The organism is Curtobacterium sp. MCPF17_018, assembly GCF_003234135.1.
Taxonomy (GTDB): domain Bacteria; phylum Actinomycetota; class Actinomycetes; order Actinomycetales; family Microbacteriaceae; genus Curtobacterium; species Curtobacterium flaccumfaciens.
Window position 1 is genome coordinate 1 of record NZ_QKSJ01000004.1, and the last position, 54,855, is coordinate 54,855.

A 54,855-nucleotide genomic window follows, 5' to 3' on the forward strand; every position below is an offset into this window, starting at 1 on the left:
CCCCACTTCCCCGCTTCCCCACGAACGGGCGAAATGCCGACGTGCCCAAGGGGGACACTCCGGCATTTCGCCCGTTCGTGGGGAAGCGGGGAAGTGGGGAAGTGGGGAAGCGGGGAAGCAGGGAAGCGTGGCGCGGGTGGAGGGCGCACTTGCCCGTGGCTAGGCCATGTCGCCGGCGGTGATGGCCTCCGCCTCGACGCGCTCCGGCTCGGCACCGTCGTCGACGCGGCGCAGGACCCTCGTGGTGCAGAGGATCACGACGAAGGCGACCGCGACGGACGCGCCCGCGAAGACGTACGCCGCCGAGGGCGAGTACGCGTCGGCGAGCAGGGTCGCGACGGGCGGGGCGATGGCGCCGCCGATGAACCGGACGGCGGAGTAGGCGCTCGAGGCGACCGAGCGGGGGAGGTCGGTGGCCTCCATGACGCACTCGGTGAGCACGGTGTTCAGGACACCGAGCACCAGACCACCGATGACGACGCAGATGATCAGGCCGACCTGGGAGCGCACGACGAGGGCCGCGGCGAACAGGTCGAGCGCGAGCAGGGGCAGCGCGACCTTCAGCACGGTCGTCCGGCGCATCCGAGCGGTGAGCATCGGGGCGACCCACACCGACGTGATCGCGAGACCGACACCCCAGCCGAAGAACGTGAACCCGATCCCGAGCGCGCCGAAGCCGAGCGGGAACGGCGTGTACGCCAGCAGGACGAAGAAGCCGATGTTGTAGAACAGCGCGGTCGCGGCGAGGGCTGCGAGTGCCGGACGGGTCAGGGCGCGGAAGGGGGCGGAGAGCTTCGTCGGCGTGGGCTTCTCGAGGCTGCCGGTCTTCAGCAGGGCGACGATGGCGATGAACGCGACGGCCATCAGGGTCGTGACGCCGAAGAACGGGCCGCGCCAGCTCACCGAGCCGAGCAGACCTCCGACGAGGGGGCCGACGGCGATGCCGAGCCCGAGCGCTGCCTCGTACAGGATGATCGCCGAGGCGGTGCCGCCCGACGCCGCCCCGACGATGGTCGCGAGCGCGGTGGAGATGAAGAGCGCGTTGCCGAGGCCCCAGCCGGCGCGGAAGTCGATGATGCTCCACACGCTGTTCGACGTCGCCGCGAGCACCGAGAACACCACGATCAGGGCGAGTCCGATGAGCAGGGTGCGCTTCGCGCCGATGCGGCTGGAGACCCAGCTGGTGAAGAACATGGCGACACCGGTGACGGCGAGGTAGCTCGTGAAGAGCAACTCGGTCTGCGCCGGCGTCGCCTTCAGGGACGCCGCGATCGCCGGGAGGATCGGGTCGACGAGGCCGATGCCCATGAACGCGACGACGCAGGCGAAGGCGATCGCCCAGACCGCGGACGACTGCTTGAGGATGGAGCCGGACTGGCCGGCGGGTGCGTGGGCGTTCACGCGGGGATCTCCGTTCCGTTGGGGGTTGTCCGGGTGCGCTGGGCGATCAGGTTCGCCGCGTGGTGCAGGACGTCCCAGTCGTCGTCGGTCAGGTCGGCGAACAACGGGCCGACCGTGCTGGTGAGGGTGGAGCGCCAGGAAGCGAGCCGTTCGCGTCCGGCCTCGGTGAGTTCGATGAGCTGCCCGCGGGAGTCGTCCGGGTCGACGCTGCGGCTGACGAGGCCGTCGGCGAGCATGCCGGCGACGAGTCGGGTCATCGTGGGCTGCGCCACACGGGAGGCGGTGGCCAGTTCGCCGAGTCGCAGTGGCTCGTCGGTCTCGAGGATGCCGAGCGTGCGCCAGACCGCGGCGGACGTGGTGTTGCCCGTCGACTGGACGGCGCTGCGGATCAGGCGGTTGACGGAGACGAGGAGGGTCTCGATCGTCTGCTCACGCGGTGTTTCCATAGTTGAACTATATAGCCGTGCTATGCAAAATGCAACGGCGGTGCAGTCGAGCGACGACGGCCCCGAACAGACTGCACCAGCCGCCGCCTGGTAGAAGGGAGGCATGAGCGACATCACCATCCACGAAGGCGACGAGTACACCGCGATCTTCCACGGCGGCCCCTTCGACGGCACGACCGACACCCGCACCGCCACGAGCGACGCGCTGGACGACGAGGTCACGGTGTTCGCCGACGTCGAGGGCCTGCAGACGGCCTTCACCTACCGCGCCACCAAGTCCCGCCAGGTCCTCGACCAGATCTCGGTCGAGTTCACCTACGAGCCGGAGGAGTCCGACCCGGTGGACGACCTGCAGGACCGCGGCGACCGCAGCGGCGAGTTCGACCGGGAGTAGAACCCCCACCCGCCGCGTTGCAGGACCACATGCAGCTCGACCTCTGGACGTCCGCCTTCTGTGCGCCGTGCGCCGCCGCCCGCCGGGTGTCGGCCGAGGCCTCGGCGCTCGTTCCCGGGCTCACCGTGACCGAACGCGACGTGGCGGCACACCCCGACGACGCGGAGGACCTCGGTATCCGGTCCACGCCCACGATCATCGTGCGGCAGGACGACGGCACCGAGGTCTTCCGTTCACCCGGCGTCCCGACCCGCGACCAACTCCTGCTCGCGGTGGCCAGGGCGCTCTGAACGAGCGGTCGCCGCAGCCGCAGCCGCAGCCGCCGCCCGAGCGGCCACCCCGGCGGCGGCCCCCGGCGCGGGTGCAGCGGCGCGGACCTCCGGATGGACCCCCGCGCGCTGCGACGTCGGCGCCGCCACCACGACGGGTGCCGGCGGATCGACAACCGCCCGCACACGTCGCGCCAGACGCTTCGCGCCCCTGATCGGCGCCCCGATGCTCAGCGCCACCAGCCCGAGCGGGCTGCGATCCGCCCCGCCGAGGGCGTTCTTCCGCTCCCACGCGCGGCGCAGCAGCCCACCGCGGCTCCGCCGAGCCGGCGCCCGGTCCACCAGGGCCCCGGCATCCCGTCGGGCCATGAGCTCCACCAGCCGGTGCTGCCAGTCGTCCTCCGAGGCCGGGTGGAAGTAGTTGTCCCGCATCCACTCCGGCCGGACGACACCGAACCGTCCGTCGACCAGGTTGACGGCGTCGCCCTCGAGGCCGCTCCCCACGAACACCTCGTTGATCAGGTGCCGCCCGATGCCGAAGTCGGTCAGCGTGAGAGCCGGGACGCCCCGCGCCGCCGCCTCGAGCACCGCGGTCGAGCTGATCGTCACGAGTGCCACCGCGCGGTCGAGGTGCTCGGCCATCGGCCCGCTCTCCACCACGAGGTTGGTCGGCGCGTCCGCCGGTACCAGGTCCGGGTAGGGGTGCTCCTCGCGGTGCGTCTGGTGCTCGCCGGCCGCCGCGCGCGTCTTGATGACGACGCGCCACTCCGGGTGCGCCCGTGCCGTCTCGACGAGCCACCGCACGATGATCGCCCGATCGGCCCGCTCGAACGGCACACTCGGCTGCGCCGCGAAGACGACGGAGTCGCGGACGGTCGGCCCGACACCGCCGACACCGCCGACAGCGTCGGTTGCGTCGGCACCACCGGTCGCGCCGGACCCCCGGGCGAACGGCAACGTGGCGAGCGCGAAGTGCGGCTCGACGCCGCCGTCGCGCGCCGTCTCCTCGTACGCGCGGACCTCACGGTGGCTGTGCAGCACGAACAGGTCGGCCCGGGCGCGGAAGAAGATGCCCTTCCACTTCGAGGGGAACGAGATCCCCGGCAGCCCCGACACCAGCACCGGCCGGTCCGGGATCCGCCGGTGCACCTCGTCGATCACGAGTTCGGCCACCGGTCCGATCAACGACACCAGGACGGCGTCCGGCGGGTCCTGGCGGAGCTCCTCGACGACGGCGTCGACGTCCTTCGGCGCGGGCGGTTCGCGGTGCAGGTGGGCGAGTCGCCGGTCGAGCCCGCGGAACGCCGACCGCAGCTGCTTCGGACTCGCTGACCGCGGGGTCGCCACGGTGCGCAGCTCCAGGTCCCAGTCCGCCGGGGCGCTCGCCAACAGGTGCGCGCCCCACTTCGCGAACGAGTCGGTGTCGACCAGGCCGACCACGCGTCGGACGCGTGGTGACGCGTCGGACGGGAGGCGCGCCTCCAGTCCGTCTGTCGGCCCGCCGCCGTCACCCGGCCCGCTCAGGGCGCTGGTCCCGTCGACCGGGCCGCTCACGCGCCGACGCGACGCAGCTTGGCGAGCGGTGCCTGCTCGCCGGCGGTCGGATGGGGACTGCATGCGCTCACGCGCCGACGCGACGCAGCTTCGCGAGCGGTGCCTGCTCGCCGGCGGTCGGATGGGGACTGCATGCGCTCACGCGCCGACGCGACGCAGCTTGGCGAGCGGTGCCTGCTCGCCGGCGGTCGGATGGGGACTGCATGCGCTCACGCGCCGACGCGACGCAGCTTCGCGAGCGGTGCCTGCTCGCCGGCGGTCGGATGGGGACTGCATGCGCTCACGCGCCGACGCGACGCAGCTTGGCGAGCGGTGCCTGCTCGCCGGCGGTCGGATGGGGACTGCATGCGCTCACGCGCCGACGCGACGCAGCTTCGCGAGCGGTGCCTGCTCGCCGGGGAAGATGCGCTTCACGCCGTCGCCGAGGGCGGTCTCGATGATGCGGAGGTCGCGGGCGAGCGTCTTCAGGCCGTGCGGCTCGAGCGATGCGGCGTGGTCGGAGCCCCACATCGTGCGGTCGAGCGTGATGTGCCGTTCGACGGCCGTGGCACCGAGGGCGACGGCGGCGATGGAGATCTGCAGGCCGGGCTCGTGGCCGGAGTACCCGACAGGGACGCCCGCGTACCGGTGGGCGAGGGTGTCGATCATGCGGAGGTTCGCCTCCTCGGCCGGCAGCGGGTAGGTCGAGGTCGCGTGCATGAGGACGAGTCGCTCGGTGCCGAGGGCCTCGACGGCGGCGTCGATCTGCTCGAGCGTGGACATGCCCGTCGACAGGATGACGGGCTTGCCGGTCGCGGCGACGGCGGCGAGCAAGCCGAGGTCGGTGACCGACGCCGAGGCGATCTTGTAGGCGACGACGTTGAGGTCCTCGAGGAAGTCGACCGACGGCTCGTCCCACGGCGACGCGAACCAGTCGAGACCGCGGAGGGTCGCGTGGTCACCGATCTCGATGTACTGGTCGCGGTCGAACTCGACGCGGTAGCGGTACTCCAGGTAGGTCATGTCGCCCCACGGGGTGCTGCGCGGGGTGTTCTTCATGTGCTCCGGCGTGGAGATCGCGGGGGTGCGCTTCTGGAACTTCACGGCCTGCAGGCCCGCGTCGGCAGCGACGTCGATGAGCTGCTTCGCGATGTCGACGTCGCCGTTGTGGTTGAGGCCGATCTCGCCGATGAGGTACGCGGGGTGGCCCGCGCCGATCGTGGACGTACCGATGGTGACGGTCATGGTGCTCCGTTCGGTGCGGGGGTGGCCCGCGTCGGGGATGGGTCTCGGGTCGTGGTGGGTGCTGGGGCCGCGGCGCCGACGCGTTCGTCTGCCGTGAAGTCGGTCAGCGCGCCGGCCAGCGCTTCGGCGAGGGCCAGGTCGGCCTCGTCGTCGACGTCGATCGCGCCGGCACCGTCGACGACGGCCAGCTCGACGCGGCCGTGGAACCGGTGCCGGTTCTCGAGGAACCCCGCCGTCCGCATCACGTAGAAGGCGCCGGTCTCGCGGTACTCGGGCTCGCGGTCCTGCCGAAGGGGCCTGGTCGCAGCGTCGTGGTTCACCGCGACCGCCGTGCCGTCCGGGGCGGTCCGCCACAGGAACGCGTGCGACGGGGCGGCGGCGAACACCGCGTCGGCGTGCCCGTCGATCACGCGCGCGACGGCGGCGTCGAGGTCCGCCGGGTCGATGAACGGCGAGGTCGCCTGCAGGAAGACGAGGACTTCGGGCAGCGGGGTACTGATCGCGTCGAGGACGTGCAGCAGGGCAGATTCCGAGGACGCCTCGTCCCCCGCGAGCTCGGCCGGACGGCGGACCACGGCTGCACCGGCGGCGACCGCCTCGGCGGCGATGGCGTCGCCGTCGGTCGTGACGACCACCTCGTCGATGCGCGTGGCACGTCGTGCCGATTCGACCGCTCGACGGACCAGCGAACGACCCGCGACCGTGCGGAGGTTCTTGCCGGGGATCCCCTTCGACCCGGCACGTGCGGGCACGACGGCGAGGACGGAACCGGTGGTGCGCATGCTCCGGACGCTACGAAGCGTGGGTGTCGCGGAGGGGAACGGGGAGCAGACGGCGGCCGACCGTTGGGCGACCGCCGAGCCCGGTCACGGCGACGCGGCGGGGTGTGCATCGAGCGTCTGAGGGCCGCTCGCCGCTACAATCGACGCTGCTCGCCTCCGTAGCTCAGTGGATAGAGCAGGTGGTTTCTACCCACCGTGCCGCGGGTTCGATTCCTGCCGGGGGCGCCGAAGACGAACAGGGCCGCCATCCTTTCCGGATGGCGGCCCTGTTCTCGTCGTGGTGGCTGTTACTCGTCGTGCTGGCTACTACTCGTCGTCGTCCGCGGCGCGGCGCCGGAGTTCGGCGGCGCTGATCGGCTGCGTGTACGGCGCCTCTGACGTCTCGTTCGCGTCGGCCGGCTCTGCGGGGGCCTGGTTCAGGCGGGTCGGGACGGACGTGGTGTTCGTCGCGCCGGGGGTGTCGACCCGGGGCACCGAGGCGGGCGGGACGTCGTTCGCGGGTGCTCGATTGACGTGTGCGTCGGCTGCGGTGGGCGTCGCGACGGGGCGGTCGGACGAGGACGGACGGTCGTTCCGCGGTGCGCGGTCGGAGTCGCCGAAGGCTCGGGTGGCGCTGTCGTCGTCCACGACCTCGGTGTCGTCCGTGCCGCGGCCCTGGGCGGAGCGGAAGGGCGAGGTCGGGGTACCGAGCGCCGGACGGACCGGTGGTGCAGCCTCGTCGTCGCCGTAGACGCGGGTGGTGTTGTCACCGAACGAGCGTGTGGCGTTCGGGTCGGCGTTGCCGCGGTTCGGGTTCGTGCCCGCACCGCGGTTCACCGAGAACGACGGGGTCGTCCCGCCGGCAGCACCGACTGACGCAGCACCGGCTGACGCCGCACCGGGTGCAGCAGCGCCGGGCGCAGCAGCGGCCGGCGCCGGAGGGGTCGACGGCGCGGACGTGGGGCGCTGCGCCGGACGCAGCGAGGTCGTCGTCGGGGTGGGACGCTCGGCGGGAGCGGCCGGGGCCTTTGCCTGCGCCTGCGTGCGTGGGGCCTCGGCCTGGTCGGCGTTCCAGTCCTGCTGCCGCTTGATCAGGTCGGCGTCGGGGTCCGGCGACTCGAACTTCCAGCGCTCGAGGTCGGCCTTGAAGAGCTTGCGCGCACGGTTCGGTCGCGACTGCCAGTCGAGCAGGCGGTCACGGAACTCGGCGAGGGACTGGTCGGCCTGGAAGCTGAACGTCGACGAGTTCTTCTTGATGTCGGCGATCTCGTGCTGTGCCCAGTTGGCGGCCAGTGGCGCACCCTGCACGGGGAGCAGGCGCAGCCGGATGTCGGCGTCCTCGGCGAGGTGGTCGGCGTAGGCCCGCTCGTCGTGCCCGAGCGATCCCCACGCAGCTGCCTTGCGCGCAGCCGTCAGGATCGCGCCCACGGCCGCGTTCTTCGATTCGCGCTCCTGCAGCGCCACGACCCGCTTGGTCGCGCTGCGCCCGATGAGCGCCGCGATGACGCCCGCCACGACGATGGCGACGAAGGGGATCACAGCGCCCGAGAGCACCCGCCAACCCGTGTCGGACGAAGTCCAGTCGGTCAGGTCGTTCCACCAGTCCATGCGCGCACCATACCCACGGAACGGTCAGGCGTCGGGGAGGCCGGACGGCGTTCCGCGCATCCCATCGCAGATGATTCCAATCTGGAACATCATGACCAGCGCAGGGTGTCCACGGCGTCGTCGGCGGACCACACGCTCGGCAGCTCGACGAACCGGCGCTCGGTCGCGACGTACCGGCGGGCACGGTACGCGGTGTCACCGGCGACGTCGATGCGGTCGACGTACCCGACGATCTCGCCGTTGGCCCGGGTGACCCGGCTCAGGTCGTCGCGGACGTCGAGGATCCGGTAGTCGCCCCGGGCGCGGGCCAGCGGGACGGTGCGGATCCGCAGTGCGGGTTCGGTGATGGTCTGCATCGCTGGCCTCCTGGTCGGTGTGGTGCCGACGCTACGGGGGACCACCGACACGCCGAGGGGTGCCAGCAGATCTGGGGAACAGGGTCTCCGCGCACACTGTTGTGGAGGAACGAGGCTGCTGCACCGGCGGCCCGGAGAGAGGGAGTGGCCATGACCACGTTCGTGCTCGCAGGTGGATGTTTCTGGTGTCTCGACGCCGTGTACCGCACGCTCCAGGGTGTGCAGGACGTGGTGTCCGGCTACGTCGGCGGACAGGTCGAAGAGCCCTCCTACGAACTGGTGTGCACCGGCACGACGGGGCACGCCGAGGCGGTCGCCGTGACGTTCGACGAGTCGGTGATCCCGGCCGACGTGATCCTGGACGTCTTCTTCACGCTGCACGACCCCCGCCAGCTGAACCGTCAGGGCGCCGACGTCGGCACGCAGTACCGCTCGGCGATGTTCCCGGCCGACGACGCGCAGCGCGAGGTGTTCGAACGGGCCGTCGAGCGAGCATCCGACATCTGGGACGGCGGCATCGTCACCACCATCGAGCCGCTCTCGACGTTCTACCGCGCCGAGGAGTACCACCAGGACTTCTTCGCGAAGAACCCCGGCCAGGGCTACTGCCTCGCAGTCGCGCTGCCCAAGGTGAACAAGGTCCGGAAGGCCTACAGTCAGTACATCCTGGCGTCCTGACCCCGGGGCGGCAGGGCCACAAGGAGGTGGTTCGAACATGACGGACAACACGGGAACCTGGGTCGCCATCGGTCCGGCCGGAGCGGTGGGCAGCATCCACCGTGCGGCGGACGGCTTCGAGGTCGAGCTCTACGGACGCCGACGGGCGGGCGGGCCCTACCCGTCCCTCGAGTCCGCGAAGGGTGCGGTCCACGCCGCGCTCGGACCGTTGGCTGCCCGGCCCGAGTTCCGAGCACACTGAGCGGGTCTGTCCAGGAGGCCCGGGGGACTCGTCCTCCACAGGTTGCCTGATCGGATCCACACGCCACAGATCGAGCCCGGGGCCGCTGACGCGGCCCCGGGCTCCGTGACGATCGACGCATGAACGACATCATCACCGTCTGCGGAATCGTCGCCACCGAGCCCCGGCACCTCGTCACCGAGACCGGCATCGCCATCACGAGTCTCCGACTCGCGTCGCCCTCACGCCGTTGGGACCGGGCCACCGCCGCCTGGGTCAACGGCGCGACCAACTGGTACACCGTCACCGCGTTCCGGTCGCTCGCGTCGAACGTGTTCAAGTCCCTGAAGAAGGGTGACCGGATCGTCGTCGCCGGCCGGGTCCGCATCCGCACGTGGGAACGCGACGGTCGGGGTGGGACCTCGGTCGAGATCGACGCCGACGGCATCGGGCACGACCTGGCGTGGGGGATCAGCAACTGGGTCAAGGTGCCTCGACACACCTCGGACTCGGCGGTGACGCCGGGTGCCACCGCGGACGTCGACCCCCGGACCGGGGAGGTACGCGGCCCGACCCCGGACGAACCCGGGTCCGCTCCTGGGCACGACCAGGCCCGGGCAGACGGCGAGGAGCCGGTCGATCACGTCGAGCCCGACCACGTCGATCGGGACGACGAACACGACCACGATCTCGACGACGCCGGGCCGGTCGACGGCCTGCGTGACTTGGACGTACCCGAGGAGCACGAACGTCCGGCCGCGTGATGCCCGTCCCGCGGATCAGTGTCCGACGGTCACCAGCGCTGGGTGATCATGCCGATGCCCGCCACTTCGGTCGTGTCCCAGTTGCCGCCCTTCGGCAGGCCACTCACACGGCCGTCCACCCAGAACGTCGCTCCCTGGACCGCCGGCGAGTTGACCTGGCGTGCCTTCAGACCGTGGAACGAGAAGTTCGTGTTCCACTTGCCCTGCAGGCCGCTCACGCCGGGCTTGTTGCGCACCGTGATCTTCACGTTGCGCATCGACGAGTGGACGACGTCGCCGTTCAGGCGGCCGTTCCCCTCGACGTTGAAGAACAGGCGCCCCTTCAGGTTCAGGCCGACCGCCGCGATCGTGTGGCCGTTCGCGAAGAAGGTCCCGACGTTGTTCGGGTAGAAGCGGAGTCCGACCGGGGTCACGGTGTGGGTCGCCGGGCCGAGGTAGCCGTACGTGAACTTGCCGTTCTGCACGCGCTCCCAGATGAACCGCGGCGCCCCCTTGCTCACGGTGGACCCCTTGTCGGACTGGATCCCCACGGAGAACGCGTTGTTGTACGCGTCGTGCACGTTGATGTACGACGAGTACCCGGTCCCGGCCCCGCCCTCGGTGATGTCGGCGGTGTACTCGACCAACGGTGTGCCGTGCGGGGCGACGGTGGCTGCCGAGGCCGTCGCGCCGGTGGGTGCGACGAGGCCGACTGCGAGTGCGACCGCTCCGACGAGGGGGAGCGCGAGCCGGCGGATTCGTGTTGTGGGCATGTCCCTGATCCTGATCTCCGTGTGGACGACGAGGCCTCTGGTGGAAGGCGAGGCAACGGTACGTCGAAGTGCGCCGATGCAACACCCCTTGTGCGCGTTCCGGCAGGGGGCCGGGTTCAGTAGACTCATCGGGATATGGCTGAGTACATCTACCAGATGGTCCGCGCCCGCAAGGCGGTCGGCGACAAGCTGATCCTCGACGACGTCACGATGTCGTTCCTCCCCGGTGCCAAGATCGGCGTCGTCGGACCGAACGGTGCTGGCAAGTCGACGATCCTGAAGATCATGGCGGGTCTCGACCAGCCGTCCAACGGCGAGGCGAAGCTCACGCCGGGCTTCAGCGTCGGCATCCTCATGCAGGAGCCGGAGCTCGACGAGAGCAAGACCGTGCTCGAGAACGTGCAGGAAGGCGTGGGCGAGATCCACGGCAAGCTCGCGCGCTTCAACGAGATCTCGGCGCTCATGGCCGAGCCGGACGCCGACTTCGACGCGCTCTTGGCCGAGATGGGCACGCTGCAGGAAGACATCGACGCCGCCGACGCGTGGGACCTCGACTCCCAGCTCGAGCAGGCGATGGCCGCGCTGCAGTGCCCCCCGGGGGACGAACTCGTCACGCACCTGTCCGGTGGTGAGAAGCGCCGCGTCGCGCTCTGCAAGCTGCTGCTCCAGAAGCCCGACCTGCTCCTCCTCGACGAGCCCACCAACCACCTCGACGCCGAGAGCGTGCTCTGGCTCGAGCAGCACCTGCAGCAGTACCACGGTGCCGTCCTCGCCGTGACCCACGACCGGTACTTCCTGGACCACGTCGCCCAGTGGATCGCCGAGGTCGACCGCGGCCGCCTGTACCCGTACGAGGGCAACTACTCGACCTACCTCGAGAAGAAGCGCGCTCGCCTCGAGGTCCAGGGCAAGAAGGACGCCAAGCTCGCGAAGCGCCTGTCCTCGGAGCTCGACTGGGTCCGGAGCAACACGAAGGGCCGCCAGGCGAAGTCGAAGGCCCGTCTCGCCCGCTACGAGGAGATGGTCACCGAGGCCGAGCGCACCCGCAAGCTCGACTTCGAGGAGATCGTGATCCCGGTCGGCCCGCGTCTGGGTTCGCAGGTCATCGACGCCGAGCACCTGCGCAAGCAGTTCGGTGAGCGCGTCATCATCGGCGACCTGTCGTTCACGCTGCCCCGCAACGGCATCGTCGGCGTCATTGGCCCGAACGGTGTCGGCAAGACCACGCTCTTCAAGACGATCGTCGGCCTCGAGCCCCTGGACGGCGGCACGCTGAAGATCGGTGACACCGTCCAGATCTCCTACGTCGACCAGACCCGCGGCGGCATCGACCCGAACAAGAACCTGTGGGAGGTCGTGTCGGACGGACTCGACTACATCCAGGTCGGCAAGACCGAGATCCCGTCCCGCGCCTACGTGTCGCAGTTCGGGTTCAAGGGCCCGGACCAGCAGAAGCGCGCCGGCATCCTCTCCGGTGGTGAGCGCAACCGTCTGAACCTGGCGCTGACGCTCAAGCAGGGCGGCAACCTGCTGCTCCTCGACGAGCCGACCAACGACCTGGACGTCGAGACGCTCGGCAGCCTCGAGAACGCCCTGCTCGAGTACCCCGGTTGCGCCGTGGTCATCACCCACGACCGGTGGTTCCTCGACCGCATCGCCACGCACATCCTGGCGTGGGAGGGCCTCAACGAGGACGGCACGCCGAACTGGTACTGGTTCGAGGGCAACTTCGAGGCCTACGAGGAGAACAAGATCGAGCGCCTCGGCGCCGATGCCGCGAAGCCCGGGCGCGCGACGTACCGCAAGCTCACCCGCGACTGACCCTCGTGGCGAGACTGCACGCTCCCATCCGCATGCGGTGGAGCGACATCGACGCCTACGGTCACGTCAACAACTCCGCGATGCTGCGCCTGCTCGAAGAAGCGCGCATCGTGGGGTTCTGGGGTGCGGACCCGGGTGAGGACCCGGACGGCGGCCTGCCCGAGCCGATCATCGACGGTCGGCCCGGTTCGGGCACCATGACGGTGATCGCGGGCCAGCGCCTCGAGTACCTGGCGTCGATCCCGTACCTCCGTCAGCCGCTCGACATCCAGATGTGGATCGGGCGGCTCGGGGGTGCGAGCATCGACGTCTCGTACGAGGCCTGGTCGCCGGCGGGGCATCACCCCGCCGTCCTGTACACACGGGCGACGACCGCACTCGTGATGGTCGACGCGGCGACGAACCGTCCGCGTCGGCTGACCGACACCGAGCGCGCTGCGTGCGAGCGCTACCTCGAGGAACCGGTGCAGTTCAGCCGGCCGTAGGCACCCGCATCATGCCCTCCTGGGCGACGGTGGCCAGCAGCTTGCCGTCACGGGAGAACATCCGGCCGAACGCGAGTCCCCGGCCGCCCTGCGCGCTCGGGGACTCCTGCGTGTACAGGATCCACTCATCGGCGCGACCGTCGCGGTGCCACCACATGGCGTGGTCGAGGCTCGCGCTCTTGACCCCCTTGGTGCCCCACGCGACGCCGTGCCGCCGCATGATCGGCTCGAGGATGGACAGGTCGCTCGCGTACCCGAGCACCGCACGGTGGAGCGCCGGGTCCTCCGGCAGGTCGCCCTGCACCCGGAACCAGACCGCCTGGTGCGGCACGTGCTCGCCCTGCACATCGACGAACACCGGTCCCTCGACGTGTCGCAGGTCGATGGACCGAGCGGCCCAGGCACGTGCGACCGGGTGGTCGATCGCGGACAGGATCGACGCGGCCGACGGCAGGGACTCCGGGTCCGGGGTGTCCACCGGGTACGGGTCCTGGTGCTCGATGCCGGTGTCGGGCACCTGGAACGACGCGATCATCGAGAAGATCGGGACACCGCGCTGGTACGCCTGCACGCGTCGGGCCGCGAACGACCGGCCGTCGTGGATGCGCTCGACGCCGAAGGTGATCGGCACGTCGATGTCGCCGGGCCGCAGGAAGTAGCCGTGCATCGAGTGGACGTCGCGTCCCTCGATCGTGCGCTGCGCGGCGACGATGCACTGTGCCAGGACCTGGCCGCCGAACACCCGTCCGCCGGGTGACCAGTGGCTGGCGCCGGTCAGGATCGTCTCGGCCGTGCTCGCGCCGGTGTCCTCGAGTCGCAGGGTCCGCAGGAAGTCGGGTTCGCCGTTCACGCTGTGCAGTCTACGAACGGCTGCCCGCCGCCGTCGCAGGTCGTCGCGCCCAGGCTGCGCGGTCCCGATGGCCGGTAGGATCGGGGACGACATGGGCAACTCTTTCACGCTTCCCGACGCCGCCTCACTCGGTGACCTCCGCACGTACCTCGGGCGTGCCGCTCGGATCGAGGACGGCTCGGTCCGGCTCATCGCCGACTCCGGCGTCCTGGCCGTCTACACGGCGATCCTCTACCCGCTCGGGCTGCTCGACGAACTGCCGACGGTGCTCGGTCTCCGCACGTTCTCGCTCACCGAGCCCGCGTCGATCGACACCGTGGTCCCGCTGCAGTCGCTCCTCGAGCGCCTCCGCCTGCTGGCCGAGGCGCAGGACGCCGAGCGCGCCGAGGGTGCCGACCCGACGCGGGCCACCCCGATCGAGGTCGAGCTGCCGCACGAGGTGCACACCGTGACGTGGGCGGCCATCTCCCCGCCCCGCGGTGGCTGGGTCCCGCTGCCGGACGTCTCACCGGAACTCCTCCGCCGAGCCACCCGCGACGGCATCGCCGAGGTCGCCGACGCCGTGCCGTCCAACGCGGGCGAGGCCATCGTCCGACGGATCCGTGCCGAGGTCTGGGGCCGACCGGTCCCCGGCGTCGAACACCTGCCCGCCGGTGCCGGCTTCGCGGGCGAGAGCCTCGGGTTCCTCGGGCACGACCCGGTCCGTCTGTTCGAGACGGGTCCGTGGAGCCGACTCACGACCTCGCGCGGCCACGTGCTCGTCAAGCGCCGCGCCTGGACCCTGAGCTCCTAGGGACGACGACGACGACGACGACGGCGACGACGACCGCGACGCCGCCGGGCCACCGTGGTTGGCTGGCCGCATGCACGTCTTCCTCACCGGTGCGTCCGGCTACATCGGCTCCTCCGTCCTCCGCTCCCTCGTGGCCCGCGGCGACGAGGTCACAGCGCTCGTCCGGTCCGACGAGAAGGCCCAGCACGTCCGTGACGCCGGTGGCCGTGCCCTGGTGGGCGACGTCACCGACACCGACGTCGTCGAACGGCTGCTGCACGAGAGCGACGGTGTGGTCCACACGGCATCGGCGCCGGGCGTCGACCCGGGCTTCATCCGCACCGCGATCGGTGCCCTGGGCGGCACGCCGAAGCCGTTCGTGCACACCGGTGGGATCTTCACCTTCGGCGACTCGACGGACATCTCCGAGCAGTCGCCGATCGACCCGCCGGCGTTGACCGCCTGGCGCGGGCCGAACGAGGCCCTGCTGCGGGAGAGCGACGTGCGGAGCACCATCGTCGCGCCCGGCATCGTGTACGGGCGCGGCGCCGGCATCCCGGCGATGTTCGTCAGCGACGGCGAGCAGCCGGTGCGGCTGGTGGGCGACGGCTCCCAGCGGTGGACGACGGTGCACGTCGACGACCTCGGCGAGCTCTACGTCCTCGCGCTGCACCGCGGCGAGCCCGACGGGTACATCGTCGCCGCGACCGGGGACAATCCGACCGTCCGAGAGGTAGCCGAGGCCGGGTCCCACGGCGCACCGGTCGTCCCCGAGAGCGTCGACGCGAGCCGCGAACGACTCGGGCGGGAGTACGCCGACGCCCTGCTGCTGCACCAGGAGGCGTCCGGCGCACACGCCCGGTCGACCTTCGGCTGGCGTCCGTCACGGCCGTCCCTGGTCGAGGACCTCGCCTCCGGCTCGTACGTGCGCTGAGACGCGCTGTCCGAAGACGCCGCCGTCCCGCGGGCACGAGAACGCGGGGACCGGCGGACGGGAGGCCCGTGGCGACGCCGCCACGGGCCTCCCGTCCGCCACGGGCGGCGTCCACCGCGCCGGTGTCGCGCCCGGCGCGCGTCAGTCGAAGGTGTTCGTCATCGCGTGGGCAGCGCGGTCGAGGTAGCCCCAGAGCTCGGCTTCGTCCAGGGGCGCGAGCTCGAGCGACTCGACCGCTTCGTGCATGTGGTGGAGCCAGCGTTCCCGGGCCTCGGACGTGATGCGGAACGGGTTGTGCCGCATCCGCAGGCGGGGGTGCCCGCGCTGCTCGCTGTAGGTGCCCGGGCCGCCCCAGTACTGCTGCAGGAAGGCGGAGAGGCGCCAGATCGCACCCTCGAGGTCGTCGGCCGGGTACATCGGCCAGATGACCTCGTCCTGCTGCACGCCCTCGTAGAAGCGACGGACGAGCCGGTCGAAGGTGGGGGCGCCGCCGATCCGCTCGTACAGCGACCCCGTGGCCGAGGCGCCGTGCTCCCCGACGCGCAGAGTGATCGGCTGGGCCGGGACGCCGACGGCGCTGGACGAGCCGGGCATGCCGAGCGAGCCGCGTGCTCCGGGCCCGCCCGTGCCGCTCGGGGGTGTGGGGTCGATCATCGGGGGTCCTTCCCGCTGTCGGGGTCGTCCGTGCGGATCGGCTGCCCGAGGATGTTGCGCTTGGTCCGCCGGGGCTTGGTGGGTGCCGGCGTCGGCTGGGTCCGGACGGTGCGCAGGCCGTTGATCGAGGTGGCGTTCTCCCAGCCCTCGGGCATGATCATCGCCATCGCGGGCAGGGTGATGCTGAGTTCGTCGACGGCGTGCTTCAGTCGGGTGCGGAGCTCCCGGCCGACGACGTCGAGCTCGGACGCGCGGGTCTTCACGACCAGGCGGAAGACCATGCCGGCGTCGGTGATGGACTGCAGGCCCCAGATCTCGGGCTTCTCGACGACCCGCTGCCGCCAGCGGGACTCCTGCGACATCGTGACGGCAGCCTTGAGCAGGGCGTCCTGCACGGCGTCGATGTCGGTGTCGTAGGGCACGGTGATGTCGACGAGCACGCGCGACCAGCCCTGCGACAGGTTGCCGACGCGCAGGATCTGGCCGTTCGGCACGAACCACAGGATCCCGTTCACGTCGCGGATCTGCATGACGCGCAGCCCGACGTTCTCGACGACGCCCGTGGCCTGACCGGTGTCGACGACGTCACCGACGCCGGCCTGGTCCTCGAGGATCATGAAGACGCCGGACAGCAGGTCCTTGACGATCGACTGGGCGCCGACGGCGAGGCCGGCGGCGACGAGGGACGCACCGCCGACGATGCCGACCGCGGCGCCCTTCCACACGGCAGTGGCGATGATGACGAGTGCGATCGCGACCACGACCACGGTGGCGAGGTTCTCGAGGACGCTGCCGAGCGTCCGGGTGCGCTGGACGACCCGAGCCGTCTGCACGGGCGACGCGATGAGGGCCTGGGTGTCAGCGGCTCCTTGGCGCTTCTTGACGCCGTTCACGATCCGGTCGACGACCTGCTTGATCATCCGGCGCAGGATCAGTCGGAGGATGATCGCGGCGATGATCGTGATGACGATCGTGATCGGCGCCTGCCAGGTGTCGACGAAGTCCGTGAACGCGTTCGAGAGCAGTTTGGACGTGTCTTCGGTCGTTGCAGCCAAGTTCATATCCGGTCGATGCTAAGCGGCGGGGCCTCGGCATCCCTGGAGGAACACCAAGACCCCGCCGGATCAGAGCAGGGGTCAGGCGTCGGCGGCCTGGACCCGGAGCGCGCGCTCGGTGCCCGCGAGGCTCTCGGACACGATGCGGCGCAGCGCCGGCGTCTCCGGGTGCTCCTCGAGCCATGCGGCTGCGGCGTCACGGAGCTCGGCCGACGCGAGCGGCGCCGGGTAGAGGCCCGAGACGATGGTGTCCGCCATGTGGTAGCTGCGCTCGGCCCAGATGCGCGTGAGCACCTCGAAGTACTTCGGCACGAGCCCCTCGAGCAGCACCGGGCTGTTCACATGCTGGAACCCGACCGTGGTCTGGCGCACGATGGCGTTCGGCAGCTCGGACGAGTCGACCAGCGACGAGAACGCCGCGAGCTTGCCCTCGGCCGTCGGGATCGTCGCCCGGGCGCGGGCCGCGGCCTGCTCGCCCGATGCGGTCTTGTCGGCGGCGAGCTCGGCGTCGATCTCGGCGTTGTCCGCAGCACCCGCGAGCACGAGGCCCTCGAGCAGCTCCCAGCGCAGGTCGGTGTCGATCTCGAGGCCCTGCAGCGTGACCGATCCGTCGCGGAGACCCTGCAGGGTCGCGACGTGCTCGGGCGTGGACGGGATCTGCGCGAAGAACTTCACGAACTGGAACTGCGCGTCCGAACCGGCCTCGGCCGAGGACGCGAGCTGCCAGAGCGTGTCGCCGACGGTGCGGACCGTGGCCTCGACCGAGCCCGGTGCCACGTAGTTGCGTGCGGTGAGCAGCAGCTGCGAGAGCGTCGTGCGGATGGTCGTCGACTCGGTCTCGGTCGCGATGTTGCCGAGCACCAGGCGGACGTAGTCGCTCGCCGGGGACTCGGCGTCGCGCGTGGCGTCCCACACCGAACCCCAGAGGATCGAGCGGGCGAGCGGGGTCGCGATCGAGGCCAGGTGCTCGATCGCGGTGCGCCGGGAGTGCTCGTCGAGACGGATCTTGGCGTAGGCCAGGTCGTCGTCGTTCAGCAGCACGAGGTCGCCGCGCTGGACACCGACGAGCTCGGGCACCTCGGTGCGGGCACCGTCGACGTCGATCTCGACGCGGTGGACCCGCTCGAGCTTGCCGCCAGCGGATGCCGTGTCGGCGCCGAACGGTGCGGACTCGTCGTTCCGGAACGCGTACACACCGATCGCCAGACGGTGCGGGCGCAGCGTCGGGTAGTCGGCGGGGGCTTCCTGCAGGACGGTGAACGACGTGATGACGCCGGACTCGTCGGTCTCGATCTCCGGGCGGAGCGTGTTGACGCCCGCGGTCTCGAGCCAGAGCTTCGACCACTCGGTCAGCTCACGGCCGCTCGTCGCCTCGAGCTCGACGAGCAGGTCGCGGAGCTCGGTGTTCGAGTGGTGGTGCTTCTTGAAGTAGGCGGAGACGCCCGCGAAGAACGCGTCGATGCCGACCCAGGCGACGAGCTGCTTGAGGACCGAGCCGCCCTTCGCGTAGGTGATGCCGTCGAAGTTGACCTGGACGTCTTCGAGGTCGTTGATCGTCGCGACGATCGGGTGCGTCGAGGGGAGCTGGTCCTGGCGGTAGGCCCAGGACTTCTCCATCGCCTGGAACGTGGTCCAGGCCTCGGTCCACTCGGTGGCCTCGGCCGTGGCGATCGTCGAGGCCCACTCGGCGAACGACTCGTTGAGCCACAGGTCGTTCCACCACTTCATGGTGACGAGGTCGCCGAACCACATGTGGGCGAGCTCGTGCAGGATCGTGACGACCCGGCGCTCCTTGATGGCGTCGGTGACCTTCGACCGGAACACGTAGGTCTCGGTGAAGGTGACGGCCCCGGCGTTCTCCATCGCGCCGGCGTTGAACTCCGGCACGAAGAGCTGGTCGTACTTCTCGAAGGGGTAGGCGACGTCGAACTTCTCCTCGAAGTACGCGAAGCCCTTCCTCGTGATGTCGAACACGTACTCGGGGTCGAGGTACGAGGCGAGCGACTTGCGCGCGAACACGCCGAGCGGGATCGTCCGGCCGTCGCGGCTGGTCAGCTCGTCGCGCACGACCTCGTACGGGCCGGCGACGAGCGCGGTGATGTAGCTCGAGATGCGCGCGGTGGGCGGGAAGGACCAGGTCGCGACGTCGCCGTCGACGTGCGGCTCCGGCGTGGGGGAGTTCGAGACGACCTGCCACCGCGACGGCGCCGTCACGGTGAAGGAGAACTCGGCCTTCAGGTCGGGCTGCTCGAACACCGCGAACATCCGTCGGGAGTCGGGGACCTCGAACTGGGAGTACAGGTACACCTCGTCGTCCACCGGGTCGACGAAGCGGTGCAGGCCTTCACCGGTGTTCGTGTACAGCGCGTCGCTGACGACCACGAGCTCGTTCTGCTCCTGCAGGTCGTCGAGCTGGATGCGCACGCCGTCGTTCACTGCGGCGACGTCGAGCGCCGAGCCGTTCAGCGTGATCGAGTGCACGGTCTTCGTGATGGCGTCGATGAAGGTCGATGCGCCGGCGGTGGCGGTGAAGCGCACCCGCGTGGTGCTGCCGAAGGCCTCGGCGCCGCGGGTCAGGTCGAGCTCGACGTCGTACGTCTGCACGGCGACGACGGCCGCACGCTCCTGGGCTTCGATTCGGGTGAGGTTCTCTCCGGGCACGCAACGCTCCATCTTCGCTGGGGACGCGGACGATCGGTGTCCGCGTACGGGGCCCCGGACGGCGTCGTGCGCCGGCGGGACGATGGGTTCCAGCCTAGCGACGCCGCGTACGCTCGCACCGTGACCGAGACGACTGTGGACAACCCGACCGACGCCACCACCGAGCGCACCGCCGTGGAGTTCTGGTTCGACCCGAACTGCCCCTGGGCCTGGATGACGAGCCGCTGGGTGGGTGAGGTCGCCGAGCACCGCGACCTCGACGTGACCTGGAACGTGATGAGCCTGTTCGTCCTCAACGAGGACCAGGACGTCCCGGACACCTACAAGGAGCGCCTGCACGCCGGCCAGGTCTACCCGCGCATCGTCACGGCGGCGAGGCTCCGGCTCGGACAGGACGTCGTCAAGCCGCTGTACGACGCCCTCGGCGAGCACATCCACCACCGCCAGGAGTCCGACCCGGAGCAGGTCGTCCCCGCCGTGCTCGCCGAGCTCGGCCTCGACGCCGACCTGCTCGAGTACGCCTGGACGGACGAGGTCGACGCCGCCGTGCGCGTCAGCCACCAGGACGGCATCGACCGCGTCGGCCAGGACGTCGGCACGCCGGTGATCGCGGTCGAGGGCACCGCGTTCTTCGGACCGGTCATCTCCCCGGCGCCCAAGGGCCAGGAAGCGCTCGACCTGTGGGACGGCGTCGTCGCCGTCGCGAAGTACCCCGGCTTCTTCGAGCTCAAGCGCTCGCGCACGGTCGGTCCGGTCTTCGACACCACCGACTGACGGACTGGAGGCACGTGGCGGCGCCGCCACGCGCCTCCAGACGGCACTGTGGTGGGTTCCGTCGGTGAAGTATCAGGGGGATGGGGATCCACCGCGTCCGGCGTCAGTCGACACGCGGAGGAGTTCGAGCGAGCGCTCGACGGACTCGCCGGAGCGGCGAGCGGAACGCCGGTGATCGCGGCGGCGCTTCGATCGTTCGCGTCGGCGCGCACGGGGACCGCGATGCGGATCGGGACCCACCTCCAGGCGGTCAGCGCGGTCGGTGCGATCGCACTCGCCGCCGTCGACGAGGCGGACGAGCAGATGGCGCGCACCGCCGACCACGCGGCAGAGCGATGAGCGGCATGGTCTCGGTCGCGTCGCTCGACGAGATCCGTCTCGACATGAGCGCCGTGGTGGACGCAGCCGCGACGCTCCGTGCCGCATCCGACGACGTGCGGACCGCGGCATCGGACGGCGAGCACTCCTGGTCCACCATGCCGACTGTGTTCGAGATGCCCGGTGTGAGCGCCGCGATGCCCGTCATGACGCACCGGTCCACCGCCGTCGCGACCGAACTCGCAGAGAGCGTCGACACCTTCACGCGCTCGTCGATCGGGCGTCGTTCGACTTCGCCGAACTCCGGACACGCCGCGTCGCGTTGGTCGAGCAGATCTCGTCGTTCACCGGCGGGGTCCCCGCCGCCGTCGAGCGTCACGACGCAGCGCTGCCCGAGCCGCCCGACACGAGCACGTCGTGGGACCGGATCCCCAGCCTCGCAGCCGAGGACGCGGCGCTCCGGGCGGCAGTCTCGGCGTGGAACGAACAGTGGCGTGACTGGCAGCAGCGACTCGCCTCGCAGATCCGCGCCGTCAGCGGCGGTGACTCGACCGCGGGTCTCGCCGAGGACGACACGGACGTGCACACCGCGAGTCTCGTGGCACCGATGCCGCTGCCCGGCTTCCCGTCCGCGCCCTTCCAGTTCCCGTGGCCGTGGCTCGGTGCTGCCGGCGGGACCGCTGCAGGCACCGGCAGCGCGGTCGGTGGCCTGTCGGCGCTCGGCGTGCTGGGCATCCTGTTCGGCCTCAGCGGGGACACGAAGCAGCAGACCCCGGCCGATGCCATGCGGCAACGGATGGCCCAGGCTGACCGGGACGCGTGGGCGTGGACGCACGACCCGCTCACCGGCGAGCCCCGTGAGGTCGCGGGCGGCGCCGGGATCATGACCGACGTCGTCGGGCCGATGACCGGCAACGAGGCCAACGAGCGGGTCCGCTCCATCGGACGCCCGGGGAAGACCGAGCCGCACCGCGAGGTCGACACTCCCGAGGAGGTCGTCAAGGCATGGCGTGAGCTCAGCCGAGGCGGCACACTCGCTCCGGGATCGACACGCGATCGCATCCAAGTCGTCCTCCCTGACGGAACACGCGTCCAGTACCGACGCGACAGCGGCTCGGGAGGGCCAGTGGTCGAAGTACACAACTCGAAGACGTCGGAATGGGAGAACGTGAAGGTGCATCTTCCCGAGGGGTCGGCGCCGCATGACCTGCCCGACGACGCGATGCCGGAAGGATGATGTCGATGAACGAGTTCACCTACTACTGTCTGGCGTCTGTTCAGGACGGGACCGGCGAGAACCTCTGGGCCTGGACCGGCAACATCGAGAAGCGACGCCGTCGGCCGTTGGGGGAGACTCGTGAATGGCTCCTCGGCGTGCTCGGTCGTTTGCTCGAGCGTGATCTGGTGTGCGTCGGCAACTTCGAGGAGAACGGCACTGGGCGTGCCGGTTGGGAGACCTGGACAGGGAGCGTCGAGGCCGTCGTCGACAGAGTCGCGTCGATCTACACGGTCGACCTTGCTGCTGACGAGGTGCAGTACTGGCCGTGCTACCTGATGCGGACGGAGGCAGGCGCGCAGCTCTACGGACGAGAGCGATCGAGGCGAGAGCTCGCCGATGAGGACCCGGTCCCGCGACTTCGTGCGGTCTGGGACGAGGACGGCAACGTCATCGAAGAACACGGAGACGAGATCGTCGTCTGACGCCGGCCTTGAGTGCGTCCCCTCCTGAACGCATCGCTGTGGTGCTTCCGGACGGAACTGGCGTCCAGTACCGACGAGGCAGCAAATCCGGTGCTCCGGTCGTCGAAGTGCAGAGCAACGGTGCGAAGCCGGTCAAGCTGCACATGCCCAAGGGAGCCGACGCCCACGATCTGCCCGATGACGCATGACCAGAGGGATTCGAATGAACGAACTGACCTACTACGTCCTCGCGACGACCTACAACGGAACGGGCGAGAACCTCTGGGGCTGGGCAGCGACGTTCGAGATCGAACGACATCGTCCCCGCGAGGAGACGCGCGATTCGGTACTCGACAACCTTCGCCATCTCCTCGCCGAGGGGCTCGTGTCCGTCGGCACGTCCGCGCGGGACGGGCCCGGACGTGCCGGCTGGGACGAGTGGCAGGGCCCGCCTGACGAGATCGTCGAACGAGTCGCTGCTGTCTACACACTCGAGCCGGGCGACGTCGAGGTCCCGTTCTGGGATTGCTACATCATGGACACGCCGAAGGGAAATGCCCTGTTCGAAGCCGAGCGTGCCCGACGGATCGCCGCCGGCCTGGACCCTTTCGCACGGGATGACGGCATCTGGGACGAGGACGGCAACGTCATCGAAGAACACGGAGACGAGATCGTCGTCTGACGCCGGCCTCGAGTACGTCCCCTTCCCTGCAGAGGAAGTCCGCTCCATGCCGGACGGCTCCGTCGCCGCGATGCGTGAACCCCTCCCCGGGCACGAGGCCTACATCGACGCCATCCCGCCCGCTGACGCCGAGGACCCCCGGGTGCAGCGGCGCAGTGTCCGGCACGACCTCGGCCTCGCGCCGAGCCCGGAGCCAGCGCCGCGGACGCCCGAAGAGCAGCTGCTGCTCGACCTCACTGAGTTCAACCGGAACGGGTGCGCGACCGACCTCCGCGCCCTGCACCGTATGGCGCGGACCGACCACGAACCCGACGGCACCCGAGCCCGCGCGATGGCGTTGCGGTGCGTCGAGTTCGGCATCCGGCGGGGGCTCCTGGCGAGCGGGATGTTCGTCCGAGCAGGATCCGAACTCGCGTTCGTCGAACCCGAGCGGACTGCTGACGAGCAGATCGCGACCGTCCGGGGTCGCTACGCCAGCGCGCCCGTCGCCGGCGAGTCCGACGGTGACCTGGCGAACTCCGTGTGGCTGATGAACACGACGGACGGCGAGCGGTTCGCACGGACGCACGGCGCCGAGGCGGACGGGACCGCCGAACCGAGCGAGGCACGCTCGAGCGTCCCCGCGAGCAAGCCGGCGGTGGTCGTCCGTTCGCAGGGCGACGCGTGGGACGACAAGCACCACGAACTGCTCGCCGGCAACGTGTTCGAGGAGCTCCGGAACGGCCCACTCTCGTGGGACACGGGCATCGGCGACGATGCACTCAAGAGCATCGCCTGGGGCATCGCCGCGGAGATCGTCTACGCCTTCGACGTGAAGTGGTCGCCGAACTGGGTCGCGAAGGGGTACCCGCACCGGTGGCACGACGCGGACGGGTGGCACACACGGTGCAACGACTGCCTCGACGAGAGTCCGGCCGAGGCCGACGAAGCGGTCGCGTACTCCTGGTTCGCCGACCACCGTCCGATTGCGCACGGTGACATCGCGCCGCCGTTCCGAAGGTCGCCACCGCCCCTGGACGTCCCGATGCCGGGCACGGACTGACCGGCGACGGTCAGACGAGCGGCAGCCGCATCATCGTCAGGTCGAGCCACCGGCCGAACTTCCGCCCGACCTCGGGCACGACCGCGACCGTGGTGAACCCCAGGCGTTCGTGCAGGGCGATCGACCCCGTGTTGGTGCTGCAGATCCCGGCCATCATGACGTGCCGGCCCTCGGCGGTGGCGCGCGCGACCAACTCGGCCATCAGGGTCGTCGCGATGCCCCGGCCGCGGAACGCCTCGACCACGTAGACGCTGTGCTCGACGGTCTGCCGGTACCCGTCCGGCTGCCGCCACTGCGCGTACGCCGCGTAGCCGGTTACGACCCCGTCGACCTCGGCCACGATCACCGGGTACCCGCCGCCGTGCCGCTCGGCGAGCCACCCGTCGAAGTACGAGCGCGGGTGCGGTGTGTCCTGCCAGATGGCGGTGGAGTGCAGCACGGCATCGACGTGCAGGGCGTGCACGACGTCGAGGTCGGCCGGTGTGCAGTCGCGGATCACGACCCCGTTCGTCGCATATGCTGTCGTCATGTCTCACATCGTAGACGACTCGCACGCTGATCCCGCAACCGACGCCGACGACGCCTCGGTCGCCGAGCAGCGGGCGCTCGGTGAACGCCTCCAGCGCCTCCGCACGGAGCGGAAGTGGAGCCTCACCGAGCTCGCCGAGGAGTCCGGCGTCTCCCGCGCGATGATCAACCGCGTCGAACGCGGGGTCTCCAGCCCCACCGCGACGATCCTCGGTCGCCTGTCCGGTGCCTTCGGCCTGACCATCTCGCAGCTCCTCGACGATGCCCTGGAGCACGAGGTGCCCAGGGTGACGGACCCCGATGAGGCGCGCGGGGTCCAGCGCGGCGCGACCGCCGATTCCTGGACCGATCCCGACACCGGGTACCGTCGCCGTCCGGTCTCGAGCGCGACGTTCCCCGCCGACGTCACCGAGGTGCGCCTCCCGGCCGGCCGCGAAGTGGCCTACCCGGCGTCCGCCTACGCGTTCCTGCGGCACTGCATCTGGGTCGTCGACGGCGTGCTCGAGGTGGTCGTCGGCGGCGAGCCGACGCGCCTGGCCGCGGGGGACCGGATCGAGCTCGGCGAACCCGCCGACGTCGTCTACCGCAACCCCGGCGAGGACCCCACCCGGTACCTCGTCGTGGTGGTCCGCGCGCCGTAGGCAGTGGTGGTCCGCGCGCCGAAAGCAGTGGTGGTCCGGGCCCCGGAGCCGCAGGAATATGATCGGTTCCATGCGCATCCACCTCGGAACGGACCACGCCGGCCTCGAGTTCAACAAGACCCTCGCAACCCACCTGACCGAAGCCGGGCACGAGGTGGTGGACCACGGTCCGACCGAGTACGACGCGCTCGACGACTACCCCTCCTTCTGCATCAACGCCGCGCACGCCGTGGTGCAGGACCAGCGTGCCGGTGTCCAGGCCCTCGGTGTCGTCTTCGGTGGTTCCGGCAACGGTGAGCAGATCGCCGCCAACAAGGTCGAGGGCATCCGCGCCGCGCTCGTGTGGAACGAGTCGACCGCCCTGCTCGCCCGTCAGCACAACGACGCCAACGTCATCTCCATCGGCGCGCGCCAGCACACCGAGGACGAGGCGATCCGGTTCGTCGACCTGTTCATCGCCGAGCCGTTCTCCGGCGAGGAGCGCCACGCCCGTCGCATCGCCCAGCTCGCCGAGTACGAGACCACCGGGCTGATCGCCGGCCGCCAGATCGACGCGTAGTCCGGCCCGTCAGGGGTACCGGGTAGAACGGTAGTCATGCCCGAGGGTCACTCCGTCCACCGCATCGCCAACCAGTTCACCCGGCACTTCGTCGGCAAGCGCTGCGAGGTGTCGAGCCCCCAGGGTCGCTTCGCCGCCGGGGCCGCGCAGCTCGACGGCAAGCGCATGATCGCCGCGCGTGCGGTGGCGAAGCAGATGTTCCTGGAGTTCGAGGGCGACCTGTTCCTCCGCGTCCACCTAGGGCTGTACGGCGCGTGGGACTTCGCGGGCGTGATCTCCACCGCCGAGGCGCTGTCCGACGACGACGACCGCGAAGAGTCGCTCAGCTCGATCGGCGCACCGCGGCTCGCCCGCTACCGGATGGCCGAGCAGGAGCAGGCGGAGGACCCGATCGAGTCCTTCCCGCCGGACCCGGTCGGCCAGGTCCGGGTGCGGATCCTCACCGAGGACACCGTCGCCGACCTGCGCGGCCCGACCGCCTGCGTGGTGGAGACCCCGGCCGAGGTGCAGCGCGCGCTCGACAAGCTCGGCCCCGACCCGATGAACGACGACGGGCCCGATGCCGAGAAGACCTTCGTCGACAACGTCCGCCGTCGGAACGTCGCGATCGGGCAGCTGCTCATGGACCAGTCCGTCGTGGCCGGCATCGGCAACATCTACCGCGCCGAGCTGCTGTTCCGGCAGCGCATCGACCCGTACAAGCCCGGCAAGAAGATCACGGTCAAGCAGGCCAAGGCGCTCTGGGCCGACTGGTCGAAGCTGCTGCACGACGGCGTCCGCGACGGCCTGATGATGACGATGGACGACCTGTCCGAAGCCGACCACAAGAAGGCCCTGCGTTCACGCAAGGACCGGCACTGGGTCTACCACCGACAGGGCGAGCCGTGCCGGGTGTGCGGCACCGAGATCCGGATGGCCGACATGGCCGGCCGGAAGCTCTACTGGTGCCCGAAGGACCAGAAGTAGCGCACGGGGAACAAGTACGCCCGCCCGCTCACACCTCCCGGTGGGTGAACCGTCCGGCGACCGCCGTCCCGAGCACCCGCATGCTGCGCAGCGCGGCGGACGGTGCCGCCAGCGGATCGGACTCGACGAGCACCAGGTCAGCCACGTCGCCGACGGACACCCCGACCCGCCCGTCGGTGGACCCCTGCCACGCGACGAGTGCCGAGAGTCGTTCGGCCGGGTGCCACGGCGCTCGCCCGTCGCGGTCCCGCCCGACGGCCGCAGCCATCGACACCCACGGGTCGAGCGGCGCCACCGGAGCGTCCGACCCGAGCAGCAGGCGCGCTCCGGCCCGGGCGAGCGACGCGAAGGCGAAGGCCCGGTCGGTGTGCCCCGCCCAGTGCCGGTCAGCGATGTCCCGGTCGTCCATGGCGTGCTCGGGCTGCACCGACGCGGCGACCCCGAGCCGGGCGAACCGGTCGACGTCGGTGTCGACGAGCAACTGCGCGTGCTCGATCGTGCCGCGGGCCCCGACGGCTTCGAAGACGTCGAGCGCCAGGGTGTTCGCACGGTCGCCGATCGCGTGGATCGCGGGGACGAGTCCGGCGTCGACGGCCCGGCGGGTGATCGCGACGAGGTCCTCGAAGGCCCACGCGAGCACGCCGGAGCCGTCCGTCATCGCGGCGGTGCGGGTGCCCAGCGACCCGTCGGTGATCACCTTGAAGGGCCCCATCGTGAGCAGCCCCCGCGTGCCGTCGACCACGTCGCCGGTGCGCAGGCCCCGGGCGATCACGTCGTCGAGCTCGTCCGCGTACACACCGGACGCGACCCGGATCGCGTCGGTCCCGGCGTGGATCCGGCGGCGCCAGCGGTCGAGCCCGAAGCGCATCTCGAGGTCGACCACGCCCGTCACCCCGCGGACCGCCGCGGCCTCGGCAGCATCTGCCGCGTAGGCGTCGAGCAGGTCGTCAGGCACCTGCGACAGTGCTCCGGTCACGTCGAACGCGTCCTGCTCGCGCAGGACCCCGTCCTCGCCCGTGTCGAGCGGTCGGCCGACAGCAGCCGAGAAGTGCGCGAGCGCCAGCGCGTTGCACCACACCGCGTGCAGGTCCGCGCTGATCACGACGACCGGGAGGCCCGGTGCGGCACGGTCGAGTAGCTCGCGTCGTGCACGGCGCGGCCACATCCCGTCGCGGAAGCCGTGTCCGACCAGGACGCGGTCCGCCACGCCCGCCCGCGCGACGGCGGCGAGCAGGTCGGCGGTCGCCTCGGCGGAGTCGCAGCCGGTGACGTCGACACGGCGGCGGACGAGCGCCCACTGGTCGAAGTGCGTGTGGTGGTCGCGGAGCCCCGGGCCGAGCCAGGCGCCGGCAGCCACGACCACGTCGGTGTCGACGCTCGTGGGGTCGAGCGTGCCCGCCGGCGCGATCTCGGTGACCCGCCCGTCGACGACGCGGACGTCGGCAGGGGCCCCGGAGGTGCCCACCCTGCGGACGGTGCGCAGCAGGATCTCGCTCATCCCCGCCGTCCCTCCAGGCTGTTCGCCGGGGACGGGACCGGCCGGACCCGCTCGACCTCGTCGGCGAGCGCCGGCGACGCGTAGGGGCCGTCGCCCCGAAGGCCGGCGACGATGCGGTCGATCACCTCGGGGGCCTTGTTCTGGGACAGCTTGGCGCGGGCGTCGAACCGGGTGACGCGGATCCGGATGCCGACGGTGCCCTTCGCCATCCGGCGGGCCGTCTCCTCGTCGATCTGCAACGACACGGGCGACGGCATGACCCGCTCGAAGTGGTCGACGAGCTCGCCGAGCACCCGGAAGTTCTCGTCGTCGGACAGGATCTCGGGGGTGCCCCAGACGTGGGCGGTGACGTGGTTCCAGGTCGGCACGAACTGCTCCGGCGGGTACCAGGCGGGGGAGACGTAGCCGTGCGGGCCCTGGAACACGACGAGGACCTCGTGCTGTCCGAGTTCGTGGGCGACCTCGTCGGGTCGGCCGACGTGGGACACCAGGACGAGGGCGTCCGGGTCGTCGTCGGGACCGGGGGTCTCGAGCAGCACCGGGTAGTGCGAGGCGACCAGCCCGGCCGCGGTGTGCGACACGATCGTCGCCCACGGGTTCCCGGTGATGAGGCGTCGGACCTCGTCGACGTCGGTCATCAGGAAGTGCGGTGTGTGGCGCATGCTCCGAGCGTGGCACAACGGGCCCGGTCGCGCGACGGGTGTCGTTTCGTCAGTGTTTCTGCGCGGTAAAACTCTCAGAGCGCATTGAAAGAAGTCTTGTGGTCGGGATTCGAACCGTCCTAGCTTTCCCACCACGACGACCGGGCAGGGATCCGGCCGCACCCGATCGAGGAGAGATCATGCGACGCAGGACGATCGCCGCGCTGGCCGCGGCGGCAACCTTGGCACTGCTGGCGACCGGCTGTTCGGCGGGTGGCGCGGCCGACGACGACGCTCCCTCGAGCCTGGTCTACGCGACCGGCGAGCCCGACCACCTGACCCCGGGCCGGCAGACCGTGGCCTTCGACCAGGTGATGAGCGTCTTCGCGCCGCTGACCCAGACCGACGCCGACGGCGACCTGCAGTGCGTCGCGGCGAAGAGCGTCGAGAGCGATGACGCCACCACCTGGACGATCACGCTGCGGGACGGATGGACGTTCCAGAACGGCGAGGCCGTCACACCCGAGAGCTACGTGAAGGCCTGGAACCACGTCGCCTACGGCCCGAACGCGTGGGAGAACAGCGGTCAGCTCGCCGGGATCGTCGGGTACACCGACCTCAACCCGGCGAAGGGCACCCCGAAGACCAAGGAGATGTCGGGGCTCGAGGTCACCGGCAAGGACACCTTCACGGTCACGCTCACCCACGCGGACAGCCAGTTCCCCCTGCAGCTCAGCCAGGCCCAGACGGCGTTCTACCCCATGCCCGAGGCCGCCTACGACGACCTGGAGGCGTACGACGAGAAGCCGATCGGCAACGGCCCGTACGAGATGAGGAAGGCGTGGAAGGCGGACCAGGAGTTCACCGTCACGGCCTGGGCGGACTACGAGGGGACGAAGCCCGCCACCGACGAGGTGACCTTCCGCAGCTACTCCGACATGAACACCGCCTACACGGACGTCCTGGCCGGCAACGCCGACGTGCTGTTCCTGCCGACCGACAAGATGACGAGCGCGAAGGCCGACTTCGGTGACCGCCTGCACTCCTTCGACGCCCCCGGCATCGACTACCTCGGGTTCCCGCTGTGGGACGACCGGTACTCCGACCCCGACGTGCGCCGGGCGATCTCGATGTCGATCGACCGTGACGAGGTCAACGACGCGATCTACGGCGGCCTGTACGACCCGGCCACCGCGCTGACCCCACCGTCGATGTCCGGCACCGAAGAGGGCATCTGCGGCGACGCCTGCGAGTTCGACCCGGCAGCGGCGAAGAAGCTCCTCGCCAGCGCCGGCGGGTTCGACGGCACCATGACACTCGTCTACCCGGGCGGCACCGGCCTCGACTCCCTGTACGAGGCGTACGCCAACCAGATCCGGCAGAACCTGGGCGTCGACGCCGAGGCGAAGGCCACCACCGACTGGGCGTCCTACTACTCGGAGCTCACCGACAAGACCGTCGCCGGCCCGCACTTCGGCCACTGGGGCGCGCTGTACATCAGCCAGCAGAACACGCTCCGCGCGCTGTTCACCACGGCCGGCGGCTGCTCCCCGTGCACCGGCTACTACCAGTCCGACGACGTCGACTCGCTGCTCGCGAAGGCCGACTCCGCCGGGTCCCAGGACGAGGCGAACGGGTACTACACGAAGGCGCAGGAGGCGGTCCTCGAGGACTTCCCGATCGTCCCGACCTTCTTCGACAAGTACTCGTACGTCACGAGCGACAAGATCGCGAAGCTGCCGGCGGTGGCGGGCAGCCCCGTCATCGCGCAGATCGCCGTGAAGTAGGGCGGGCATGGAGCAGCACACCGTCCTCGACCTGGTCCGCGACGTCCCCGACCGCGACGGCTTCCCGCTCGTCGACGACCTGCACGCACGGTTCGCCGAGCTCGCCGCGGCACACCCGGACCGGGTCACGGTCACCCGGATCGGCACGAGCCGCCTCGGCGAACCCCTGCACAGCTACCGCATCGGCACCGGGTCGCACGCGGCCGTCGTGGTCGGCGGGGTGCACCCGAACGAGCCGATCGGTTCGTGGACGGCGCTGCACCTCGCCGAGACGGCCCTCGGCGACGAGCGAGTGGCCGGGCTCGACGTCACCTGGCACATCGTCCCGACGATCGACCCGGACGGCATGCGGCTCAACGAGGCGTGGTTCCACGACCCGCACGACCGGGTCTTCTACTCGCGGCACTTCTACCGGCCCGCCCCGGACAGCCAGGTCGAGTGGACGTTCCCGAACAGCTACAAGTCGGTGTACTTCGACCAGGTGCTGCCCGAGACGCTCGCGTTCATGCGGCTCATCGACGACACCGAGCCGGACCTGCTCGTGAGCCTGCACAACGGCGAGATGGGCGGCGTCTACTACTACCTGTCCGAGGACCTGCCCGACGTCGTCGACACCCTGCACGCGGTGCCGGCCGCACTCGGGCTGCCGCTCGACACCGGGGAGCCGGAGTCCCCGTACCTGCGGGAGATCGGCCCGGCGGTGTTCGCGATGGACGGCATCGAGACGGCGTACGACTACCTCGAGGAGCTCGGCGTGGATCCCGGCGAGCACATCCACGGCGGGTCGAGCGCGGCGTGGGCGATGCGCCACGGCGCCCTCTGCGTGGTGGCCGAGCTGCCGTACTGGAGCCACCCCGACGCCGACGACCAGACCCCGACCGACGAGTCGTACGCCGACCTGCTGCGCCGGTGCGCGGACGAGCTCGGTGCCTCGGGTGCGGAACTGCAGGCGTTCCTCGACGAGGCGTCTCCGATGCTCTCGATCCCGTCCCCGTTCGTCGAGGCCTCCCGGGCGTTCGTCCCGATGCTCGTCGGGATCGCGGACACCGACCGCCGCCGGGCCGAGCGGGAACCGGCCGACCGGACGGCCACCGTCGCGGAGCGCTTCGGCTGCGAGGACCTCGTCCGCTGCTTCCGCCTGCGTTACGGCGGCATGCTCCTGCGGGCCGTCGAGGCGGAGACGACCGCCGGCACGGCGTCCGCGCCGCTCCGGCGGCTCCGCGACCGCCTGGCCGAGCGGTACGCGCACTGGCAGGCGGACGCGTCGACGGGTGCGCAGCCGATCCCGGTGGGGAAGCTCGTGGGCGTGCAGTACGGGGCGATCCTCGCCTGCGCGGCGCACGTGGCGAACCCGACCCGCGCCTCCCGACCGTCACTGGTCACCCCGGGAGAGCCTGGGCCCACGCCGCCGGTTCCGGACCGACGCGCCAGCGGCGGGCCGGCCGTGCCGGTGGGGAGAGGCGCGTGATGCGTCCGACGCTCGCCGTCGGTCGCCGACTCGGCGGCCTGGTCATCGTGTTCCTCGGGGTGACCTTCCTGATCTACGCGATGACGTTCGCGCTGCCCGGCGACCCGATCAAGGCGCTCGGCGGTGAGCGCCCCCTCACCGACTCGGTCGTGCGGGCGCTGCGGGCGGAGTACCACCTGGACCAGCCGCTGTGGCTGCAGTACGTGCAGTACCTGGGCGGCCTGTTCCGGGGTGACTTCGGCACCGACTTCAACGGGCAGTCCGTCGGCGAGCAGATGGCCTCGCGGTGGCCCGTGACGATCACGCTGGCGCTGAGCGCATGGGCGCTCGAGATCGTCCTCGGCATCGGGCTCGGCGTGGTCTCGGCGCTCAAGCGCGGCACCGTGCTCGACAAGACGGTGCTCGTCGGCACCATCGTCGTCGGCGCCGTGCCCGTGTTCGTGCTCGGCGTGGCCCTGCAGCTGGTGTTCTCGGTGCGGCTGCACTGGTTCCCCGTCGCGGGCGTCACCGCCGGGTGGCCGACCGCGTACGTCCTGCCGGCGTTCGTGATCGCCCTGTTCGGCCTGGCCGCGGTGTCCCGACTCACCCGGACGTCGATGATCGAGACGCTCGACGCCGACTACGTGCGGACGGCCCGTGCCAAGGGGCTCGCGCCGGGCCGGATCGTCGGCGTGCACGTGCTGCGGAACTCGCTCATCCCCACCGCCACCTACCTGGCGACCGACCTCGGGTACCTGATGGGCGGCACCGTCATCATCGAGGGCATCTTCAACCTGCCGGGTGTCGGCAACCTGCTGTTCCAGGGCATCCGTTCGCACGAGGGCGCCGTCGTCGTCGGCATCTCGACCGCCCTCATCCTGGTGTTCCTCGTCACGAGCGTGCTCGTCGACCTGCTGCACGCCGCCCTCGACCCGCGCGTCCGGACAGGAGCCTCCCGATGACCACCGAAGCCCTCGGCGCCACCGTCGAGCCCGTCGTCGGAGTCCGGCGCCGGCCACTGCTCGCCGCCGCACGGACGCCGGGGTTCTGGGTGCCCGGGTCGGTGCTCGTGGTGGTCCTGCTCATCGCGGCGTTCCCGCAGCTGTTCGCCGGGCTGTTCGGCCACGGCGACCCCCGGGTGTGCGACCTCGGCCGGAGCGGGGCGTCACCGACCGCCGGGCACCCGTTCGGCTTCGACCTGCAGGGCTGCGACGTGTACGCGAACGTCGTCTGGGGCACCCGGTCGTCGATCGCCGTCGCGGTGCTCACGACCCTGCTCGCCGGCATGGTCGCGGTCGTCGTCGGGACCGTCGCGGGCATGGTCGGCGGGTGGGTCGACGCCGTACTCGCCCGGCTCACCGACGTGTTCCTCGGCTTCCCGTTCCTGCTGGGCGCCGTCGTCGTGCTGAACAGCGTGGGGGAGCGGTCGGTGCTCACGGTGTCGCTCGTGCTCGCCCTGTTCGGGTGGCCGACGATGGCCCGGCTCGTGCGGTCGAGCGTCCGCAGCGTCCGGGGCGCCGAGTTCGTGCTCGCCGCCCGGACGATGGGGTTGTCGACGTGGCGGATCACCACCCGGTACGTGCTGCCGTCGTCGATCTCGCCGCTGCTCGTGCTCGCCACCATCACCGTCGGCGGGGTCGTCGTGTCCGAGTCGTCGCTGACCTACCTCGGCATCGGGCTGGAACGTCCGACGATCTCGTGGGGGCTGCAGCTGTCCGCGGCGACGTCGCAGTTCCTCCGGGCCCCGCACATGCTCATCGCCCCGGCGGCGTTCCTCGCCGTGACCGTGCTCGCCGTCATCGCGCTCGGCGACACGCTGCGCGCCGCACTCGACCCACGTCGGCGCTGACGCGCCAGACTCGCTGCAGAACCGTTCTCGAAAGGACCACCGTGACCGACACCCTCTCCGCGTACCGGAAGACCCTGCCCTACATCCGGGAGTGGGTGTCGTACAAGGTGTGGCAGCTGCGGGTGCCCGGCGTGCAGGTCGCCGTCGGGTACGGCGGCGAGGTCCTGTTCGACGAGGCCTGGGGCTACGCCGACGTCGAGGCCGGGCGTCGGCTGACCACCACCGACCTGTTCCGCATCGCTTCGCACTCGAAGACCTTTACCGCGACGGCCCTGCTCCAGCTCGCCGAGCGCGGGTCGCTCCGGCTCGACGACACCGTCGGCACGTACGTCCCGGCACTGGTCGACGGCGGCTCCCCGCTCGCCGACGCCACCCTGCGCGAGCTCATGGAGATGGGTGCCGGCGTCATCCGCGACGGGCACGACGGCGACTACTGGTCCCTGCTCCGGCCGTTCCCCGACGAGCAGGAACTCCTGGCGCTCGTCCTCGACCGGGGCCAGAAGGTCCCGACCGGCTCGTCGTTCAACTACTCGAACCTCGGCTACTCCCTGCTCGGCCTGGTCATCGCCGCGGTGTCCGGGCGGTCGTACAACGACTTCGTGCGGGAGTCGATCATCGAACCCCTGGGCTTGCGGAACACCGGCCCCGACTGGGACCCCGCACGCGCCGACGACTTCGTGGTCGGGTACACCGGCTTCCACACCGCGCGGCACCGGCAGCGCATCGACCACGTCGACACCCGCGCGATGGCCGCCGCCACCGGGTTCCACGGCACCGCGTCCGACCTGGTCCGTTACTTCTCGCAGCACGTGATCGGGCAGGGCACCCTGCTCGACGACCACTCCAAGCGCCTCGCGCAGCGGAAGGCCTGGAGCGCCACCGACGACCCCGCCGCCCGGGGCTACGGCGCCGGCTTCATCGTCGACCGGATCGGCGGACGGGAGATCCGCGGCCACTCGGGCGGGTTCCCGGGGCACATCACCCAGTCGATGTTCGACCCGGCGTCCGGGCTCGTCGTGTCCGTGCTGACGAGTGCCGCCGCCGGACCCGCCACGCTCATCGCCACCGCGGTCATCGCCATGCTCGACGCGGCAGCCGACGCCGACGCCCCGGGGACCCCGGTGCCCGACGACGTGGACACCTCCGCCTTCACCGGGCGCTTCGCCAACCCGTGGGGCGTCACCGACGTCGCCCGGATCGGTGACCGGCTCGTCGAGGTCGACCCGTCCGGCGCCGAACCGATGGACACCCCCACCCGGCTCGAGGTCGTCGACGCCGACACCCTGCGGATGACCCACGGCAACCGCTTCGGCTCGGTCGACGAGGACATCACCTACACGCGCGACGACGACGGCACCGTCCGGGCGATCCGCGGCGGCGGCGGCATGTCGCAGGAGCCGTGGTCGATCCCGGAGGAGCGACCCGAGGCGGCCGCCGGGCTCGCCTCGTGACCGACGACAGGGGCACCGGCGACGGGGCCCCCGACGACGACCGGCTGCTCGGACCGGAGCGCCAGGCGTTCGTCGAGGAGTTCGCCCTGATGCTCAACGACGGCGCGGGCATGCCCCTCACCGACGCCCGGGTGCTCGGCTACCTGATGATGACCCGCGCACCGCACTCGTCGTCGTCCGACCTGCAGGCAGCGCTCGGCGCCAGCTCGGGGTCGGTGTCGATGGCCACCCGGCGGCTCGTCGACTCCGGGTTCGTGAAGCGCCACATCGTCCCCGGCGAGCGCAGCCACTACTTCCGCGCCGAGGCCGACGTCTGGGGCTCCTGGCTCGCCAGCGAACGGAAGTACCTCGACCGGCAGCGCGACATCATCGGCCGCGGGCTCGCCGTCGTCGAGGGTGCCGGCCGTACCGGCACGGGCGACGTGGACGCCGAGGTCCGCGAGCGCCTGCTCAACGGCCGCGACTACATGCAGTGGCTGCAGGGCTACCACCGCAAGATGCTCGAGGAGTGGGAGGCCTTCAAGGCCGCCCGCGACGACACCGACCCCCCGGAGACCCCATGAGCGGCACCACCGACGTCCTGATCGTCGAGCACCTCACCGTCACCTTCGACGTCGACGGCGAGGTCGTCCGCGCCGTCGACGACGCCTCGTTCACCGTCACCCGGGGCGAGGTCGTCGCGGTCGTGGGGGAGTCCGGCTCCGGCAAGAGCATGACCGCGATGACCGCGATGGGCATCGCCCCCGACGGTGCGCACGCCTCGGGGAGCATCCGGCTCGGCGACCTCGAGGTCATCGGCACCGACGAGCGCACCCTCCGGTCGGTCCGGGGCCGCAGCGTGTCGATGATCTTCCAGGACCCGTCCGCGGCCCTGAACCCGGTGTTCACCATCGGGTTCCAGCTCGCCGAGGCCGTCCGACGCACCGACGGGCCGCACGACCGCGCCGCCGTCCGGGAACGCTCGCTCGAGCTGCTCCGCGCCGTGGAGGTCCCCGAACCCGAACGCCGCCTGGGCCAGTACCCGCACGAGCTCTCCGGCGGGCAGGCCCAGCGCGTGATGATCGCGATGGCGCTCGCCGCCGACCCGGACCTGCTCATCGCGGACGAGCCGACGACAGCCCTCGACGTCACCGTGCAGGCCGAGGTCCTCGATGTCCTCCGCGCGCTGCGCGAGCGCACCGGCACCGCGATCCTGCTCATCACCCACGACATGGGCGTCGTCGCGGACCTCGCCGACCGCGTGGTCGTGATGCGCCGCGGACGCGTCGTCGAGACCGGCACCGCCGACGCGGTCTTCGCCGCACCGTCCGCCGACTCCACGCGGGAACTCCTCGCTGCGGTCCCGCGGATGGGCACCGGGTCCGGACAGGAGGCCCGGCTCGACCCCGCCACGGAGCCCCCGGCCGCCGTCCTGGACGTCCGGCACCTCGTGGTCGAGTACGGCGGCGCCCTGCGGGGGCGCTTCCGCGCCGTCGACGACGTGTCGTTCACCGTCGGCCGTGGCGAGATCGTCGGCCTGGTGGGGGAGTCCGGCAGCGGCAAGACCACCATCGGCCGGGCCGCGGTCGGCCTCGCGCCGATCACCTCGGGTTCGGTGGTCGTCGACGGCGCCGACGTCGCCGGCGCACGACGAGCCGCCCGCCGGCAGATGCGCCAGCACGTCGGCGTGGTGTTCCAGAACCCGCTCCGGTCGCTCAACCCCCGGTACACCGTCGGGCAGACCGTCGCCGAGCCGCTCCGCCAGATCCTCCGGCTGCCGGCGGTGCAGGTCGAGGAGCGTGTCGAGCGACTCCTCGCCGACGTCGGTCTCGACGGTGGGTACGCCGAGCGCTACCCGCACGAACTCTCCGGTGGCCAACGGCAACGCGTCGCGATCGCCCGCGCGGTGGCCCTCGACCCCGCGCTCCTGATCGCCGACGAGCCGACGAGCGCGCTCGACGTGTCAGTGCAGGCTCGCGTGCTCGACGTGTTCCGCGAGCTGCAGGAGCGCCTCGGGTTCGCGTGCCTGTTCGTCACGCACGACCTGGCCGTGGTCGACACCCTGTGCGACCGGGTCGTCGTGCTGCACGGCGGCCGGGTCGCCGAACACGGGACGCGCGACGCCATCCTGCGCTCGCCCCAGGACCCGTACACACGACGGCTCATCCAGGCCGCCCCCGTGCCGGACCCCGGGGAGCAGGCACGCCGACGCTCCGAGCGCCTGGCCGCCCGCGCGGGCTGAGGGGGAGAGAGTCCGGGTCAGCGCACCTCGGCCGAGGCCCACAGCACGCCGACGCCGCGGCCCACCGGGCGCAGCAGCGGCACCGCGACGAGCACCGCGGCAGCCAGGTACGCGACGGCCTGCAGCAGCCCCGGGACCGCGAAGGCCACGCCGAGCGACTCCTGCGGGAGCGCCGTGAGGAGCACGGTCTCCGACAGCAGTGCGGTGACGAACCACGCCGCAGCCGCCACCGTGACGATCCAGCCAAAGGCCCGCTGCACACCCGGTGCACTCCGGACGGTGACGACGCCGAAGGCCACGAGCGCCGCCTGCGCGACGACGAGGAACACGTCGATCAACAGGCCGGGAACCAGCGACACGAGCGCGAACGCGAGCACGGACACCGCGAACGTGAGCGCCCGGCGGTCCCGAGCACGCACCGCGGCGACGAGCACGACGACGGCGGCGATGCCGGCGACGACCGTGGCGCCGAGGAGCAGCCCGCGGGGCAGGTCCCAGGGCGCCAACCAGACCGTCCCGACCAGTCCGGCCGCCCCGAACACCAGCGCCGCCACCACCGCGGCCGCCGACACCACCCGTACCCCCGTGCTGCTCTGCATGCCCGCACCCTATGCCCCGGCACCCCGCCAGGGGAACACGCTCCCCACCGTTCGGCGCCCCGACGACACGCCCGTCCGGCCCCGGGTGCTCGTCCAGACGACGCGGTCGACTTGACTGTCGTTCGAACACACGTTCGAATACCGTCGTGGGACGGCGTCGTGAGAACCGGTGGCAGCCCCCGGAACACCCGGAGGTCGAGCGTCCGCGCGCGTACTCCCTGTCCGAGGACGCCCGCGGCGGTGACGTCTGCCACGCCGTCACCCCGAAGCCGGTCTGGGCGTGGGTCCAGTTCCCGACCTTCCACGTCCGGGTGAAGGCCTTCGCGAAGAGCTGGACCCGCGACGCCGTGCTGGTGGAGTGGGCGCAGTTCGGGCAGCAGGCCGAGGCGTGGGTGTGGCGCTCCGCGGTGAAGCACCGCACGCTCCGTGCCGACCGGGACAGCGCGAACCGGAGTCCGCAGAGCGCACTGCGTTGACTTCCGCCCGCACCCCGAGGATGGTTTAGCGAACACGGGTTCAGCAAGTAACTCACTGATCGAGGCATCCGGTCCGGACCCCTGTTCCAGAAGGAGGCACCATGAAGAACGCAGCGGTGCCGTCCTGGGTCGCCCACGTGCTCACCCCGCCCGAGGTCATCAGCGCCTACATCGAGCGTCGGATCAACGATCCGTCCCTCCTGTCGGGCGAGCAGTCGGAACCCACGTACGCAGACTTCCTGCGCGACGAGTAGACGGTCTTCTCCCAGGAGGCCCGGATCACGCACCGCTGTCGGCGGACGTGATCCGGGCCTCCTCTTCGTTCACCCCACCGGTCCGCCGCGTCGGCGACGCGCCGACATCGTCACGCCGACGCTCGCGGCGGTGACGCACGCCAGGGCGACCGTCTCGAGCACCGTCAACCCCTCGGCCAGCACCACCAGGCCGGCCAGGGCGGCGATCGCCGGGCCGAGGCTCTGCAGCACGCCGAACACCCGCGTCGGCATCCGGCGGAGCGCGAGCATCTCGAGGGCGTACGGCAGCACGCTCGACAGCACGGCGACCGCACCGAAGACGAGCAGGAGCGTCGGTTCGTGCAGGACGCCGTCGACCGCGGACCGGAGCCCGAACGGCAACGACACGAGCATCGCGACCACCATCGACACGACGAGCCCGTCGACGCCGGGGATCGCGGCGCCGACGTGCCGGTTCATCACGATGTAGCCCGCCCAGCACCCGGCGGCCAGGACCGCCCAGACGACACCGCCCACCTCGGTCACCGCGGTCGGGCCCACGCCGAGCAGCACGACCCCGGCGAGCGCCAGCACGGCCCACAGCGCATCGCGCCAGCGCCGGGTGTGCACGAGCGACAGGGCGAGCGGCCCGAGGAACTCGATCGTCACGGCGACACCGATCGGGATGCTCGCGAACGACAGGTAGATGAAGACGTTCATGCCGCCGAGCGCCAGGCCGAGCCCGATCGCACCGAGCCACTGCGCCCGCGTCCAGTGCCGGATCCGCGGGCGGATCACCAGGGCGAGCACGACGGCGCCGATGACGAGCCGGAGCGTGGCCGCCCCGACCGCGCCGACGTCGTCGAAGTGGGTCTTCGCGATCGCGGCGCCGAGCTGGACGGACACCATCGCGGTGAGGGCCAGCAGGGGCGCGGGGACCCGGTTCATCCCAGGTAGGCGAGGACGGCGAGGACACGGCGGTGGTCCTCTCCGGTGTCCTCGAGTGCGAGCTTGCCGAAGATGCTCGACACGTGCTTCTCGACGGCGCCGGTGCCGATCACCAGGGCGCGGGCGATGGCGGCGTTCGTGCGGCCCTCGGCCATCAGCCCGAGCACGTCACGCTCGCGCGGGGTCAGGGCTGCGAGCGGGTCGCGACGGCGGCTCATCAGCTGCGTGACGACCTCGGGGTCGAGCACGGTGCCGCCGGCGGCGATGCGGCGGACGGCGTCGTCGATCTCCTCGAGCCGGGTGACGCGGTCCTTGAGCAGGTAGCCGATGCCGGTCGCGCCGGCGGCGAGGACGTCCTCGGCGTAGGTGGCCTCGACGTACTGGGACAGCAGGAGCACACCTGTCCGTGGAGCGATCCGGCGGGTCTCGACGGCGGCGCGGACGCCCTCGTCGGTGAAGGTCGGCGGCATCCGCACGTCCATCACCACGACGTCGGGTGCACCCTCGGGCAGGGTGGCCAGGAAGGCCCGGGCGTCGGAGTACTGCCCGATGACGTCGATGCCGGCCTCGTCGAGCACGCGGGCCAGGCCCTCGCGCAGCAGGACGGCATCATCGACGACGACGGCCCGGATGCGTGCTGCATCCGGGCCGTCTGTCATGCCGACCAGCCTAGTGGGAGCGCGGACGCCCCCGTGGGGTCACGACCGCTGGTTCGCCGCCGTCGGCACGCCGTTCAGGGCCCCGAGGGGGATCCGGGCGGTGGCCTCGGTCGGGCCGCCCTCGGGGCTCGAGACGACCAGGTCGCCGTCGAGGGCCCGCATGCGGCCGATCAGACCCTCGATCCCGTGGCCCTGCTGCGGCCGGGCACCACCCCGGCCGTCGTCGGTGACGCTGACGGTCAGGTACCAGAGGCCCGAGGCGTCGACGACCAGGCCGAGGTACACCCCGGCGGTGGTGGCGCCGGCGTGCTTCATGGTGTTCGTCAGGAGCTCGCTCACCGTGAAGTACACGTTGCGCTGGATCTCCGTGGCGAGCTCCAGGCCCTCGGGCAGCCGGACGTCCAGGCCCACCGGGATCGGGGTGCGGGCGACCAGTGCCTCGAGCGCCGCGACGAGTCCGCGGTCGAGCAGGATCGGCGGGGCGAAGCCGCGTGACAGTGCGCGCAGTTCGTCGAGGGCGTCCTGGGCGTGCTCGGATGCCTCGCCGATGAGCTGCTTGGCCTTCTCGGGGTCCTTCTCGAAGGCGCGCTCGGCGGCGGACAGGTCCATGCGGAGTCGCACCAGCCGCTGCTGCGGGCCGTCGTGCAGGTCGCGCTCGATCTGGCGGAGTGCCTGCCCCTCGGCGGTGACGGCACCGGCGCGGGAGGCCTGCAGGCCGGCGACGCGCTGCTCGAGTTGCTCGGCCCGGAAGCCGCCCAGCAGGCCGAAGTCGACCCAGTAGTGCGCGAGGACGGACCCGCGGGCCCAGAGCGGGAAGAGCACGACCGAGGCGGCCATCGACAGCAGCCCGGCGACGCCGATGCCGGCCACCACGCCGTAGTCCCAGCTCGGGTACGACAGCCCACCCACGCCGCCGAACGCCCATGCGCCCGCCACGACGACCGGCCAGGTGAAACCGAGGATCAGCAGTGCGCCGGCCCCGACGGTCACGACCGCGACGAGCGGGTACACGACCGCGGCGTGCAGCAGGTAGAGCCAGTAGTGCGGGTTGGCGACGGCCGACCCCGTGCGGGTCCACCAGTTCTGCTGCCAGCGGGGCGTCCAGTCCACCGGGCGGATCGGCCTCGGGTCCGCCCAGCTCATGCGGAGCTTCTCGAACTGTCCGAGCCACCGCGCCACGAACAGCGCGATGAAGAACATGAGCAGGACGAAGGGGTTGAACAGGTCCCGGAACCCGCCACCGAAGATCGCCGTCGGGAACGCGAAGTACAGCGTGCAGAGCAGCACGGCGGTGAGCGCCATGTAGCCGAAGTCCCGCGGCAGGCGCTTCCACGCGTCGCGGTAGAACTGCCCGGCGGTCATGCCGGACCCGCGACCGGAACCACCGACCGGACCGGACCCGACCCGCGGGGTGGCGCTCCACGACGCCGGAGGGGACTGCGCGGCGTCCTGGGAGTCCTGGGGGTCCTGGTGGTGCTGGCGCGGGTACTGGGGCATCGGCTTGGTGGCTCCAGGGGGCACGGAGTCGCCCAGCGGGACGGTCTGGGCCTGGTCGGGCGAAGGCGTGACGTCGTCCAGCGGGACGGTTCGCGCCTGGTCGAGGCGGTCGGTGTCGGTCATGCATCCAGCCTCGCGATCGCGGAGCCGTTCCCCCATCCTGCCCTCTCCCCACCCCGGGTGGGGTTATCCCCCCTCTTCCACAGACCGTCCGATCCACGCCCGCGCGTCCTGCCCGTGGATCACGCTCGTCGGATGGGTGATGCGCTCCGCGCACTGATCGACGCCGTCGGGCTCCAGGTCGGGCCGGGCACCGAGGTCCGGTCCGACGACGAGGCGTGGACGCTCGACGTCGAACCGACGGGCACCCGCGTCTGGGTGGCGACGCGGTCCCGCTCCGTGTGGATCCGGCGCGGACACGACATCGCGATCGTCGACGCCGGCACCGCTGCCCTCGTCGAAGGGCACGCGACGATCACGATCAGCACGGGCCCGGAGTGCTCCGGCCCGCCCGATGCCGCTGCGACGTACGCGTTCCCGCACGAAGCACTCTTCGCGCTGACCGGTGTCCTCGTCGGTGCCGCAACGCTCGGACCCCTCGCCGACGAGGTCCTCGCACTCCCGGCCATCGCGACGACCGGTCCGCCCGGGGCTCCCTCACCCGATGTCGGCCTCGCGCTCCGCCACGTCGGGCACCTGGACGGCGGGAGGTGGCACGGCGCGCAGCAGCAGGCCCTCGCCCGACTCGTCGTCACGACGGTGCTCCGCGACAACCCGCCCCCGATGCTCGGCGACAACGGTCTCGCGCGGGTTCTCGACCGCCTGTTCGATCCCGCCGGTCAACCATCCGTGCGGGAGCTCCTCGTCGGCATCGACATGTCGGAGCGCACCCTCGAGCGCCGGTGCGTCGCAGCGACGGGATGCTCGCCCGCGCAGCTCGGCCGCTGGTACCGCAGTCTCGCCGTCCGGAGCGCGCTCAGTCGTGGAGACCGCCCGTCCGACGTCGCGACCCGCTTCGGCTTCAGCACGACGTCGTCCATGCGGCGGGCCCTCGAGCGGGTCCGACCCCCGACGAACCGCCGGTGACCGTCGACCGCGGGGGAAGGCAGTTCCGCTTCGCATCGATGACGGTTCTGGTTCACGATCCTCGGGTTTCGTGAGCCAGAACCGTCACGGCGCGGAGAAGACCACGTCGTCCCGCGCCGTCGCAGGTGCGGTGTGGCGCGCCGGTCGCGGCGGCAGCACGAGTGAGTCGTCGGCGCCGACCTCCGGAGCGGTCAGGCGGGGGCGCGGCCGGTGGACTCGCGGACGCTCAGGGTGAGCGAGGGGCCCGCGCGTGACGGGAGCGAGGTGCTGGCGTCGATCTGCGCGCGCAGCAGGGTCGCCGCACGCTGCCCGAGCTCGACCGTGTCGCGGGTGAGCGAGGTGATCGCCGGCCGGACGAGCCGGATCATCGCCGAGTCGTCGAAGGACACGATCGAGACGTCGCCGGGCACCGCGACGCCCATCTCGCTCGCCACGCCCAGCCCGGCGACGGCGAGCACGTCGTTGTCGTAGACGATCGCGGTCGGTCGGACGCTCCTCGACAGCAGGGTGCGGGTGGCGCTCGCGCCGGCCTCGGCCGAGTAGTCCGTCGGTACCGAGACCGCGTCGTCGAGCCCCTCGTCGGCCGCGAACGCCCGGAGCCGGTCCATGCGCATGGCGGTGTGCTCGAACTCGGGCCTGCCGGCGACGTGCGCGATGCGCCGGTGCCCGAGGGCGTGCAGGTACCGCAGAACCGTGTCGGTGGCGTCCGAGTCGTCGATCCAGACGGTGGGTGCGGCGCCGTCGGGGGAGGGGTGCGAGCCGACGACGACGGTCGGCATGCCGAGGTCGGCGAGCAGGGCGAGCCGGGCATCGTCGCGACGGGGGTCGATCACGATGACGCCGTCGACACGGTGTCCGCGCCACCAGTCCCGGTAGGTCTCGAGTTCCTCGTCCGCGTCACGCGCGACGAGCAGGTTCATGCCGACGTGGGTGCCGGCGAGCCCGAGCTGGATGCCGGAGATCAGGTCGCCGAAGAACGATTCCGTGCCCAGGGTCCGGGCCGGGCGGTTCAGCACGAACCCGATGGAACCGGCCTTCGCACCGCCGAGTGCCCGGGCCGCGGTGTGCGGCTGCCAGTCGAGCTCGAGGGCGATCTCGCGCACGCGGCGGCGGGTCTCGTCGGAGACACCGGGGCGGTCGTTCAACGCGAACGACACCGCGCTGATGGACACGCCGGCCCGCGCGGCGATGTCGGCGATCGTCGTTCGACGCTTGGTGGCCACGGGGTTGACTATAGCGCTTTAGTCATTCACAGTGGCTGCCACACCCGGGTTCGGTGACTGTTGCTGAACCGGTTCAGCTATGACGAGGGAGTCAGACGCCATGAGGACCACCACACGCATGACGAGGGGCCGCGCCACCGCGCTGCTCGCGACGGCCGCCGCGACGGCGCTCGTCCTGACCGGCTGCTCGAGCGGCGGGAACGCGGCCGACGGCGGCGACGGCGAGATCAGCGGCACCATCACCCTGCAGACCTGGGCGCTCACGCCGACCTACACTGGCTACCTCAACGGGGTCATCGAGGACTTCGAGCAGGCCCACCCGGACGCGAAGGTCAAGCTGCAGGACCAGCCCGGCGACGGGTACGCCGACAAGGTGCTCAGCCAGGCTTCGTCGAACAGCCTGCCCGACGTGATCAACCTGCCGCCGGACATCGCCCTGCCGCTCGCGAAGCGCGGGTTCCTGCAGGACGTCGCGAAGGACGACTCGAAGCTCGACAGCACGTACGTTGCCGGGGCACTGGCCTCGTACGAGTACAAGGGCGTCGACGGCACGTTCGGGTACCCCTGGTACCTCAACACCGACGTGAACTACTGGAACTCGACGATGTTCGCCAAGTGCGGCCTCGACGCGAAGAACCCGCCGAAGACCACCGACGAGCTGTTCACGCAGGCGAAGACCATGCACGACAACTGCCCGACCGACTACCTGATGAGCCGGAAGCCGGGCCTCGGTGACTTCACGCTCGCCGGCGTCAAGGTGCTCAACGCCGACGGCACGAAGTTCACCTTCGCCGACTCGTCGAAGGCCGCCGACCTGATCGACCGCTACAAGGACGCGTACCAGGACGGCTACATGCCCTCCAACGTGCTGAACAGCGACTACCTCGGCAACTCCACCCTGTTCACGCAGGCCAAGGTCGCCTGGACCACCGGTGGTGCCACCTCGCTCGCCGACTTCGAGAAGAACAACCCGTCGCTCAAGGGCAAGGTCACCGTCAGCCCCGCACTCGACACCCCGCCGCTCTACGTGCAGGGCCTGTCGGTCTCGAGCAAGTCGAAGCACCTCGCCACCGCCGAGGCCTTCGCGAAGTTCATGACGAACGCGAAGAACCAGGAGGCGTTCGCCCACGAGGTCAACATCTTCCCGTCCACCACGTCGTCGCAGTCCGACCCGTACTTCTCGAAGGACGACGGCACCGTGAACGGCGAGGCCCGGGTCCTGGCGAACGAGGCCCTGAAGACGGCGAAGGTCATCAACCCGGTCGAGGCGAACTCCGCGATGACGGACTTCCTCGACCAGCAGATCGCCCTCGCGATGAAGGGCCAGGTGGCGCCCGAGAAGGCGCTGCAGACCGCCCAGACCAAGATGAACAGCCTGCTGGCCAACGGCTGATCCAGCCCGGAGAAGGAAGAGGGAGGATCGTCATGCGTGCCAACCGCTGGTACACGCCCTGGTTGCTCGTCCTGCCGGCACTGATCTGGCTCGTCGCGTTCAGCCTGTGGCCCTCGATCAACACGGTCCGGTTGTCGTTCACGAACGCCAGCCCGCTCGGCGGCGTCAGCCAGTGGGTCGGGCTCGAGAACTTCGAGACCCTGCTCGCCGACCCGCAGGTGTGGGAAGCGCTGCTCAACAGCGTCATCTACATGGCGGTGTGCCTGCCGCTGCTGACGGTCCTCCCGCTCCTCATCGCGGTGCTGGTGCAGCAGAAGCTGCCCGGGATCGCGTTCTTCCGCACCGCGTTCTACACGCCGGTCATCGCGTCCGCGGTGGTCGTCGGGCTCATCTGGACGTGGATCCTCGACGACCGCGGCGTCATCAACGAGATGGGGCAGGCCCTCGGCGTCGTGCAGGGCAGCGTCCCGTTCCTGACCGACCGGTGGCTGCTGCTCCTCAGCGCCATCAGCCTGACGGTGTGGAAGGGGCTCGGCTACTACATGATCATCTTCCTGGCCGCCCTCGGGAACGTCGGCAAGGACCTGCACGAGGCCGCCGCGCTCGACGGCGCCGGCGCGGTCCGGCGCTTCTGGTCGGTCACGATGCCCGGGGTCCGCGGCACCATGACGCTCGTCGGGATCCTGGTGTGCGTCTCCGCGCTCCGGGTGTTCAGCGAGCTCTACATCCTCACCAACGGCACCGGCGGGCCCGGCGGGCAGGACAACTCGCTCGTCATGCTCATCCAGCAGTACGCCCGCGGCTTCACCGGCAACCTCGGCTACGCGTCCGCCCTGAGCCTCCTGCTCTTCGTCGTGACGCTCGTGCCGATGCTCGCCCTCGCCCGGATGAACAGCAAGGCGGACAAGTGACGAACACGACCAGCACGACCGAACCCGTCATCGGCGGCGCGCAGGGCGCAGCCAGCCCGACGCCGGACGTGACCGGCGCGACGGGCGCGGGGCGGGCCTCCAGGCAGAAGGGACGCGACGGACGCAAGCGGCGCCGCGCGGTCTGGGGCGTCATGTCCACCCGCGAGAAGGTCGTCCGCTACGTCCTGCTCATCGTGGTGCTCTTCATCACGATCGGCCCGTTCCTGTGGCAGCTGTCCACGTCGCTCAAGGGCGCCGGTGAGGACATCTACACGGCGAACCCGTCGTTCATCCCGTCCGAGCCGACCATCGAGAACTACCTGAAGGTCGCCGCCGCGATCCCGGTGTGGCGGTACATCGGCAACTCGCTGCTCGTCGCCGCGATCGACGTGCTCGGCAACATCGTGTTCGCGACCCTGGCCGGCTTCGCCCTCGCCCGTCTGCAGTGGCGGCACCGGAAGCTCGTGCTCGGCCTGTTCCTCGGCACCCTCGTGCTGCCCGGCGAGGCGACGATCATCTCGCAGTTCGTCACCGTGAAGGACCTCGGCCTCGCCGACAACCTGGTCGGCGTCGCCCTGCCCGGCATGATCGCGGCGCTCAACGTCCTGCTGATGTTCAACGCGTTCCGGCAGATCCCCGAGGAGATCGACCAGGCCGCGGTGATGGACGGTGCGAACGCCCTGCAGCGCCTGCGCTACATCTCGCTGCCCGCCGTGCAGGGGACCATCGCCGTCATCGCGATCTTCTCGTTCATCGGTGCGTGGGACGACTTCCTCTGGCCGCTCATCGTGCTGCAGTCGCCCGAGAACCTCACCCTGACCGTCGGGTTGCAGTACCTGCAGGGCACGTTCGCCACCGACCAGCGGATGATCGCGGCCGGCACCATGATCGCCTTCATCCCGATCGCCGTGATCTTCGCCGTCCTGCAGCGCTTCTTCTTCAAGGGCGTCGAAGAGGGCGGTGTGAAGGGCTGATGCGCTTCGGGGTCAACTACACGCCCTCGGTCGGCTGGTTCCACTCGTGGCTCGACTTCTCGCGGTCGGACACCGCCAGGGACCTCGAGGCCATCGCGTCGATCGGCGCCGACCACGTGCGCATCTTCCCGCTCTGGCCGGTCGTCCAGCCGAATCGGACACTCATCCGGCAGCAGGCCCTCGACGACGTCGCGACGGTCGTCGACCTCGCCGACTCGTTCGGGCTCGACGTCAACGTGGACGCCCTGCAGGGGCACCTGTCGAGCTTCGACTTCGTGCCGTCCTGGCTGGACAGCTGGCACCGCCGCAACATGTTCACCGACCCGGACGTGGTCGCGTCGACCGCCGCCTACGTCCGGGCGCTCGCCGGAGCGGTCGCCGACAGGCCGAACCTGCTCGGGATCACCATCGGCAACGAGGTCAACCAGTTCGCACACGCGCCGCACCCCGCACCGCACGCGATCACGGCGGAGCAGGGGCACGCGTGGGCGGCGGCGATGGTCGCGGCGGCGCGAGCGGGGCTGTCGGACGGGTCGTCGGGGTCGGATGGGTCGTCGGGGTCAGCCGCGTCGTCCGTGTCGGTCGGCCTGGAGGCACGGCTCGACCCCGCCTCGTCGGTCCCGTCCGCCACCGGGTCGCGCCCCGGGCCGCTGGTCACCGTCGCGCAGTACGACGCGGCGTGGTACGACGACGCCCAGCCCTTCGGCCCGGAGCACGCGGCGGACCACGGTGACGCCACGGTCACACACTCGTGGGTGTTCAACGGCTCGGCGGCCCTGCACGGCGCCCTCGGGGCCGGGTCGGTGCGGCACGGGGAGTACCTGCTCCAGCTCGCCGCGGCCTGGAACCGCGACGCCGCCCGTCCGAACTGGCTGCAGGAGGTCGGGGCACCCACCAACGTCGTCGACCCCGCCGACGCCGCCGCGTTCACCGAGCAGACCATCCGGCACGTCCTCGACGCGCAGCAGGTGCTCGGGGTGACGTGGTGGTGCTCCCACGACGTCGCCCGGTCGCTCGCGGACTTCCCGGAGCTCGAGTACGACCTCGGGCTGTTCACGAACGACGGACGACTGAAGCCCGCCGGTGAGGCGTTCGCCGCCCTCGCCCGCGCCGAGCACACCCGCGACGCCCGCGCCGCACCGCCGACCACCGCGCTCGTCCTCGACGACGTGCTGTCCGACGGCACCGACCGGCACGGCACCCGCGCCGACTGCGCCCCCGGCGGTCGGTTCGCCGCCGCCTGGCTCGCCCTGGCCGAGGCCGCGCCGGACGGCCGCGGCCCGCAGGTCGTCCTGCGCTCCCGACTGTCGGACACCACGCTGCTGGCCGCCCGCGGCATCGACCGCTGCATCGACGTGCCGTCCGACCTCGACACCACCACCGTCCGCGTCGCCCACCCGGCGACCACGCCCTGACCCCGGAAGGCCCCATGCACGACGACATCCCCCTCACCACCGGACGCGCCCGCCGGGTGCTCGACGAGCGGATCACCCCCGCGGTGCACGCGACCACGACGGCCCTCGAGACCGCCTGGCACGAGCTGCCGGGGGAGCCGATCCCCCCGACCGAGGGGCTCGCGCTCACGTTCGAACCCTACGAGGTCGGCACGCCGTGGGGTGCGGCCTGGGGCACGACGTGGTTCCGGCTGACCGGGACTGTGCCGACCGAGTGGGCCGGACGCCGGGTGGAGGCCGTGATCGACCTCGGCTTCGACAAGAACATGCCCGGGTTCCAGTGCGAGGGACTCGTCTACCTGGCCGACGGCACACCCGTGAAGTCGATCAACCCACGCAACCAGTGGGTCCTGGTCACCGAGCGGGCCGAGGGCGGGGAGACCGTCGAGCTCTTCGTCGAGGCCGCGTCGAACCCCGTCCTGCTCGACTACCACCCCTTCCTGCCGACGCAGGAGGGCGACGTGCAGACCTCGTCGTCGAAGCGCCTGTACGCCACCCGCCGGATGGAGCTCGCCGTGTTCGAGTCCGAGGTGCACGAACTCGCCCTCGACGTCGACGTCCTGCTCGAACTGCAGGCCGAGCTGCCCGCCGGACCCCGACGCATGCGGATCCTGCAGGCCCTCGACGACGCCCTCGACGCGCTCGACCTGCAGCACATCCCGGAGACCGCCGGTGACGCCCGTGCGGCGCTCGCCGAGGTGCTCGCCGCTCCCGCCGAGGCCTCGGCGCACACGATCTCGGCCGTCGGGCACGCCCACATCGACTCCGCCTGGCTCTGGCCCGTGCGCGAGACCATCCGCAAGGTCGCCCGCACCACCTCGACCATGACCGAGCTCATCGACCAGACCGACGACTTCCTGTACGGCATGTCGAGCGCGCAGCAGTACGCGTGGATCAAGGAGCACCGTCCCGAGGTCTACGCCCGCGTCAAGGCTGCGGTCGAGGCCGGCCGGTTCCTGCCGATCGGCGGCATGTGGGTCGAGTCCGACACCGTGATGCCGACCGGCGAGAGCATCGTCCGGCAGTTCTCGCAGGGCCAGCGGTTCTTCGAGCGCGAGTTCGGCATCCGGCCCAAGGGCGTCTGGCTGCCCGACAGCTTCGGGTACTCGCCGGCGCTGCCGCAGCTCATGCGTCGTGCGGGCTTCGAGTGGTTCTTCACGCAGAAGATCTCGTGGAACCAGGTGAACAAGTTCCCGCACCACACGTTCCTGTGGGAGGGCATCGACGGGTCGCGGGTGTTCTCGCACTTCCCGTCGATGGACACCTACAACTCGCGGTTGTCCGGCAGCGAGGTCGCGAAGGCCTCCCGCCAGTTCCGCGAGAACCGACTCGCCACCGGCTCGATCGCCCCGGTCGGCTGGGGTGACGGCGGCGGTGGGACGACCCGCGAGATGACCGGCACCGCGGCACGGCTGGCCGACCTCGAGGGCAGCGCGAAGGTCCGCTGGGAGCACCCGGACGCGTTCTTCGACCGGGCGAAGTCCGAGCTGACCGACCCCCCGGTGTGGGTGGGTGAGCTGTACCTCGAGCTGCACCGCGCCACGCTCACGTCGCAGCACGGCACGAAGCAGGGCAACCGCCGCTGCGAGCAGCTGCTCATCGAGGCCGAGCTCTGGGCCGCGACCGCCGCCGCCCGCACCGACTTCGCCTACCCGTACGACGAACTCGACGCCCTGTGGCAGCAGGTCCTGCTCCAGCAGTTCCACGACATCCTGCCGGGCACCTCGATCGCGTGGGTGCACCGCGAAGCGGTCGAGCGCTACGCCGAGACGGCCGCGGCGCTGACCGCGATCATCGACCAGGCGCTCTCGGCGCTCGCCGGCACCGGAGACGCAGCCGTCGTCGTGAACCCGGCCCCGTTCCTCCAGGCCGGTGCACCAGCGCAGGGAGCGGTCCTGGCGACCGACGTGGCGGCGGCGACCGCGGTGTCGCTGACCGAGCAGGACGGCGGGTACGTGCTGGCGAACGACCTGGTGCGGGTCGTCGTCGACGCGCGGGGGCTCGTGACGAGCGCCGTCGACCTGGCGAGTGGGCGCGAGGCCATCGCGGCCGGCCAGGCGGCGAACCTGCTGCAGCTGCACCAGGACTTCCCGAACATGTGGGACGCGTGGGACGTCGACCGGTACTACCGGAACCGCGTCGAGGACCTGGTGTCGCTGTCGGCCCTCGACGCATCCGTCGACGAGGCCGGGGTCGCACGGGTCGTCGTCTCGCGGGTCTTCGGTGACCCGACGGTGACGCAGGAGATCGTCCTGGCGCCGGGGTCCCGCACGGTCGAGTTCGACCAGGTGACCGACTGGCACGAGACCGAGAAGTTCCTCAAGGTGGCGTTCCCGCTCGACGTCCGTGCCGAGCACACCGTCGCGGAGACGCAGTTCGGCGCGCAGAAGCGGGTGACGCACACGAACACCTCGTGGGAGGCCGCGAAGTTCGAGACCTCGATGCATCGCTACGTGCTGGTGTCCGAGCCGGGCTTCGGCGTCGCGCTCGTGAACGACTCGATCCACGGCTTCGACACCACGCGTGACGCCGTCGACGGGCACGTCACCACCACCGTGCGGCTGTCGCTGCTGCGGGCACCGCGGTTCCCGGACCCCGAGACCGACCAGGGCGTGCAGACGCACCGGTACGGCATCGTCATCGGCACCGACCAGCTCGGAGCCACGTCAGCCGGCGTGCGGATGAACGCGGGCGCGCGGACGATCACCGGGGCGCACGGCTTCGACCCGCTGGTGCAGGTCTCCGGCGACGTCGTGCTGTCGAGCGTGAAGCTCGCCGACGACCGGTCCGGCGACCTGGTCGTGCGCGTCTACGAGCCGTCGGGGCAGCGGGGGACCGGGGGCATCGAGGCCGACGGCGCGGAGTTCGGCCCGGCTGCCGAGGTGACGCTGCTCGAAGAGCCGCTGACCCCGGCCGGGGTGGTCGACGCGTCCTCGTTCGCCGTCGACGCCTACGAGGTCCGCACCTTCCGCTTCCCACGCGAGTGATCGATCCATCCACACAAGGAGGAACGCCATGAAGAAGTCCACGAAGTTCAGCATCGCGACCGTACTGGTCGCCATGCTCGCGGCACCACTGGTGCCCGCCGCAGCATCCGCGGCGCCCTCCTCGTCCGGGTCCAGCCACGGGCACGGGCACGGTCCGTCCCACGGCGGCGGTCACGGTCACGGGCACCACGCTGCGCCCACCAAGTCGGGGCCGACGAGCATCGCCTACGTCGAGGTGAACAACGACGAGCTCGCCAACGTCGGTCGGTACACGCTGGCGAACGGCGCGAACGCGTTCGACGTGGCGATCATCTTCGCCGCGAACATCAACTACGAGGACGGCAAGGCGGTCCTGTACAACAACGAGAACGTGCAGCGCACCCTCGACCAGGCCGCCACGCAGATCCGCCCGCTGCAGGCCAAGGGCATCAAGGTCACGCTCTCGGTGCTCGGCAACCACCAGGGCGCCGGCCTCGCGAACTTCCCGACGAAGGCCGCGGCGCGGGACTTCGCGGCGCAGGTGTCGGCGACGGTGAAGCAGTACGGACTCGACGGGGTGGACCTGGACGACGAGTACTCCGACTACGGCGTGAACGGTACCCCGCAGCCGAACCAGCAGTCCATCGGCTGGCTCATCAGTGCCCTGCGTGCGGACATGCCGGGCAAGATCATCTCGTTCTACGACATCGGCCCGTCGTCCGACGCCCTGAAGACGGCGAACCCGTCGATCGGTGGGAAGCTCGACTACGCCTGGAACCCCTACTACGGCACCTACACGGCGCCGACGATCCCGGGCCTGCCGAAGTCGAAGCTGTCCGCCGCCGCGGTCGACATCCAGAACACCCCGCAGGCCACCGCAGTGTCGCTCGCACAGCGCACGAAGGCCGACGGGTACGGCGTCTTCATGACGTACAACCTGCCGGGAGGCGACGAGTCGGCGTACGTGTCGTCGTTCACGAACGTGCTCTACGGCCAGGCCGCGTCGTACCGCTGACGCTCGCATCCTGACGGAGGCTCGCGCCCCGTGCTCCCCGGCTCCGGCCTGGAGGCGCGGGGCGCGTCCGTCGTCCGGTCCCGCTGGTCCGGGGGAGGCACCAGTTCCTCCTCGCGAATGACGGTTCCGGTTCGCAGACCCCGGCGATCGTGAACCGGAACCGTCATCCACCGAAAACGAATCCCGGCCCGGCGCGCTCGACGCCGCGGTCGTACGATCGCCGCATGGAGCTCGAGTTCCGCGGCGAGGTGATCGAGTGGCGCGGCCCGTCACCGTTCTTCTTCGTCGTCGTGCCGCCGGACGCCGCCGAGGTCATCGCGGACCTCGCGCCGGTGCTCACCTACGGGTGGGGTGTGATCCCGGCCCGCGTGACGATCGGCCCGGTGACGTGGACGACGTCGCTGTTCCCGAAGGACGGCGGGTACCTCGTGCCGTTGCGGGCGGCGGAGCGGAAGCGTGCCCGTGTCGATCTCGGTGACTCCCCGGAGATCACCCTCGAGTTCGCCGACCCCTGACGGGAGAGGTGAGGTTGTGGAGGGGATGACGGGAATCGAACCCGCGTAGCCAGTTTGGAAGACTGGGGCTCTACCATTGAGCTACATCCCCGCGCCTGCGCACCAGGCGCAGCCCGACCATCGTAGCGGACGAACGAGCACCGACATGCCGACGCGCGTCATCCCGAAGCCAGACCCCGGCGCCGCGCGGACCATCCGCTGGTCGCGGGTGGTCTCGTACGTGCTGGTGGTCCTCGCCGCCGCGGTCCTGTCCCTGCGCCCCGACCTGTTCGGCGATCCGCAGTCGCAGCCCGCGCACGCACTGCTGCACGTCTGGCGGATCGTCGTCGGACTGCTGCTCGCGGTCGCCGCACTCGGGGTCCAGGTGGCCGTCGGGATCCGTTGGCGACGCGGACTGCGACGTGCCGCTGACGACGACTGAACAACGTCCGGGAACAGCGCGGCGTCGGACCGCTAGACTCACCGGGGTCGCATGCGCCCTGCGCGTGCGCGGCCGATCCCTGGCACACACCAACGGGGCGTAGCTCAGCTTGGTAGAGCGCCCGCTTTGGGAGCGGGAGGTCGCAGGTTCAAATCCTGTCGCCCCGACCAGGTCCTTCGAGCACCACCGACCACACGAACGTCAACCAACAGGAGAACATCCCTTGGCCACCAGCACCGTCGACAAGGTGAGCGACACCCGCGTCAAGCTCACCGTGAACGTGACGCCGGACGATCTCAAGCCGAGCATCGACCACGCCTACAAGCACATCGCCGAGCAGATCAACATCCCCGGCTTCCGCAAGGGCAAGGTCCCGCCGGCGATCGTCGACCAGCGCGTCGGCCGCGGCGAGGTCCTGAACCACGCCGTCGGTGACGCCATCGACAACTTCTACCGCCAGGCGGTCGAAGAGCAGGAGCTGCGCATCCTCGGCCGTGCCGAGGCCGACGTCGCCGAGCTGCCGAACGTCGCGGACTTCACCGGCGACCTCGTCCTCACCTTCGAGGTCGACGTCCGCCCTGAGTTCGACCTGCCGGACTACTCCTCGTACGAGCTCACCGTCGACGCCGTCGAGGTGTCGGACGACGAGATCGAAGAGGAACTGCAGAACCTCCGCACCCGCTTCGGCACGCTCGTGACGGTCGACCGTCCGGCGAAGACCGGCGACTTCGCGCAGATCGAC

The 54,855-nt window shown here is 70.9% G+C and carries 56 protein-coding genes and 3 tRNA genes (1 of these 59 only partly in view); 38 read left to right on the forward strand and 21 right to left on the reverse strand.

Annotated elements, in window-relative coordinates; all coding sequences use genetic code 11:
• Positions 1-159: 159 nt before the first annotated feature.
• Together DEJ27_RS06015 and DEJ27_RS06020 are read right to left on the reverse strand one after the other, a co-directional pair.
• Entirely contained in the window at positions 160-1,401 is a 1,242-nt protein-coding gene (locus tag DEJ27_RS06015; protein ID WP_110859167.1) for an MFS transporter, read from the reverse strand.
• On the reverse strand, positions 1,398-1,847 hold the full coding sequence (locus DEJ27_RS06020; RefSeq protein WP_027464646.1) for a MarR family winged helix-turn-helix transcriptional regulator: 450 nt from the start codon (positions 1,845-1,847) through the stop codon (positions 1,398-1,400). The genes DEJ27_RS06015 and DEJ27_RS06020 overlap by 4 nt, the downstream gene beginning before the upstream one ends.
• A gap of 103 nt (positions 1,848-1,950) precedes the next feature.
• On the opposite strand from DEJ27_RS06020, the gene DEJ27_RS06025 reads away from it, so the two are divergent.
• Positions 1,951-2,241, forward strand: a complete 291-nt coding sequence (locus tag DEJ27_RS06025) for a hypothetical protein (protein ID WP_027464647.1) — start codon at positions 1,951-1,953, stop codon at positions 2,239-2,241.
• A gap of 29 nt (positions 2,242-2,270) precedes the next feature.
• Positions 2,271-2,531: a thioredoxin family protein gene (locus DEJ27_RS06030; protein ID WP_110859168.1), complete on the forward strand. Its 261-nt coding sequence runs from the start codon at positions 2,271-2,273 to the stop codon at positions 2,529-2,531.
• Here DEJ27_RS06030 and DEJ27_RS06035 read toward each other — a convergent pair.
• From DEJ27_RS06035 to DEJ27_RS06045, 3 genes are all read right to left on the reverse strand, one after another.
• Positions 2,475-4,064 (reverse strand): DUF6716 putative glycosyltransferase, encoded by a 1,590-nt coding sequence (locus DEJ27_RS06035; RefSeq protein WP_146238489.1) that lies wholly within the window; start codon positions 4,062-4,064, stop codon positions 2,475-2,477. The two genes, DEJ27_RS06030 and DEJ27_RS06035, sit on opposite strands and share 57 nt — an antisense overlap.
• 351 nt (positions 4,065-4,415) lie before the next feature.
• Positions 4,416-5,288, reverse strand: a complete 873-nt coding sequence (locus DEJ27_RS06040; protein WP_111090510.1) for an N-acetylneuraminate synthase family protein — start codon at positions 5,286-5,288, stop codon at positions 4,416-4,418.
• Positions 5,285-6,070 carry a cytidylyltransferase domain-containing protein gene (locus tag DEJ27_RS06045; RefSeq protein WP_111090511.1) on the reverse strand — a complete coding sequence of 262 codons (786 nt, stop codon included), beginning with the start codon at positions 6,068-6,070 and terminating at the stop codon, positions 5,285-5,287. The genes DEJ27_RS06040 and DEJ27_RS06045 overlap by 4 nt, the downstream gene beginning before the upstream one ends.
• A gap of 152 nt (positions 6,071-6,222) precedes the next feature.
• Between DEJ27_RS06045 and DEJ27_RS06050 the strand changes: the two genes are divergently transcribed.
• Positions 6,223-6,295, forward strand: a tRNA-Arg gene (locus DEJ27_RS06050).
• A gap of 81 nt (positions 6,296-6,376) precedes the next feature.
• Here DEJ27_RS06050 and DEJ27_RS17445 read toward each other — a convergent pair.
• Together DEJ27_RS17445 and DEJ27_RS06060 are read right to left on the reverse strand one after the other, a co-directional pair.
• A complete protein-coding gene (locus DEJ27_RS17445; RefSeq protein WP_181430101.1) occupies positions 6,377-7,657 on the reverse strand; it encodes a hypothetical protein in 1,281 nt (426 codons plus the stop codon).
• A gap of 89 nt (positions 7,658-7,746) precedes the next feature.
• A complete protein-coding gene (locus DEJ27_RS06060) occupies positions 7,747-8,013 on the reverse strand; it encodes a hypothetical protein (protein WP_017886047.1) in 267 nt (88 codons plus the stop codon).
• Between the two features lie 150 nt (positions 8,014-8,163).
• On the opposite strand from DEJ27_RS06060, the gene msrA reads away from it, so the two are divergent.
• The 3 genes from msrA (at position 8,164) to DEJ27_RS06075 (ending at position 9,675) form a co-directional block, all read left to right on the forward strand.
• Positions 8,164-8,691: a peptide-methionine (S)-S-oxide reductase MsrA gene (msrA, locus tag DEJ27_RS06065; protein ID WP_110859362.1), complete on the forward strand. Its 528-nt coding sequence runs from the start codon at positions 8,164-8,166 to the stop codon at positions 8,689-8,691.
• A gap of 37 nt (positions 8,692-8,728) precedes the next feature.
• Positions 8,729-8,932, forward strand: coding sequence for a hypothetical protein (locus DEJ27_RS06070; RefSeq protein WP_017886045.1), 204 nt, complete (start codon positions 8,729-8,731; stop codon positions 8,930-8,932).
• Positions 8,933-9,051: 119 nt separating this feature from the next.
• Positions 9,052-9,675 carry a single-stranded DNA-binding protein gene (locus DEJ27_RS06075; RefSeq protein WP_110859173.1) on the forward strand — a complete coding sequence of 208 codons (624 nt, stop codon included), beginning with the start codon at positions 9,052-9,054 and terminating at the stop codon, positions 9,673-9,675.
• A gap of 29 nt (positions 9,676-9,704) precedes the next feature.
• On the opposite strand, the gene DEJ27_RS06080 is transcribed toward DEJ27_RS06075, so the two are convergent.
• Positions 9,705-10,427 (reverse strand): hypothetical protein, encoded by a 723-nt coding sequence (locus tag DEJ27_RS06080; RefSeq protein WP_111090512.1) that lies wholly within the window; start codon positions 10,425-10,427, stop codon positions 9,705-9,707.
• A gap of 135 nt (positions 10,428-10,562) precedes the next feature.
• Between DEJ27_RS06080 and ettA the strand changes: the two genes are divergently transcribed.
• Together ettA and DEJ27_RS06090 are read left to right on the forward strand one after the other, a co-directional pair.
• Positions 10,563-12,248: an energy-dependent translational throttle protein EttA gene (ettA, locus tag DEJ27_RS06085; protein WP_071405516.1), complete on the forward strand. Its 1,686-nt coding sequence runs from the start codon at positions 10,563-10,565 to the stop codon at positions 12,246-12,248.
• A 32-nt stretch (positions 12,249-12,280) separates the two neighbouring features.
• On the forward strand, positions 12,281-12,733 hold the full coding sequence (locus DEJ27_RS06090; protein ID WP_111090513.1) for a thioesterase family protein: 453 nt from the start codon (positions 12,281-12,283) through the stop codon (positions 12,731-12,733).
• On the opposite strand, the gene DEJ27_RS06095 is transcribed toward DEJ27_RS06090, so the two are convergent.
• Positions 12,720-13,583 carry an acyl-CoA thioesterase II gene (locus DEJ27_RS06095; RefSeq protein ID WP_111090514.1) on the reverse strand — a complete coding sequence of 288 codons (864 nt, stop codon included), beginning with the start codon at positions 13,581-13,583 and terminating at the stop codon, positions 12,720-12,722. The genes DEJ27_RS06090 and DEJ27_RS06095 overlap by 14 nt on opposite strands.
• Positions 13,584-13,674: 91 nt before the next feature.
• On the opposite strand from DEJ27_RS06095, the gene DEJ27_RS06100 reads away from it, so the two are divergent.
• Both DEJ27_RS06100 and DEJ27_RS06105 read left to right on the forward strand, forming a co-directional pair.
• Positions 13,675-14,376 carry a hypothetical protein gene (locus DEJ27_RS06100; protein ID WP_110859177.1) on the forward strand — a complete coding sequence of 234 codons (702 nt, stop codon included), beginning with the start codon at positions 13,675-13,677 and terminating at the stop codon, positions 14,374-14,376.
• Between the two features lie 70 nt (positions 14,377-14,446).
• On the forward strand, positions 14,447-15,289 hold the full coding sequence (locus DEJ27_RS06105) for an NAD-dependent epimerase/dehydratase family protein (RefSeq protein WP_111090515.1): 843 nt from the start codon (positions 14,447-14,449) through the stop codon (positions 15,287-15,289).
• 141 nt (positions 15,290-15,430) lie between these two features.
• Here DEJ27_RS06105 and DEJ27_RS06110 read toward each other — a convergent pair whose 3' ends face one another.
• From DEJ27_RS06110 to pepN, 3 genes are all read right to left on the reverse strand, one after another.
• Positions 15,431-15,883, reverse strand: coding sequence for a globin (locus DEJ27_RS06110; RefSeq protein WP_258369829.1), 453 nt, complete (start codon positions 15,881-15,883; stop codon positions 15,431-15,433).
• A 56-nt stretch (positions 15,884-15,939) separates the two neighbouring features.
• A complete protein-coding gene (locus DEJ27_RS06115) occupies positions 15,940-17,004 on the reverse strand; it encodes a mechanosensitive ion channel family protein (RefSeq protein ID WP_111090516.1) in 1,065 nt (354 codons plus the stop codon).
• A 75-nt stretch (positions 17,005-17,079) separates the two neighbouring features.
• Positions 17,080-19,659, reverse strand: a complete 2,580-nt coding sequence (gene pepN / locus DEJ27_RS06120; protein WP_111090517.1) for an aminopeptidase N — start codon at positions 19,657-19,659, stop codon at positions 17,080-17,082.
• Positions 19,660-19,779: 120 nt separating this feature from the next.
• Between pepN and DEJ27_RS06125 the strand changes: the two genes are divergently transcribed.
• The 5 genes from DEJ27_RS06125 (at position 19,780) to DEJ27_RS06145 (ending at position 24,155) form a co-directional block, all read left to right on the forward strand.
• Positions 19,780-20,433, forward strand: coding sequence for a DsbA family protein (locus DEJ27_RS06125; RefSeq protein WP_258378416.1), 654 nt, complete (start codon positions 19,780-19,782; stop codon positions 20,431-20,433).
• A gap of 640 nt (positions 20,434-21,073) precedes the next feature.
• Positions 21,074-21,988 (forward strand): hypothetical protein, encoded by a 915-nt coding sequence (locus DEJ27_RS06130; protein WP_111090518.1) that lies wholly within the window; start codon positions 21,074-21,076, stop codon positions 21,986-21,988.
• A gap of 5 nt (positions 21,989-21,993) precedes the next feature.
• Entirely contained in the window at positions 21,994-22,452 is a 459-nt protein-coding gene (locus tag DEJ27_RS06135; protein WP_146238492.1) for a hypothetical protein, read from the forward strand.
• Between the two features lie 202 nt (positions 22,453-22,654).
• Positions 22,655-23,113: a hypothetical protein gene (locus DEJ27_RS06140; RefSeq protein WP_111090519.1), complete on the forward strand. Its 459-nt coding sequence runs from the start codon at positions 22,655-22,657 to the stop codon at positions 23,111-23,113.
• Between the two features lie 46 nt (positions 23,114-23,159).
• Entirely contained in the window at positions 23,160-24,155 is a 996-nt protein-coding gene (locus DEJ27_RS06145; protein WP_111090520.1) for a hypothetical protein, read from the forward strand.
• Between the two features lie 10 nt (positions 24,156-24,165).
• Here the strand turns inward: DEJ27_RS06145 and DEJ27_RS06150 are convergent, their stop codons facing one another.
• The gene (locus DEJ27_RS06150) at positions 24,166-24,684 is read right to left on the reverse strand and encodes a GNAT family N-acetyltransferase (RefSeq protein ID WP_110859186.1); all 519 of its coding nucleotides are present in this window, start codon (positions 24,682-24,684) and stop codon (positions 24,166-24,168) included.
• Between DEJ27_RS06150 and DEJ27_RS06155 the strand changes: the two genes are divergently transcribed.
• The 3 genes from DEJ27_RS06155 to DEJ27_RS06165 all read left to right on the forward strand — a co-directional run bounded on the left by DEJ27_RS06155 (position 24,683) and on the right by DEJ27_RS06165 (position 26,849).
• Entirely contained in the window at positions 24,683-25,324 is a 642-nt protein-coding gene (locus DEJ27_RS06155) for a helix-turn-helix domain-containing protein (protein WP_110859187.1), read from the forward strand. The genes DEJ27_RS06150 and DEJ27_RS06155 overlap by 2 nt on opposite strands.
• Positions 25,325-25,394: 70 nt before the next feature.
• A complete protein-coding gene (locus DEJ27_RS06160; RefSeq protein WP_027464669.1) occupies positions 25,395-25,883 on the forward strand; it encodes a ribose-5-phosphate isomerase in 489 nt (162 codons plus the stop codon).
• Positions 25,884-25,919: 36 nt separating this feature from the next.
• Entirely contained in the window at positions 25,920-26,849 is a 930-nt protein-coding gene (locus DEJ27_RS06165; protein WP_110859188.1) for an Fpg/Nei family DNA glycosylase, read from the forward strand.
• Positions 26,850-26,877: 28 nt separating this feature from the next.
• Here the strand turns inward: DEJ27_RS06165 and DEJ27_RS06170 are convergent, their stop codons facing one another.
• Positions 26,878-28,347 carry an amidohydrolase gene (locus tag DEJ27_RS06170; protein ID WP_111090521.1) on the reverse strand — a complete coding sequence of 490 codons (1,470 nt, stop codon included), beginning with the start codon at positions 28,345-28,347 and terminating at the stop codon, positions 26,878-26,880.
• Entirely contained in the window at positions 28,344-29,009 is a 666-nt protein-coding gene (locus DEJ27_RS06175) for an FMN-binding negative transcriptional regulator (RefSeq protein ID WP_110859190.1), read from the reverse strand. Before DEJ27_RS06175 ends, DEJ27_RS06170 begins: the two co-directional genes overlap by 4 nt.
• Positions 29,010-29,188: 179 nt before the next feature.
• Between DEJ27_RS06175 and DEJ27_RS06180 the strand changes: the two genes are divergently transcribed.
• The 7 genes from DEJ27_RS06180 to DEJ27_RS06210 are packed head-to-tail and all read left to right on the forward strand — an operon-like array spanning position 29,189 to position 37,743.
• Positions 29,189-30,775 carry an ABC transporter substrate-binding protein gene (locus DEJ27_RS06180; protein ID WP_258370299.1) on the forward strand — a complete coding sequence of 529 codons (1,587 nt, stop codon included), beginning with the start codon at positions 29,189-29,191 and terminating at the stop codon, positions 30,773-30,775.
• A gap of 7 nt (positions 30,776-30,782) precedes the next feature.
• The gene (locus DEJ27_RS06185) at positions 30,783-32,243 is read left to right on the forward strand and encodes a M14 family zinc carboxypeptidase (RefSeq protein WP_258370300.1); all 1,461 of its coding nucleotides are present in this window, start codon (positions 30,783-30,785) and stop codon (positions 32,241-32,243) included.
• Positions 32,243-33,184: an ABC transporter permease gene (locus tag DEJ27_RS06190; protein ID WP_110859193.1), complete on the forward strand. Its 942-nt coding sequence runs from the start codon at positions 32,243-32,245 to the stop codon at positions 33,182-33,184. Before DEJ27_RS06185 ends, DEJ27_RS06190 begins: the two co-directional genes overlap by 1 nt.
• Positions 33,181-34,071, forward strand: a complete 891-nt coding sequence (locus tag DEJ27_RS06195) for an ABC transporter permease (RefSeq protein WP_111090522.1) — start codon at positions 33,181-33,183, stop codon at positions 34,069-34,071. Before DEJ27_RS06190 ends, DEJ27_RS06195 begins: the two co-directional genes overlap by 4 nt.
• Before the next feature lie 41 nt (positions 34,072-34,112).
• Entirely contained in the window at positions 34,113-35,522 is a 1,410-nt protein-coding gene (locus DEJ27_RS06200; protein WP_258369810.1) for a serine hydrolase, read from the forward strand.
• Positions 35,519-36,085: a GbsR/MarR family transcriptional regulator gene (locus DEJ27_RS06205; protein WP_110859195.1), complete on the forward strand. Its 567-nt coding sequence runs from the start codon at positions 35,519-35,521 to the stop codon at positions 36,083-36,085. The genes DEJ27_RS06200 and DEJ27_RS06205 overlap by 4 nt, the downstream gene beginning before the upstream one ends.
• Positions 36,082-37,743: an ABC transporter ATP-binding protein gene (locus DEJ27_RS06210; protein WP_110859196.1), complete on the forward strand. Its 1,662-nt coding sequence runs from the start codon at positions 36,082-36,084 to the stop codon at positions 37,741-37,743. The genes DEJ27_RS06205 and DEJ27_RS06210 overlap by 4 nt, the downstream gene beginning before the upstream one ends.
• Before the next feature lie 17 nt (positions 37,744-37,760).
• Here DEJ27_RS06210 and DEJ27_RS06215 read toward each other — a convergent pair whose 3' ends face one another.
• A complete protein-coding gene (locus tag DEJ27_RS06215; RefSeq protein ID WP_146244654.1) occupies positions 37,761-38,342 on the reverse strand; it encodes a hypothetical protein in 582 nt (193 codons plus the stop codon).
• Positions 38,343-38,488: 146 nt separating this feature from the next.
• On the opposite strand from DEJ27_RS06215, the gene DEJ27_RS06220 reads away from it, so the two are divergent.
• Positions 38,489-38,818 (forward strand): hypothetical protein, encoded by a 330-nt coding sequence (locus DEJ27_RS06220; RefSeq protein WP_110859198.1) that lies wholly within the window; start codon positions 38,489-38,491, stop codon positions 38,816-38,818.
• A gap of 101 nt (positions 38,819-38,919) precedes the next feature.
• Positions 38,920-39,072: a hypothetical protein gene (locus tag DEJ27_RS17710; protein WP_181430102.1), complete on the forward strand. Its 153-nt coding sequence runs from the start codon at positions 38,920-38,922 to the stop codon at positions 39,070-39,072.
• 69 nt (positions 39,073-39,141) lie between these two features.
• Here the strand turns inward: DEJ27_RS17710 and DEJ27_RS06225 are convergent, their stop codons facing one another.
• The 3 genes from DEJ27_RS06225 to DEJ27_RS06235 are packed head-to-tail and all read right to left on the reverse strand — an operon-like array spanning position 39,142 to position 42,278.
• Positions 39,142-39,999, reverse strand: a complete 858-nt coding sequence (locus DEJ27_RS06225) for a DMT family transporter (protein ID WP_111090524.1) — start codon at positions 39,997-39,999, stop codon at positions 39,142-39,144.
• Positions 39,996-40,658, reverse strand: a complete 663-nt coding sequence (locus DEJ27_RS06230; protein ID WP_027464682.1) for a response regulator transcription factor — start codon at positions 40,656-40,658, stop codon at positions 39,996-39,998. Before DEJ27_RS06230 ends, DEJ27_RS06225 begins: the two co-directional genes overlap by 4 nt.
• Positions 40,659-40,697: 39 nt before the next feature.
• Positions 40,698-42,278, reverse strand: a complete 1,581-nt coding sequence (locus DEJ27_RS06235) for a sensor histidine kinase (protein WP_111090525.1) — start codon at positions 42,276-42,278, stop codon at positions 40,698-40,700.
• Between the two features lie 132 nt (positions 42,279-42,410).
• Between DEJ27_RS06235 and DEJ27_RS06240 the strand changes: the two genes are divergently transcribed.
• Complete coding sequence (locus DEJ27_RS06240; RefSeq protein ID WP_111090526.1) at positions 42,411-43,241, forward strand: helix-turn-helix domain-containing protein; 831 nt, start codon at positions 42,411-42,413, stop codon at positions 43,239-43,241.
• 191 nt (positions 43,242-43,432) lie between these two features.
• On the opposite strand, the gene DEJ27_RS06245 is transcribed toward DEJ27_RS06240, so the two are convergent.
• Positions 43,433-44,464, reverse strand: coding sequence for a LacI family DNA-binding transcriptional regulator (locus DEJ27_RS06245; protein WP_111090527.1), 1,032 nt, complete (start codon positions 44,462-44,464; stop codon positions 43,433-43,435).
• A gap of 118 nt (positions 44,465-44,582) precedes the next feature.
• Between DEJ27_RS06245 and DEJ27_RS06250 the strand changes: the two genes are divergently transcribed.
• From DEJ27_RS06250 to DEJ27_RS06280, 7 genes are all read left to right on the forward strand, one after another.
• Positions 44,583-45,857 carry a sugar ABC transporter substrate-binding protein gene (locus tag DEJ27_RS06250; protein WP_110859203.1) on the forward strand — a complete coding sequence of 425 codons (1,275 nt, stop codon included), beginning with the start codon at positions 44,583-44,585 and terminating at the stop codon, positions 45,855-45,857.
• Positions 45,858-45,889: 32 nt separating this feature from the next.
• Entirely contained in the window at positions 45,890-46,768 is an 879-nt protein-coding gene (locus DEJ27_RS06255; protein ID WP_111090528.1) for a carbohydrate ABC transporter permease, read from the forward strand.
• On the forward strand, positions 46,765-47,742 hold the full coding sequence (locus DEJ27_RS06260) for a carbohydrate ABC transporter permease (RefSeq protein ID WP_220035374.1): 978 nt from the start codon (positions 46,765-46,767) through the stop codon (positions 47,740-47,742). The genes DEJ27_RS06255 and DEJ27_RS06260 overlap by 4 nt, the downstream gene beginning before the upstream one ends.
• Positions 47,742-49,157: a cellulase family glycosylhydrolase gene (locus DEJ27_RS06265; protein ID WP_111090529.1), complete on the forward strand. Its 1,416-nt coding sequence runs from the start codon at positions 47,742-47,744 to the stop codon at positions 49,155-49,157. Before DEJ27_RS06260 ends, DEJ27_RS06265 begins: the two co-directional genes overlap by 1 nt.
• 14 nt (positions 49,158-49,171) lie before the next feature.
• Positions 49,172-52,183 (forward strand): glycoside hydrolase family 38 C-terminal domain-containing protein, encoded by a 3,012-nt coding sequence (locus DEJ27_RS06270; protein WP_111090530.1) that lies wholly within the window; start codon positions 49,172-49,174, stop codon positions 52,181-52,183.
• A gap of 28 nt (positions 52,184-52,211) precedes the next feature.
• On the forward strand, positions 52,212-53,177 hold the full coding sequence (locus DEJ27_RS06275) for an endo-beta-N-acetylglucosaminidase H (RefSeq protein WP_110859207.1): 966 nt from the start codon (positions 52,212-52,214) through the stop codon (positions 53,175-53,177).
• Positions 53,178-53,401: 224 nt separating this feature from the next.
• A complete protein-coding gene (locus DEJ27_RS06280; RefSeq protein ID WP_110859208.1) occupies positions 53,402-53,692 on the forward strand; it encodes a DUF1905 domain-containing protein in 291 nt (96 codons plus the stop codon).
• A 17-nt stretch (positions 53,693-53,709) separates the two neighbouring features.
• On the opposite strand, the gene DEJ27_RS06285 is transcribed toward DEJ27_RS06280, so the two are convergent.
• A tRNA-Gly gene (locus DEJ27_RS06285) sits at positions 53,710-53,783 on the reverse strand.
• 54 nt (positions 53,784-53,837) lie between these two features.
• Here DEJ27_RS06285 and DEJ27_RS06290 point away from each other — a divergent pair.
• From DEJ27_RS06290 to tig, 3 genes are all read left to right on the forward strand, one after another.
• A complete protein-coding gene (locus DEJ27_RS06290; protein WP_110859209.1) occupies positions 53,838-54,113 on the forward strand; it encodes a hypothetical protein in 276 nt (91 codons plus the stop codon).
• A 93-nt stretch (positions 54,114-54,206) separates the two neighbouring features.
• Positions 54,207-54,283, forward strand: a tRNA-Pro gene (locus DEJ27_RS06295).
• Positions 54,284-54,336: 53 nt separating this feature from the next.
• Positions 54,337-54,855 carry the beginning of a trigger factor gene (gene tig, locus DEJ27_RS06300; protein WP_027464695.1) on the forward strand. 789 nt of this gene lie beyond the right edge of the window, so the window shows 519 of its 1,308 coding nt (coding positions 1-519); its start codon is at positions 54,337-54,339; its stop codon lies off the right edge, out of view.

Excerpts from the sequence above, each read along its gene's own strand:
- DEJ27_RS06105 (WP_111090515.1), top strand. The coding sequence starts at position 14,447 with ATGCACGTCTTCCTCACCGGTGCGTCCGGCTACATCGGCTCCTCCGTC.
- DEJ27_RS06025 (WP_027464647.1), top strand. The coding sequence starts at position 1,951 with ATGAGCGACATCACCATCCACGAAGGCGACGAGTACACCGCGATCTTC.
- DEJ27_RS06265 (WP_111090529.1), top strand. The coding sequence starts at position 47,742 with ATGCGCTTCGGGGTCAACTACACGCCCTCGGTCGGCTGGTTCCACTCG.
- DEJ27_RS06175 (WP_110859190.1), bottom strand. The coding sequence starts at position 29,009 with ATGCGCCACACACCGCACTTCCTGATGACCGACGTCGACGAGGTCCGA.
- DEJ27_RS17710 (WP_181430102.1), top strand. The coding sequence starts at position 38,920 with ATGAAGAACGCAGCGGTGCCGTCCTGGGTCGCCCACGTGCTCACCCCG.
- DEJ27_RS06255 (WP_111090528.1), top strand. The coding sequence starts at position 45,890 with ATGCGTGCCAACCGCTGGTACACGCCCTGGTTGCTCGTCCTGCCGGCA.
- DEJ27_RS06080 (WP_111090512.1), bottom strand. The coding sequence starts at position 10,427 with ATGCCCACAACACGAATCCGCCGGCTCGCGCTCCCCCTCGTCGGAGCG.
- DEJ27_RS06215 (WP_146244654.1), bottom strand. The coding sequence starts at position 38,342 with ATGCAGAGCAGCACGGGGGTACGGGTGGTGTCGGCGGCCGCGGTGGTG.
- msrA (WP_110859362.1), top strand. The coding sequence starts at position 8,164 with ATGACCACGTTCGTGCTCGCAGGTGGATGTTTCTGGTGTCTCGACGCC.
- DEJ27_RS06270 (WP_111090530.1), top strand. The coding sequence starts at position 49,172 with ATGCACGACGACATCCCCCTCACCACCGGACGCGCCCGCCGGGTGCTC.
- DEJ27_RS06045 (WP_111090511.1), bottom strand. The coding sequence starts at position 6,070 with ATGCGCACCACCGGTTCCGTCCTCGCCGTCGTGCCCGCACGTGCCGGG.
- DEJ27_RS06075 (WP_110859173.1), top strand. The coding sequence starts at position 9,052 with ATGAACGACATCATCACCGTCTGCGGAATCGTCGCCACCGAGCCCCGG.
- DEJ27_RS06140 (WP_111090519.1), top strand. The coding sequence starts at position 22,655 with ATGAACGAACTGACCTACTACGTCCTCGCGACGACCTACAACGGAACG.
- DEJ27_RS06210 (WP_110859196.1), top strand. The coding sequence starts at position 36,082 with ATGAGCGGCACCACCGACGTCCTGATCGTCGAGCACCTCACCGTCACC.
- DEJ27_RS06115 (WP_111090516.1), bottom strand. The coding sequence starts at position 17,004 with ATGAACTTGGCTGCAACGACCGAAGACACGTCCAAACTGCTCTCGAAC.
- DEJ27_RS06225 (WP_111090524.1), bottom strand. The coding sequence starts at position 39,999 with ATGAACCGGGTCCCCGCGCCCCTGCTGGCCCTCACCGCGATGGTGTCC.
- DEJ27_RS06165 (WP_110859188.1), top strand. The coding sequence starts at position 25,920 with ATGCCCGAGGGTCACTCCGTCCACCGCATCGCCAACCAGTTCACCCGG.
- DEJ27_RS06185 (WP_258370300.1), top strand. The coding sequence starts at position 30,783 with ATGGAGCAGCACACCGTCCTCGACCTGGTCCGCGACGTCCCCGACCGC.
- DEJ27_RS06090 (WP_111090513.1), top strand. The coding sequence starts at position 12,281 with ATGCGGTGGAGCGACATCGACGCCTACGGTCACGTCAACAACTCCGCG.
- DEJ27_RS06240 (WP_111090526.1), top strand. The coding sequence starts at position 42,411 with ATGGGTGATGCGCTCCGCGCACTGATCGACGCCGTCGGGCTCCAGGTC.
- DEJ27_RS06275 (WP_110859207.1), top strand. The coding sequence starts at position 52,212 with ATGAAGAAGTCCACGAAGTTCAGCATCGCGACCGTACTGGTCGCCATG.
- DEJ27_RS06235 (WP_111090525.1), bottom strand. The coding sequence starts at position 42,278 with ATGACCGACACCGACCGCCTCGACCAGGCGCGAACCGTCCCGCTGGAC.
- DEJ27_RS06155 (WP_110859187.1), top strand. The coding sequence starts at position 24,683 with ATGTCTCACATCGTAGACGACTCGCACGCTGATCCCGCAACCGACGCC.
- DEJ27_RS06060 (WP_017886047.1), bottom strand. The coding sequence starts at position 8,013 with ATGCAGACCATCACCGAACCCGCACTGCGGATCCGCACCGTCCCGCTG.
- DEJ27_RS06230 (WP_027464682.1), bottom strand. The coding sequence starts at position 40,658 with ATGACAGACGGCCCGGATGCAGCACGCATCCGGGCCGTCGTCGTCGAT.
- DEJ27_RS06250 (WP_110859203.1), top strand. The coding sequence starts at position 44,583 with ATGACGAGGGGCCGCGCCACCGCGCTGCTCGCGACGGCCGCCGCGACG.
- DEJ27_RS06190 (WP_110859193.1), top strand. The coding sequence starts at position 32,243 with ATGCGTCCGACGCTCGCCGTCGGTCGCCGACTCGGCGGCCTGGTCATC.
- DEJ27_RS06160 (WP_027464669.1), top strand. The coding sequence starts at position 25,395 with ATGCGCATCCACCTCGGAACGGACCACGCCGGCCTCGAGTTCAACAAG.
- DEJ27_RS06040 (WP_111090510.1), bottom strand. The coding sequence starts at position 5,288 with ATGACCGTCACCATCGGTACGTCCACGATCGGCGCGGGCCACCCCGCG.
- DEJ27_RS06170 (WP_111090521.1), bottom strand. The coding sequence starts at position 28,347 with ATGAGCGAGATCCTGCTGCGCACCGTCCGCAGGGTGGGCACCTCCGGG.
- DEJ27_RS06030 (WP_110859168.1), top strand. The coding sequence starts at position 2,271 with ATGCAGCTCGACCTCTGGACGTCCGCCTTCTGTGCGCCGTGCGCCGCC.
- DEJ27_RS06070 (WP_017886045.1), top strand. The coding sequence starts at position 8,729 with ATGACGGACAACACGGGAACCTGGGTCGCCATCGGTCCGGCCGGAGCG.
- DEJ27_RS06280 (WP_110859208.1), top strand. The coding sequence starts at position 53,402 with ATGGAGCTCGAGTTCCGCGGCGAGGTGATCGAGTGGCGCGGCCCGTCA.
- DEJ27_RS06290 (WP_110859209.1), top strand. The coding sequence starts at position 53,838 with ATGCCGACGCGCGTCATCCCGAAGCCAGACCCCGGCGCCGCGCGGACC.
- DEJ27_RS06145 (WP_111090520.1), top strand. The coding sequence starts at position 23,160 with ATGCCGGACGGCTCCGTCGCCGCGATGCGTGAACCCCTCCCCGGGCAC.
- DEJ27_RS06100 (WP_110859177.1), top strand. The coding sequence starts at position 13,675 with ATGGGCAACTCTTTCACGCTTCCCGACGCCGCCTCACTCGGTGACCTC.
- DEJ27_RS06110 (WP_258369829.1), bottom strand. The coding sequence starts at position 15,883 with ATGCCCGGCTCGTCCAGCGCCGTCGGCGTCCCGGCCCAGCCGATCACT.
- ettA (WP_071405516.1), top strand. The coding sequence starts at position 10,563 with ATGGCTGAGTACATCTACCAGATGGTCCGCGCCCGCAAGGCGGTCGGC.
- DEJ27_RS06150 (WP_110859186.1), bottom strand. The coding sequence starts at position 24,684 with ATGACGACAGCATATGCGACGAACGGGGTCGTGATCCGCGACTGCACA.
- DEJ27_RS06020 (WP_027464646.1), bottom strand. The coding sequence starts at position 1,847 with ATGGAAACACCGCGTGAGCAGACGATCGAGACCCTCCTCGTCTCCGTC.
- DEJ27_RS06135 (WP_146238492.1), top strand. The coding sequence starts at position 21,994 with ATGAACGAGTTCACCTACTACTGTCTGGCGTCTGTTCAGGACGGGACC.
- DEJ27_RS06180 (WP_258370299.1), top strand. The coding sequence starts at position 29,189 with ATGCGACGCAGGACGATCGCCGCGCTGGCCGCGGCGGCAACCTTGGCA.
- DEJ27_RS06195 (WP_111090522.1), top strand. The coding sequence starts at position 33,181 with ATGACCACCGAAGCCCTCGGCGCCACCGTCGAGCCCGTCGTCGGAGTC.
- DEJ27_RS17445 (WP_181430101.1), bottom strand. The coding sequence starts at position 7,657 with ATGGACTGGTGGAACGACCTGACCGACTGGACTTCGTCCGACACGGGT.